Raw genomic sequence first — 55,696 nt, forward strand, 5'->3', positions numbered from 1 at the left:
CCACCAGCACGTCCGGGTGCATGGCGTTCAGCGTCATCGCCGTGTCGATCAGCGTTTCGCCTTTTTTCACCGATGAATTGCTGACCGACATGTTCATCACGTCGGCGCCCAGCCGCTTGCCGGCAAGCTCGAAGGAGGATTGCGTGCGGGTGGAGGCTTCGAAGAAGAGATTGATCTGCGTCAGGCCGCGCAGCGTCGACGTTTTCTTTTCCCGCTGGCGGGAGATTTTTACCGCCTCGTCGGCGCGGTCGAGCAGCAGGGTGATATCCTGCTCGGTCAAACCCTTGATGCCGAGAAGGTGGCGATGCGGAAAGAAGTCCATGGGGGCTCCGCCTCAACTGTCGTGGATACGCGGGGTCTATAGAGCGTCGGTCCCACCGCTGCAAGGCGAAGACGGCAGGGCTTTGCGCATTCCCACGCTTTTGTGAAGCTTCAGGTGCCGGCAGCCGCAACGCCCCGTTTCGCCCGGTCGCGACTTGGGCTAGAACCCGCTCATGACTCGCGACACCGAACAGAAATTTTCCGATCTCAACCAGCCGCCGCTCTGGTCGGGCATCAATGCCTATCGTTCCGACCCGCTGCTGGTCGACGCAACCGACGCGATGCCGAAAGGCCTGCGCGACGAGTTCGATGCGATCGGCCGCTACGTGACCTCGCCGGAAGCGCAGGAACTCGCCCGCATGGCGAATGTCGGCGTGCCGCAGTTGCGCACCCATGGTCCGCGCGGCGAGCGGCTCGATGTCGTCGATTTCCATCCCGCCTGGCACGCGCTGATGCGCCGCTCCATGGCGACGGGCCTGCATTCCTCGTTGTGGGAGAATGTGCCGGACGAGCAGGGCAGGGCGCACAAGGCGCGCGCCGTGCGCTTCTATCTGACGGCGCAGCTCGAATGCGGTCATCTCTGCCCGCTGACGATGACGAGCGCCTCGGTCGCAGCCCTTTCGGCCTCGCCACAGGTGCAGCGCGAATGGGGCCTGAAAATCCTATCGCGCAAATACGATTCGACCAACAAGCCCGCCATGCAGAAGAGTGCCGTCACCATCGGCATGGGCATGACGGAAAAACAGGGCGGCACCGATGTGCGCGCCAACACGTCGTCCGCCGAGCGGGTCGGCGAAGGTATTTACCGGCTGACCGGCCACAAATGGTTCATGTCCGCGCCGATGAGCGACGGTTTCGTCATGCTGGCGCAGACACGCGAGGGCATCGGCTGCTTCCTGGTGCCGCGCCTCCTGGAGGACGGCGTTTCCAACGGCCTGCGCTTCCAGCGCCTGAAGGACAAGATCGGCAACCGCTCGAATGCGTCGTCGGAAGTCGAGTTCACCGATACGTTCGGCTTCCTGCTCGGAAAGCCGGACGCGGGTGTGCGCACCATCCTCGACATGGTGACGTTGACGCGGCTCGATTGCGCGCTGGCATCGTCGGGTATCATGCGCGCTTCGCTGGCGGAGGCCGTGCACCACACCCGCGGCCGCATCGTTTTCGGCAAGCCGCTCGTTGCCCAGCCGATCATGACGCGTGTGCTGGCCGACATGGCGCTCGACGTCGCGGGTGCCACGGCGCTTTCCTTCCGCTTAGCGGAGGCCTTCGACAAGGCGCGCGACAGCGCCGAAGATGCGGCCTACGCCCGCATCATGACGCCTGTCACGAAATACTGGTGCTGCAAGATCGCGCCGGCGCTGATCTATGAGGCGATGGAGTGTATCGGCGGTAGCGGCTATGTCGAGGAACGCCCGATCGCACGGCATTACCGTGAGGCGCCGGTCAATGCGATCTGGGAAGGCTCCGGCAATGTCATGGCGCTCGATCTGATGCGTGTGATCAGCCGGGGCAGGGACCTGTTCGAAATGCTTTTCGCCGGCCTCGCCCGTGATCTCGGCCCGGCCGGCAAGAAGACGGTGGACGTGCTGCGCGCTGCCCTGTCGCTCTGCGAGCGGGACGAGGGCGCCGCCCGCATGCTCGTCGAGCAGCTGGCACTTGCCGCCGCGGCTGCGGAACTTTACCGCGCCGGTGCCGGCCGCGTGGCCGATGCCTTCCTGGAAACGCGCCTCGCCTCCGGCTGGCGCTCGACCTACGGCATGCTCGATTCGCGTTTCGATTCGGCCTACATCGTCGACCTGCTCTATCCGCCGGCGAGATAGGCCGTCGCCGCCAGCACCATCGGGATGGTGAAGAACGACGCGATCGTCTGGAGCGTCGCGACGGCGGCATAGAGCGGCGCGTCACCGCCCATCTGCTTGGCCAGCACATAACCGTTCATCGCCGTCGGCACGCTGGCACCCATGGCGATGGTCAGCAGCGGTTCGCCGCGCATGCCGAGCGCATAGGCGGCACCCGTCATGATCAGCGGCATGAAAATGAGCTTCAACACCACGGGCAGCAGTGCGAGCGGACGCGGCTTTAGCGCATCAGCCAGTTTCAGCCCGGCGCCAACCATGATGAGGCCGAGGCTGAGCGACGCATCCGCAACAAGCTCCGTCGCCTGCATCAGCGGATCGTAGATCTTGATGCTCAGCAGGTTGATGCTAACGCCGAGAACCGAGCCGATGATCATCGGATTGGTGAGAATCTTGTGCGCAAAGGTCTTGAGGCTGCGTGTGCCGCCGCCGAACCAGACGAGAACGCCGATATTGTAGAGGTTGATCGGGATGATGATCAGCGTCGCGACCAGTGCGACGAGCGCGAGGCTTTGCGGTCCGTAAAGCTTCTCGGCGATCGCCAGCGCGATGAAGGCATTCCAGCGCGTCGAGGTCTGGAAGACCGAGGTGTAGGAGGCCGCGGAAACGCCGGCTGCCCGAAAGAGCGGCCAGCCTATTGCCAGCATGAGCGCAATCAAGGTCACGGAACCGATGGAGCCGAGCGCGATATCGCCTGCGGCAATGCCGGAAAACTCCGCCTTGGCGAGCGTCGTGAACAGAAGGCAGGGAAACAGCACGAAGAAGCCGAGCTGTTCGAGCCCGTTCCACATGTCGCGGTCGATCAGCCGCCAGCGCTTGAGCAGCGCTCCCAGCACGACGAGCAGGAAGACGGGGAGGATGCTTTCGAAAATGGCGAGCATGATACCGGATCGGCTGGAGAGATCACCGCTCATTCCACGCCTTGGCCGAAGTGGCAAGGGCGGGGCGCGACGGCGGCCATGTGGAAATTAACCTTAATGAAGGGTTTACGTTGCGCGCGGAAGGTTAACGGGTGAAGGTGCCATTCACTTGGTGTTAACCATGCGAGCGAGTGCTTGATATGGCCAGAACGGCCCGGATTTCGGTCATAACGACCCTGTTTTGTTTTGTCGCGGTGGATATCGCCGTGCCGTTGCTTGTGCTTGTCGGGAGCGTGGCGGTGAGCGAGGTAATCTTCGCTGCCGGTGACCTCCTCGCGATGAAGAGGAGGGCTGCATGAAGTGGTTCCTGATTCTCTGGGCCGGCCCGATTGCGCTGCTCGGCAGCTGGTACGGGCTTTCCTACTACGACATGAGCTTCGGCTTCTTCATGCTGACGCGGGATGCGCATGATCTGGTGTTCCAGATCTATGGCCATATCCTCGGCATTCCGCCGGAAAGCCTGCCGCCGCTGGTATTGCGCGCCATTATCTTCGACAGTTTCCTGGTGCTCGGCATCATTGCGTTCCGCCGCCGCAAGCAGATTTTTGCCTGGTGGCAGGCCCGACGTCAGTCGTCGTCGGCCGTCCTTGCCAGAGACGAAAGCCTGTCCAGCGCGCCCTGAAGAATGAAGGAGGCGGCGGCCGAGTCGATGCGCTCGGCCCGCTTCTTGCGCGACACATCCATCTCGATCAGCGTGCGCTCCGCCGCCACCGTCGACAGCCGTTCATCCCAGAAGACAAAGGGAATGTCGGTCTTCTCGCTCATCGAGCGCACGAAGGCGCGCGTCGCCTGAACACGCGGACCGGCGCTGCCATCCATGTTGACAGGCAGGCCGATGACGAAGGCGACGACCTTTTCCTTGGCCGCGAAGGCCAACAGCAGCTCGGCATCCTGCGTGAATTTCACACGCTTCAACACCGGCCGCGGCGTCGCCAGCCGCCGGCCGAGGTCGGAAACCGACAGGCCGATCGTCTTCGTGCCGAGGTCGAGGCCGGCGATCGGCTGGCGGGGTGCAAGCGCCTCAGCCAGTTCTTCCAGTGTCAGTGTCGCCATGGATGAAACCTCCCGCGGATTGTTTCAGCGCTTGCGGACGAATTCCGTGCGCAGCATCAGGCCCTTGATGGCATCGTGCCGGCAGTCGATTTCTTCCGGGTTGTCGGTCAGGCGGATCGTCTTGATCACCGTGCCCTGCTTCAGCGTCTGGCCGGCGCCCTTCACCTTCAGGTCCTTGATGAGCACGACCGAATCGCCATCGGCCAGCACGGTGCCGCTGGCATCGCGCACCACGTTCTGCGCGGCTTTGGCGGCTGCGATCGCGGAGGCGGGGCGCCATTCGCCGGTGGCTTCGTCATAGATGTAATCGTCGTCGCTCATGGCGGCTCCTTCGTGGATGGAGCATCACCGGCGGGTTGCCGGGCGTTGCTCCATCTCTATCGCCACGCTTATAACGATCCTGAGATGGATGGAAACGTCATTCACCGCTTCTATATTGCGAAGCGACTCATAACAGGAGAAACGTCATGAAGATCACCTGGCTCGGCCATTCGGCCTTCCGGATCGAAACCGCCAAGGCAAGAATCCTCATCGATCCCTTCTTCACCGGCAATCCCGCCTTCGACGAATCGACCCGCAAGGATGCCGTCGCCGGCCTCACGCACATTCTGCTCACCCACGGCCATGGCGACCATGTCGGCGATACCATCCAGATCGCCAGGGAAACCGGCGCGACCGTGCTGGCGAATGCCGATCTCGCCGCCTGGCTAGGCGCCAAGGGCGTGGAGAAGATCGACATGGGCAATACCGGCGGCACCGTGCATTTCGACGGATTTTCGACGACCTTCGTCAACGCACTGCATTCTTCTGCGCAGATCACCGAAGACGGCGTCTCCCACTCGCTCGGCAATGCCAACGGCCTCGTCCTGCATTTCGAGGAAGACCCGACGCTCTATCACATGGGCGACACGGATATCTTTTCCGACATGGCGCTGATCCACGAGCTGCACCAGCCGGAAATCGGCCTCGTGCCGATCGGCGACCGTTTTACGATGGGCGGTGCCGTGGCGGCCCTTGCCTGCCAGCGCTTCTTCAAGTTCGACACCGTCATTCCCTGCCACTACGGTTCCTTCGGCATCATCGACCAGACCGCTGACCTCTTCGTGCAGGCGATGGACGGTGCCGCGGCGAAGGTCGATGTGCTTTCGGTCGGCCAGCTGCGCGGGAGCTGATAGCAAAGCGTATCGAGGGGCTTTTGATGGAAGCGCGAGAGAAGCACGCGGTCTTTTCGACGCTGCGTGAAAATATCGTCGAGCACCTTTTCGCCGGGGAACTTCTCCGGCGCCTCTGGCAGAAGGACATCCTCGATGCCGAAATCCTGAAAAGCGAATTCGATGCAGGTGGGTACGATCTCGTGCTCACCTGCAGGAACGTCACACGGCACATCCAGCTGAAAATCAGCCGGAAGGGTGGGGCTCGCGCCGAGGTCAATATCAGCCTGCGCCTCGCGGAGAAGGCCAGTGGATGTGTTGTGTGGATCGTCGTGGACGACGATCTGAAGACGATGAACTTTCGCTGGTTTGGGGATACGAACGGCGGCCCGTTGCCGGATATCGCGGATTTGAAGGTGGTGCGGCACAGCAAGGGCAATGCACAGGGCGTCAAGCACGAGCGACTGGGGCATCGTATCGTTCCGCAGAAGCGGTTCACCCCTCTGGAAAGCGTGGACGAATTGTTGGTGTGTCTGCTGGGAAGCACGATCCTGAACTGATCGGCCCCGTTGCATAGGGCCGTCATGGCCGCTATAGCCGGAAGGAAAATCCCACCGGAGCTTACCATGTCCGTAGATCTAGCCACCGTGAAGCGCGTCGCGCGTCTTGCCCGCATCGCCGTCAGCGAGGACGAGGCAAACCGCATGACCGGCGAGCTGAACGGCATCCTCGGCTTCGTCGAGCAGCTGTCCGAAGTCAATGTCGAGGGCATTGAGCCGATGACCTCCGTCACGCCGATGGTCATGCGCAAGCGCGACGACGTCGTCAGCGACGGCAGCAAGGCGGATGACATCGTCGCCAACGCGCCGGCGTCCGACCGCAATTTCTTCCAGGTTCCGAAGGTTGTGGAGTAATCCTTGACCGTCACCATCGCCGTCGAAAGCCCGTTGCAGGATGAGGTTCGCACGCTGATCGCGGAGCTGAACACCATTTTGCTCGCGCTCTCGCCGCCGGAGGCCTGTTATCACCTCACCGTCGAGCAGATGGCCGAGCCGACCGTCACGGTCTGGATCGCCCGCGATGATGACATCGTCATTGGCTGCGGCGCGCTGAAACGCCACTCCGAGACGATGGGCGAGGTGAAGCGGATGTTCACCCGGCCGGCGTGGCAGGGGCAGGGCATCGGCCGGCGCATCCTCGGCGAAATCCAGAGCGTTGCCGAACGGGAGGGGCTGGAAACGCTCGTGCTCGAAACCGGCGACCAGCACCCGGCGGCCTGGGCGATCTACGAGAAGGCCGGCTTTTCCCGCTGCGGCCCCGTGCTCGACTATCCGGACTCACCTTTTTCCGTCTTTTACCAAAAGCAGCTTCCCGCTGCCTGACCTGAAGTGACCGCACCATGACCGATCTGACCCGCCTGACCATTGCCGAAGCCCGCGAAAAGCTCGGCGCCAAGGAGATCACCGCCGTCGAACTGACGGACGCCTATCTCGGCGCGATCGATGCGGCGAACGGCGCGCTCAATGCCTATGTCGCTGTGACGCCGGAAAAGGCGCGCGACATGGCGAAGGCCTCCGACGGCCGCATCGCTGCGGGCAAAGCCGGCGTGCTGGAAGGCATTCCACTCGGCATCAAGGACCTGTTTGCGACCGAAGGCGTGCACACACAGGCGTGCAGCCACATCCTCGACGGCTTCAAGCCGAAATACGAATCGACCGTCACCCAGAACCTGTGGGACGCCGGCGCCGTCATGCTCGGCAAGCTGAACATGGACGAGTTCGCCATGGGCTCCTCCAATGAGAGCTCCTATTACGGCCCGGTCAAGAACCCGTGGCGTGCCAAGGGCTCGAACGCCGATCTCGTGCCCGGCGGCTCCTCCGGCGGTTCGGCCGCCGCCGTTGCCGCCTTCCTCTGCGCCGGTGCGACTGCAACGGATACCGGTGGCTCGATCCGCCAGCCCGCCGCCTTCACCGGCACCGTCGGCATCAAGCCGACCTATGGCCGCTGCTCGCGCTGGGGCATCGCCGCCTTCGCCTCGTCGCTCGACCAGGCCGGTCCGATCGCCCGCGATGTGCGCGATGCGGCAATCCTCTTGAAGTCCATGGCCAGCGTCGACGCCAAGGACACGACCTCCGTCGATTTGGCCGTTCCGGATTACGAAGCCTCGCTCGGCCAGTCGCTGAAGGGCATGCGCATCGGCATCCCGCGCGAATACCGCGTCGATGGCATGCCGGAAGAGATCGAGGCGCTGTGGCAGCAGGGTATCGCCTGCCTGAAGGAAGCGGGTGCCGAGATCGTCGACATCTCGCTGCCGCACACCAAATATGCGCTTCCCGCCTACTACATCGTGGCGCCTGCCGAAGCCTCGTCGAACCTCGCTCGCTACGACGGTGTACGCTACGGCCTGCGCGTCGATGGCAAGGACATCGTCGACATGTACGAGAAGACCCGCGCCGCCGGCTTCGGCAAGGAAGTGAAGCGCCGCATCATGATCGGCACTTATGTGCTGTCGGCCGGTTACTACGACGCCTACTACCTGCAGGCCCAGAAGGTCCGTACGCTGATCAAGCGCGACTTCGAACTCGCTTTCAACGCCGGCGTTGATGCGATCCTGACCCCCGCAACGCCATCCTCCGCCTTCGGCATCGCCGACGAGGACCTCGCCTCCGATCCGGTCAAGATGTACCTTCAGGACATTTTCACGGTCACCGTAAACATGGCGGGCCTGCCGGGCCTCTCCGTGCCGGCCGGCCTCGACCACAAGGGCCTGCCGCTCAGCCTGCAGCTCATCGGCAAGCCCTTCGAGGAGGAAATCCTCTTCAAGACAGCGCATGTCATCGAAAAAGCCGCCGGCCGCTTCACGCCGAACAAGTGGTGGTAAGGGGCCAATAGCCCCTCATCCGGCCTGCCGGCCACCTTCTCCCCGCAGGCGGGGAGAAGGGATATGCCGCACTGTTTTCCTGAATCTAGACTCCTGCATGTGGCAAGTTCCCTCGCCCCGCTTGCGGGGAGAGGGTTAGGGTGAGGGGCACCCGCAGGCACGGCTTTCATCGTCCATATCGTGTCGTAACGGCAACACCTGCCGTAACGATAGGCATGCCCACGCCTTTTCTGCTTGATCCCCCCATAAGTTGAGAATAAACGCGCCCTCCCGGTCGTTCAGCCGGTGCGGATGTCAACGGATGGAGTTTTCACGCTCCTCCCGCGCGAGGCGGCCCTGCCGTCGTCGTGTACGGATGCCGCACCAAGAAGACTGGTTTGCGGACCTAGCTCAGCGGTAGAGCACCGGACATTTTCTCCGGAGGTCGCGGGTTCGATTCCCGTTGTCTGCTCCATTGGATAGCTCAGTGGTAGAGCATCAGACCTGTAATCTGACTGTGGAAGGTTCGAATCCTTCTCCAAACAGCCTTCCAAGCTGTCTCGATATCCGGTCCGGGGACCGGACTGCGGACGGCGAACCGGGGAAACCTGGAAAGCCTAACGCCGGACATTTGCGGTCCGGTTCGCGGTGACGGCCAAGATGCCTTCAGGCCAGCGACGGAGCCCATGGTTCCCGAGCCCGCCGAAAGGCCGCGCGGTCCTCTCCCGAAAACCCATCGCCGATGGCCGTCATCCGGTTCTCGGATCACTATTCGCATACCCCGCCCGCAGGTTCCCCGGGCGATCAGGGTGTCTCAGGGAACTGGCGGCAAGATGCGCCGCCGGTACCAGTCGAAACCACAAACGAAAGGAAGATCGGTTCGTGACGTAGCGTATGACCCGAAGGAGCAAGAACAATGACGATGTTTCTCGATATGATTTTGGGGCGCCAGCGCGTTCTCGTGAAGGCAAACGAACGGGTGCTCGGCCTCTATAGGGGAGAGGTGCTCGGCATTTTCGGACCGGGCGAACACGCCCTGCCGAACCGTCGCGGCATGCTCGAGCTGGAGCGCCACGACGTGAACCGGCCGGCCTTTGCCTCGGCCTATGAGAAGCCGTTGTTCGATACACTCCCGGAGGCGGCGGCACGCGAACTGACGGTCTTCCGGACGGGCAGCCGTGAGGTGGCGGTCGTCGAGCGCGACGGCGAGCTGCATGCGGTGCTCGCACCGAACCAGAAGCTCGTGGTCTGGAACGCGGCCGGCCCGTGGACCGAAACGCGCGTCGATCTCAAGGATCGGCTCGACATTGATCCGGAGCTGATGCGTCGGCTGACGCGGGCGCGTCGCACGGAGCTGACGACGGCCTTCGTCGTCAACGACGGTCAGGTCGGCCTGCTCTTCGTCGACGGTACGCATCAGCGCATGCTGGAGCCCGGCGCTCACGCCTTCTGGAACGTCGGAAAGACGATCCAGGTGCGCGTGGTCGACCTGAAGCGCCAGTCGCTCGACGTGACCGGTCAGGAACTGCTTACCCGCGACAAGGTGACGATCCGGGTGAACATTGCAGCCGAGTACCGCGTCGTCGATCCGCTGAAGGCGGTGTCTGACGTGAAGGACTTTGCCGATGCCCTGTACCGGGCATTGCAGTTCGCCTTCCGCCAGACACTCGGCACGCTGACGCTCGATCAGATCCTTGAACGCAAGGTGACGGTCAACGTGGAAGCCGCCGAGAAGGTGCGCGCCGACATGGCGGCGATCGGTGTCGAGGTGTCGGCCATCGAGCTCAAGGATGTGATCCTGCCGGGCGAGATGCGCGATATCCTCAACCAGGTCGTCGCCGCGGAAAAGCAGGCAGAAGCCAACGTCATCCGCCGTCGCGAGGAAACGAACGCGACCCGTTCGTTGCTCAACACGGCGAAGGTGATGGCGGAAAACCCGGTCATGCTGCGGCTGAAGGAGCTCGAAGCGCTGGAAGCCATCGCCGGAAAGGTGGAGCGCCTGACCGTCCACAATGGTACGGCGGGTCTGATGAACGACATCGTCCAGCTCCGCGACAAGTAAGGGATCGCCCGGCCGAAAGGCCGGGCGGTTTCGTTTTGGAAAGACCTTTACCCCAACCCCGGACCTGAGCCGGAGATGCATTGGCCTCCCTGGAGTGTGGATGGTCGCGTCAAGCCCGACCATGATCGAGGAGAGGTTGAGGCCTCTTTGGTGCGATATGTCCTCACGCTCCTCCCATCATCTCCGTGGATAGCCTTTCGTCTCCCTCGCCAAGTCCCTCGTGCAGTGCTTTCATAGTGCCGGAAGGGGCACCCGCATGATCACTGTTCGCAATGCGCGTGAAGAGGATGTGCTCGCCGTCGTCGAGATTGGCGTGCGGGCCTGGGAGCAAGCCGTGGTGGGTGTCGCCGACCTTCAGGTGCGGCGTGACAATGCCCGCTCAGCCTTCCAGCAGTTTCTGGGTACCCATTGGCTGCGGGTGACGGTGGCCGAGAGCGACGGCGTGCTGGCCGGCTGGGCCTCGCGTGAATCCCTGGACGACGAGATCACCGATCTCTGGGTCGATCCGCCCCAGCAGAAGAACGGCCTCGGCGCCGCCTTGCTCGCCGCCATGGAAGACGAAATCCTTGCCGCCGGCTTCGAGGCGGCACGCCTTCAGACCCATGCGCGCAACACGGCCGCCGTCGGCTTCTTCCAGAAACACGGTTATTCGGTCAGTTGGCTGTCTGTTGACTACCAGCCGCGTCTCGACAGGGATGTGGAGTCGATCGGACTGCGCCGACAGCTGATCGCGGAAGAACCCATCGGTTATGGACCAGCCGGATTTTGAAACGGGAGGCGGGCTTTTGCCGCGCCTCCCAGCCCACCTACTGGTTGTCCAGCTGCGATCGCACGAGGACCAGCCCACGTTGCGTGATACGGTAGGGCCTGCCGCCGGATGACGCGATGCAGCGCCGGCGTTTCAGCTTGCGGAAGAGCTCTATCGTGAGCCCGCCCGCGCGCCAGCCGTCCCGCGTGATGCAGGCGACCGTTGCGATCTTTCGGTTTTCATCTTTTTCGATGTCGATCCTGCCGCCCTGGGCGAGCAGGTGGAGAATGCGCTGTTCGGCGCGCGAAATGTCCATTGTCTTGAGTGATCCGTCTGGCGTTCGAATGAACGCGAAAAAACGTTCCGCCACCCACGGGGTGGCAGGGTTCATCGTTTTTCCGACCCTGCGCGCATTGACTAGCGGGCAGGGTCCTCAGCAGGTCTCAGACGAGTTAGACATCAAAACTCCATTTGCGGACGCCTTGAAATAACCAAGCGCCGCTGCTGCGTCAATGCGCAGGCCAGATCAGCGAGTGATGCAGCATCACGGCGGTTTTGACCCCGTTGGCCGCGGCAAGCGAGATGTTGGCCGGGCCAAGCGCAATGTCGCCGGCGGCATAGAGGCCGGGCAGGGATGTCTGCCCCATGTCGTCGGTGTGGAGGATGCTGCCGATCGGCGTCTCCTTGAGCTTGAGGCCGCGGTCTGCCGGGATGGCGCTGCGCACCCGTGCCTCCGGCATGACGAAGAGCGCCTTGACCAGTGTCGGAATGCCCGGTCCGGTTTCGACCGACAGCATGCCATCCGGCCCGTCCGCGATTGTGGTAACGCGGCCCGGCCGCAGTTTCACATTGCGTTCGGCAAGCACGGCAAGTGCCTCGTCGTCCGGTTCCGGCACGGCATTGGTGAAGAGGGTGACATCGCCCCAATCGGCGACGACAGCCGCGAATCGCGCCGCTTCGGCGGTCCGGGCGAGTACGCCGACCGCGCCGCCGCCGACCTCGTAGCCGTGGCAATAGGGGCAATGCAGCACCGTCTTGCCCCAGCGCTCCGCAAGACCGGGGATCGCCGGCAGCTGATCTTCGAAACCGGTGGCGAGCAGCACGCGCCGTGCATCTATACGCCCGCCATCGCCGGTGAGCACGGAAAAAGCGTCCCTCTCGCCCTCCAGCGTTTCGGCCGGCACATCGCGGAAGGTGACGGTCTCGTAGGCGGCAAGCTGGCGACGGGCATCGGCGAGGATATCGCGCCCCGGCCGGCCATCCTGCGCGAGAAAGCCGTGCGAATGGGCGGAGAAGCGATTGCGTGGCTCGCCGGTATCCAAAATGGTGATGCGGCGACGGGCGCGGGCAAGCTGCATGGCGGCGGAAAGGCCGGCAAAGCCCCCTCCGATGATGATGGCATCTTCGGTCATGGTTTCATCCTTTCTGGAACAAGCGGCATCGTTCGCCCGGCGGTGCCGGTCGTTGACGATGCGGATAGGGACTTTGTTGCGACTTAGCCGGTATCTGCGCGGGCGCGCTTGGCTGCAGCCGCCACGCGGAAATCCTCGGCGAGGTTGGCTAGTGTCGTGCCGGCGAAACGTGCCATCAAGATTGCTTCCGCATCCTTCAGCGCATCGCCGATCACCCGGTTGACGGATTGCTCGACCACGCAGCCCGGCATTTCAGTGGCAGCACCGATCTGGAAGACGATCGGTTCGCCGAGTGCGTTGTAGATGTCGAGCAGCGAGATATCGGCAAGCGGCCTGGCGAAATGCCAGCCGCCGCCATGGCCGCGGCCGGATTGCACGATGCCGGCATCACGAAGCCCGGCCATGGTGCGCCGGACGACGACGGCGTTGGTATCGAGGCAGAGCGCGAGATCGTCCGAGGTCATCGGTGCGTCGCGTTCGGCCATATGCATGAGTGCGTGAAGCACCGCGGAAAGTCGGCTGTTTCTCTTCATGTAACAACAATAGTTACGAATCATGCCATGTGTCAACAGGCGCTGCCGACTGGGACGTCAGCCGGCGCGCAGCATCTGGTAGAGGGAAGGGCCGAAGACCAGAGCCGTCGGGATGAGCATCGCGTGCAGGATCAGGATTGCCATCAGCTGTGTACGAAACGGCTCCTTGTGCGTCTTGTGCCGCAAAAACCGTTGCGCGGCAAAGGCGCCAAGGCTGCCGCCGATCAAAGCCAACTGCAGCAGCCGCGCTTCGGAAACGCGCCGATGGCCATCGCGCGCGGCTTGCTTGTCCCACCAATAGACACAGAACGTCATGAGGTTGAAGACGAGAAAAAAGACCAGAAGCGTTGTTGCCGTGCTCATGCGGCGTTGTTAGCCGATCATCCTTGCAGCCTGGCTAACGACCGCGGGCTGTGCCTGCTGAAAACCTTGCGCCGCCTGCCCATATGTTCTACCGAGACAGCACCGAAGACACCACAGCCAAGAGCCTGCCATGACCCTCGTCGACGTCCGTACCCCCGATCCGAAACGTTTCATCCCCGGCGCCACTGGCGACTGGGAGGTGATCATCGGCCTGGAGGTGCATGCGCAGGTTCTTTCGAATTCCAAGCTCTTCTCCGGCGCCTCCACCGAGTTCGGCAAGGCGCCGAACGCCAACGTTTCGCTCGTCGATGCGGCCATGCCCGGCATGCTGCCAGTCATCAACGAGGAATGCGTGCGCCAGGCCGTGCGCACAGGCCTCGGCCTGAAGGCGCAGATCAACCACCGCTCGATCTTCGACCGCAAGAACTACTTCTATCCGGACCTGCCGCAGGGCTACCAGATTTCGCAGTTCAAGGATCCGATCGTCGGTGAAGGCAAGATCGTCATCTCGCTCGGCCCCGACCGCCAGGGCAACTTTGAAGATATCGAAATCGGCATCGAGCGCCTGCATCTCGAGCAGGACGCCGGCAAGTCGATGCATGACCAGCACCCGACCATGTCCTATGTCGACCTCAACCGTTCGGGCGTCGCGCTGATGGAGATCGTCTCCAAGCCGGACATGCGCTCGTCGGACGAGGCCAAGGCCTATATGACGAAGCTGCGCTCCATCGTGCGCTACCTCGGTACCTGCGACGGCAACATGGACGAGGGCTCCATGCGCGCCGACGTCAACGTCTCCGTGCGCCGTCCGGGCGAGGGCTTCGGCACGCGCTGCGAGATCAAGAACGTCAACTCCATCCGCTTCATGGGCCAGGCGATCGAATACGAAGCCCGCCGCCAGATCGGCATTCTGGAGGACGGCGGTTCGATCGACCAGGAAACCCGTCTCTTCGACCCGGGCAAGGGCGAGACGCGCTCCATGCGTTCGAAGGAAGACGCGCACGATTACCGCTATTTCCCTGATCCGGACCTGCTGCCGCTGGAATTCGACAACGAATTCGTCGGCAAGCTTCTGGCCGACCTGCCGGAACTGCCGGATGACAAGAAAATCCGCTTCGTCAAGGATCTCGGCCTCTCTGTCTACGATGCCTCGGTGCTCGTCTCGGAAAAGGCAATCGCCGACTACTACGAGGCCGTGGCCGCCGGCCGCGATGGCAAGATTGCCGCCAACTGGGTCATCAACGACTTGCTTGGCGCCTTGAACAAGGACGGCAAAGCCATTGAAGAGACTCCGGTTTCGCCCGATCAGCTCGGCGGCATCATCGATCTCATCAAGGACGGCACCATCTCCGGCAAGATCGCCAAGGACCTGTTCGAAATCGTCTGGAATGAGGGCGGCAACCCGGCGGACCTCGTCGAGGCGCGCGGCATGAAGCAGGTGACCGATACCGGCGCCATCGAGAAGGCCGTCGATGAGATCATCGCGGCCAATCCCGATCAGGTCGCCAAGGTTCTGGCCAAGCCGACGCTTGCCGGCTGGTTCGTCGGCCAGGTGATGAAGGCGACGGGCGGCAAGGCCAACCCACAGGCTGTGCAGGCGCTGGTCAAGGCCAAGCTCGGCATCGAGGACTGAAGCAGTTCCAGGAAAAGTGTGAAGCGGTTTTCCGTCCGGAATTGCTGCAAAACCAAAGGGATCCTCCATGTTCTTCGTCCGCACGGCTTCCGAGCAAGACCTGGCGAAGGTCAGCGCGCTTCTGGCTGAGACGTGGCACGCCACCTATGACATGCTCTATGGCGCCGACAAGGTGAGCGAGATCACCGCGCGCTGGCATGCGGTGCCGGCGCTGAAGGCCCGGCTGGCGCGCAAGGACAGCGAATTCGTCGTCGCCGACAATGGCAAGGAGCTTGCCGGCATGGGCTATGTCGCCATGTCGAAGGAGCGGCCGAAGGCGGCGTTTCTCCATCAGCTCTATGTGCTGCCGCGCTTCCAGCGCCAGGGGATCGGCCGCGACATCTTCGCAGAGCTCGAATCCTGCTTCCCCGATGCCAATTCCATGGTGCTGGAGGTCGATCCGCGCAACGATGCTGCGGTCGGTTTCTACTATGCGCACGGCTTCGCCAAGGTGGGTGAGGCGCAGCATACCGCTGATAACATCTCCGGCGTGCCGCTGGATGTCTACGAGAAGCCGCTCGGCAGCTGAGCGCGACGAAAAGCCATGTGCGAACGCGCGGGAATCGCTGGACATTCAGGCGTCACCGCGCCATAAGCGGAAGAATATCGCCCGCCATGCGCGGGGTAGAACTATCAGTCTCGGGCCGCGCTTCCGGCATGGCCCTGCCAAGGACGCCAGCCCATGAACCTTCTCAAGCAGATTTTCACCTGGTGGAACGGTCAGACGATCGGCACCCGCTTTCACACCTGGCGCTTCGGCAAAAAGGTCGGCCAGGACGAGTTGGGCAATGTCTATTACCAGGGCACCGCCAAGGATTCGGAAGGCCGCACGCGCCGCTGGGTGATCTATAACGGCTATGCCGAAGCCTCGGCCATCCCGCCGGGCTGGCACGGCTGGATGCACCACCGCACGGACGTTTCCCCGGCTGACGAAGAGTACACGCCGCGCGAATGGCAGGTGGGACACCGTCCGAACGGGACCGGCACCGCACAGGCCTACCGCCCGCCGGGCTCGATCGCCGTTGCCGGCGAGCGCCCGCGCGTGACTGGTGACTATGACGCCTGGACGCCGGGCAACTGATACCGATTTGGCCACAATTCGCCGGTAGCTCCAAGCGACCGGCGAACGCCGGTGCAGATCGCAGGAGACGGCATTCATGACATCAGGTTTTTCACGGGCAAACGCCGGCCGGCGGTTCCTTGTCGCTGTGCTTGCAGCCGCGACCGCAGGCGCCGTGTTGATGCCTGTCGCATCGAACGCCGCGCGCATCGAAAACCCGGTCGCGGTGTTCTCCGGCATCGACAAGATCACCGGTCGCATCACCAATTTCGACGTCTATATCGGTGAGACGGTACAGTTCGGCGCACTGCAGGTGACGCCGAAGGTCTGTTATAGCCGCGATGACACCGAAACCCAGAAGGTCACGACCTTCGTCGAGGTCGACGAGATCACGCTCGACCGGAAGATCCGCCGCATCTTCACCGGCTGGATGTTCGCCGACAGCCCCGGCCTCAATGCCGTCGAGCACCCCGTCTATGACGTCTGGCTCGTTGAATGCAAGGCGAAGTCCGAAGTGCCGCCACCGGAAGACGCCGAGACGAAGGCAGAGTAGCGCAGTCTCCCGTTTGCGAACGTTGCATTTGCGGACGTGGATCCTCGGGTCAAGCCCAAGGATGACGGCGGGGAGGATGGGGTATGAACCCGTCTAACGACACCGCATGCGGCACCGTTCCTTGTGTTCTTCCAGTCTTTTCTTCTGTCATCCTCGGGCTTGACCCGAGGATCCACCCCGCAGACACGACTTTCCGTCAGAACGGCAGATGTGGCGACGCCAGCGCGTTGGCCAGCATGTCCTCATACTTGATCTTCGGCACGTCGATCGCCCCGAACGTCTTCAGGTGCTCGGTCGTGAACTGCGTGTCGAGCAGGCGAAAGCCATGGTCTTTGAGCCGTTCCACGAGGTGCACGAGGCAGATCTTCGAGGCGTCTGTGCGCCGGGAAAACATGCTCTCGCCGAAGAACGCGGCGCCCAATGAGACGCCGTAGAGCCCGCCGACGAGCTGCTCGCCTTCCCACGCCTCCACGGAATGCGCATGGCCCATGCGGTGCAGGGTGCCGTAGAGCGACTTGATCTTTGCATTGATCCAGGTGGAGGGGCGGTCGGGTGCTGCCTCCGCGCAGGCGGCCAGCACAGCGTCAAAGGCACTATCGAAGCGGATATCGAAGGGGCTTTTGCGGATGGTTTTTGCAAGGCTGCGCGAGACGTGAAAGTCATCGAGCGGGATGACGCCCCGCATGTCCGGCTCGACCCAGAACAGTTCTGGGTCGTTCGCCGAATCGGCCATCGGGAAAAGCCCGATGGAATAGGCGCGCAGCAAAAGCTCCGGTGTTATCTCCGGGTGACGGCTGCGACGCCCTGCCATAACCGACGCCCTCAGGCGTCGGTCTTGTTGGCCAGATAGTTCTCCAGCCAATGGATGTCATAATCGCCGTTGGCGATGTCCTGGTTGCCGATCAGGTCCTGGAAGAGCGGCAGCGTCGTCTTGATGCCGTCGATGACGAACTCGTCCAGCACGCGACGCAGGCGCATCATGCATTCGACGCGGGTACGGCCGTGCACGATGAGTTTGCCGATCAGGCTGTCGTAGTAGGGCGGGATCTTGTAGCCCTGGTAGACGCCTGAATCCACACGCACGCCAAGTCCGCCCGGTGCGTGGAAATGCGTGATGGTGCCCGGCGAGGGGACGAAGGTGCGCGGATCTTCCGCATTGATGCGGCACTCGATGGCGTGGCCGGAGAAGACGATGTCCTCCTGCTCGACCGACAGGCCGGCACCGGAGGCGACGCGGATCTGCTCGTGCACGAGGTCGATGCCGGTGATCGCTTCGGTGATCGGATGCTCCACCTGAAGGCGGGTGTTCATTTCGATGAAATAGAACTCGCCATTCTCGTAGAGGAACTCGACCGTACCGGCGCCGCGGTATTTCAGCTTCTTCATGGCGTCGGCACAGACCTGGCCGATCTTCATGCGCTGCTCGACGTTGAGGGCCGGCGAATTGGCTTCCTCCCAGACCTTCTGGTGGCGGCGCTGCAGCGAGCAGTCGCGTTCCCCGAGATGGACGGCGTTGCCCATGCCGTCACCGACGACCTGGATTTCGATGTGACGCGGCTTGCCGAGGTATTTTTCCATGTAGACGGCGTCGTTGCCGAAGGCGGCAAGCGCCTCGGAACGGGCTGTCGAGACCGCTTCTTCGAGGTCGTCCTCGTTCTTGGCGACCTTCATACCGCGCCCGCCGCCGCCGGCGGTGGCCTTGATGAGCACGGGAAAACCGATCTGGCGGGCGATTTCCAGGGCGTTCTCCGGCTTTACTTCGCCGTCAGAACCGGGAACGACCGGGATGCCAAGCGCTTCCGCCGTCTTCTTGGCGGTGATCTTGTCACCCATGATGCGGATGTGTTCCGCGGTCGGCCCGATGAAGGTGATGCCGTGCGCGTCGAGGATTTCCGCGAACTTGGCGTTTTCCGACAGGAAGCCGTAACCCGGATGCACGGCATCGGCGCCGGTGATCTCGCAGGCGGCAACGATCTGGTGAATGTTCAGGTAGCTTTCGCGCGACGGCGGCGGGCCGATGCACACGCTTTCGTCGGCAAGGCGGACATGCATGGCGTCGGCATCCGCCGTCGAATGCACGGCAACCGTGGCGATGCCGAGCTCCTTGCAGGCCCGAAGGACCCGAAGGGCGATTTCGCCGCGGTTGGCAATGAGGACTTTGGAGATCATGGGGGCCGCCTTATTCGATGACGATCAGCGGTTCGCCATATTCAACCGGGCTTGCATCCTGCACGAGGATTTCGGTGACCTTGCCCGAGCGCGGTGCGGGAATCTGGTTCATCGTCTTCATGGCTTCGATGATGAGGATGGTCTGGCCTTCCTTGACCGTCGCGCCAACTTCGATGAAGGGGCGCGAACCCGGTGCGGGCGACAGATAGGCCGTGCCGACCATCGGCGCCGTAACGGCATTCTTGTTGTTGCGCGCATCGACGACCGGAGCGGCTGCGGCAGCAGCGGGCGCGGCGAAGGCAGGCGCCGGGGCGGCCATCGGCGCCTGGACGTATTGCGGGGTGCCGGCGCGCGAGACGCGGATGCGCAGGTCGTCCTGCTCCACTTCGATCTCGGTCAGGTCGGTCTCGTTGAGGATATTGGCGAGATCGCGGATCAGACCCTGATCGATGCCGTGTTTCTTGTCAGCCATGGAAGTGAGCCTCTGGTTTTTCTTATGTCGTGATGGACGAGAGCGCATGGAGCGCAAGGACATAACTCTGCGCACCAAAACCGCAGATGACGCCCTTTACGGCGGGCGCGATCATCGATTTGTGGCGGAATTCCTCGCGGGCATGCACGTTGGAAAGGTGCAGTTCGACCACCGGGATCTTGATGGCGCGAATGGCGTCATGCAGGGCGATCGAGGTGTGGGTGTAGGCGCCGGCATTGATGGCGATGCCGACGGCAACGTCGCCGGCCTCGTGGATCCAGTCGACCAGGTCGCCTTCATGGTTGGATTGGCGGAAATCCACGGCAAAACCCAGCTTCTCGCCCTCGGCCTTGCAGAGCACTTCGATATCGGCGAGCGTCTGGCCGCCATAGATACCGGGCTCGCGTTTGCCGAGTGCATTCAGATTGGGGCCGTTGAGCACAAAAAGGGGTGATGCCATTCGTAATTCCGCATGCTGGATAGAGGATTACCTATAGACCGGCGGTTCCCGCAGGGAAAGCCCCAAGGGCAGGGGCTTTCCCGGTCGAAAGGGGCGATGTCCACAAGCAGCACAGCCTGAACAGGGTCAGCGTGGCAGGAAGATGGCCGTTCTCAGCAGGTCGCCTTGCCGCAGGCGCGCACGTTGGCGATTTTTTCGCGCAGATCGTCTGCGCCGACGGCACCGAAGATCGTCTCCTGGCCGAGCACATAGGACGGCGTGCCGGTGATGCCGAGGTCGTTTGCCAGCGAATAGGCCTCGCGCACGGCGTCGTCATGCGGCTTCTCAGTCATGGTCTTGCGGATATCCGCTTCGGTAAGACCCATGCTGGCGGCAAGCGCGATGGCGCTTTCTTCGGTGGCCCGGCCTTCGCCGCCGAGCAGCGTGCGGTGGAACTCACCATACTTCTCCGGCGAAAGATCGCGCACGGCAGCACTTACCTTGTGGGCGGCGAGCGAATCGGGGCCGAGGATCGGCAGTTCCTTCAGCACGAAGCGGACGTTCTTGTCCTCCTTCAGGATATCGTCCATGTCGGAGAGCGCGCGCTTGCAGTAGCCGCAGTTGTAGTCGAAGAATTCGACGATCGTGACGTCGCCCTTCGGATTGCCGAGCGCGATGTCGTAGGGGGAGGAGAAGATGGCCTTCTCGTTGTCGGTGATGACGCTTTGCGCCTTGGCCTGCTGCTGCGCTTCCTGCTTCTTCTGCAGGGCTTCCTGCACCTCAACGAGGATTTCGGGGTTTTCGACAAGGTATTCCTTGATGAAGTCGCCGATCTCCTTCTTCTGCGCATCGTCGAGGGCGAGAGCCGGAAGAGGGGCTGCGACCGCGAGTGTGAGAGCGATGGTGGCCGCAAGCTTCGTCTTGAATGTCATGTCTGTTCTGTCCTCGTCATGATGCGCCGATGAAGTGCCATTGGCGACGCCCGCGCGTCAATGCGGAAGCGGGCGCTTTCAACGACTCTATGGTCGCTCGCGCGCAAACGATAGGGTAAAAGCGGCGGATTTTCGGCCCTCGCAGGATTGTGAAGACCGGTATCTTGCGGCACACAGGCGACAACCCTGAAACGGAACGGAAGCTCATGAAACTCTCCAAGCGCGGCGCCGTCGAACCCTTTTACGCCATGGACGTGCTCGCCGAGGCGACGAAGCAACGCGCCGCCGGCCGGCCGGTAATCTCGATGGCCGTTGGGCAACCTGTACACCCGGCGCCGGAGGCCGCTCGCGAAGCTGCGCGCCGGGCGCTGGAGATCGGCCGCATCGGCTATACGGATGCGCTCGGCCTGCTGTCGCTCCGCCGCGCCATTTCGGATTTCTACAGGAATCATCACGGCGTTTCCGTCGACCCCGGCCGGATCGCCATCACGACCGGTTCCTCGGCCGGCTTCAACCTCGCCTTCCTCGCGCTCTTCGATGCCGGAGACCGTGTCGCCATCGCCCGCCCGGGCTATCCGGCCTATCGCAACATCCTGGCGGCGCTCGGCATCGAGACGGTGGAAATCGAGGTGAATGCTGAAAACGGTTTCACGCTGACGCCGGAAGCGCTGGAAGCGGCCGGCCGCATCGACGGCGTGCTTCTCGCCAGCCCCGCCAACCCGACCGGTACCGTCACCGGCCGCGCCAATCTCGCGGCGCTCTCCGCCTATTGCCGGGACAAGGGCATCGCCTTCATTTCGGATGAGATCTACCACGGCCTCACCTTCGTCGGCGAAGAGGCGACGGCGCTGGAATTTGGCGACGAGGCGGTGATCATCAACTCGTTTTCGAAGTACTATTGCATGACCGGCTGGCGCATCGGCTGGATGGTGCTGCCCGAGGCACTGGTGCGCCCGGTGGAGCGCATCGCCCAGAGCCTCTACATCTCCGCGCCGGAACTGTCGCAGATCGCGGCGGAAGCGGCGCTCGGCGCCGAGGCGGAGCTGAATGTCTACCGCGATGCCTATCGTGTGAACCGTGACTTCCTCGTCAAACGCCTGCCGGAGCTCGGCTTCTCCATCGCCTCGCCGATGGACGGCGCCTTCTATGCCTATGTCGATGTCAGCCGTTTCACCAATGACAGCATGGCCTTTGCCCGCCGCATGCTCGCCGAAACCGATGTCGCGGCAACACCCGGCATCGACTTCGATCCGCGCGATGGCCACCACACCATGCGCTTCTCGTACGCCGGCTCTTTCGACGATATGAGCGAGGCAGTGGACCGCCTCGCACGCTGGCTGGCCTGAGCGTGAAAACCATTCCGTTTCAAGGCCTTGCGGCCGGAGATGGAATCAATCCCGCAGGCACCTGATTCTGTTTCTCAGACCCTATTGATCGACACGCCACCATCAACCAGCATGGCCGTGCCGGTCGTGAAGCTGGAGGAATCGGAGCAGAGGAAGAGCGCTGCCTCGGCAATCTCCTCCGGCGCCGCGATGCGCTTGAAGGCGTTGAGCCCCGCAATGAACTGGCGCGCTTCCGGCGTGTTCGCCACATCCCGCCCCATCGGCGTATCCGTCGCACCCGGCAGCAGCGCATTCACCCGAATACCCTTAGGGCCGTATTCGGAGGCCAGCACCTGCACGAGGCCAATCAGGCCAGATTTCGACGCGGCATAGGCGGCCAACCCCGGAAAGCCTGCAGTATAGCCGACAAAGGTCGAGGTGAAGACGATCGCGCCGCCGCCGCGTGCCTCCATGGCGGGGAGCTGGTATTTGGCGGCGAGAAACCCGCTGGTCAGGTTTATGCCGAGCACGCTCTGCCAGTCTTCCATGGAAAGTGCCGGTAGGGGACCGACAGGGCCGGTGGTGCCGGCATTGTTGAAGGCGATATCGACGCCACCGAACTCGGTCGTGGCCGCCTCGATCAGCGCCTGGTGGTGCGCCTCTTCGCTGACATCGCCTGCCACGGCAATCGCCGAGCCACCTGCCGCGCGGATTTCGGCGGCGACGGCCTCAAGCCGCTCGTGCCCGCGCGCCGAGAGCACGATTTTTGCTCCCTGTCGGGCGAAGAGAAGGGCTGCGGCATGGCCGATGCCGGAGCTTGCGCCGGTGATGATGGCGACCTTGTTGGTGAGGCGGGTCATGAGGGTCTCCCTTGCTGGTTTCTGATGACCGCGGGTGTCGCAGAAGGGGGAACGGCGAGCCACCCGTTTCCTGCCAGCCAAGAAAAAGGCCCGGACAATGCCGGGCCTTCGAATTTTTTAGAGATCAGCGCTTCTTAAAAGAAGCCGCGGCGTTGCCACCAGCCGCCCTTCTTGGGCTTGTCCGCGTCGTCTTCCGGCGCGGCTTCCTTCGCCGTGGAGGATTTCACCACCGGCTCGGAGGCGATCTTGGAGAGATCACGGTTGCCGCGGACAGGCTTGGCCGGCTCTTCGAGATCGGCCGATGCCATCACGACTTCCGGCTCAGCCGGCGTGGCTTCCTCTATAGCGGCTTCGACCGTAGCCGCGACCGGCTGCGCTTCGATTTCGCTGCGGGCAGCATCATCGACGACAGCTTCTTCCGCGGCCTTGGCACGGCTGCGGCGAGCGCGCTTCGGCTTGGCCGGCGCCTCTTCGGCAACGGCCTCGACCGGTGCTTCCTCCGCAACGACAGCCACTTCGGCGATGTCCACTTCGACGGCCGTTACCTCGCCCGCATCGGCTTCATCCGAATCACCTTCGGCATCATCACCTTCTGCGCCTTCAGCACCGGCTTCGAGCGAACCGTCCTCGGGACGATTGCGGCGACCGCCACGCTTGCCACGACGGCGGCGCTTGCGGCGCTGCTCGGCTGTTTCTTCGGCCGGCGCCTGCGATGCATCCGCAGCCTCTTCGCCTTCGCCATCGGTCTCGTCATCCTCGAGGTCATCCTCGTCGCCGGCCTGTTCGCCGCCGAAGGATGCAGTGTCCGTGCCTTCGCCACCTTCACGGCGGCCGCGACGGCGACGACGACGCTTGCGCTTGCGATTGTTCTCGTCGGCGGCGGCTGACGAAGAGGACTGGGCAGCCGGTGCAGCAGCAGCGGCCGCCGGACGTGCTTCCTCTTCTTCTTCCTCGTCGATCTCGTCCTCGATGATAATGTCGTCGTCTTCGGGTTCCGGCTCGAAATGCAGGATCTGCTCGATCTTGACCGGGTTTTCGACGGCCTCGCCACGGTCGATCGCAAAGTGCTGCGCGCCGACATGGGCATCAGCCTCGATGATGATCTGGACGCCGAAGCGGGTCTCATAATCGATGATCGTGCCGCGCTTATGGTTAAGCAGGTAAAGCGCGATGTCCGGCGTCGTGCGGACCGAGATATTGTGCGTCGTGTTCTTGAGGAGATATTCCTCGATGCCGCGCAGCACATGCAGCGCCACCGACGACTGCGAGCGGATATGGCCCGTGCCGTTGCAGTGCGGGCAGACCTGCATGGTCGATTCGAGAACGGATGCGCGGATACGCTGGCGCGACATTTCGAGCAGGCCGAAATGCGAGATGCGGCCGACCTGGATGCGTGCGCGGTCGTTCTTGAGGTGGTCCTTCAGGCGCTTCTCGACGGAGCGGTTGTTGCGCTTCTCCTCCATGTCGATGAAGTCGATGACGACGAGGCCAGCAAGGTCGCGCAGGCGAAGCTGGCGCGCCACTTCCTCGGCGGCTTCCAGGTTCGTCTGGAGCGCAGTATCCTCGATGGAGTGCTCGCGGGTCGAACGCCCGGAGTTGACGTCGATCGAGACCAGCGCTTCGGTCTGGTTGATGATGATGTAGCCACCAGACTTCAGCGTCACCTGCGGCTGCAGCATGCGGTCGAGCTGCGCTTCGATGCCGGAGCGCGAGAAGATCGGATGCACGTCGCGGTAAGGCTGAACAACCTTCGCGTGGCTCGGCATTAGCATCTTCATGAAGCCCTTGGCTTCCTTGTAACCTTCCTCGCCGGCAACGACGATCTCGCTGATATCCTTGTTATAAAGGTCGCGGATCGAGCGCTTGATGAGCGAGCCTTCCTCGTAGACGAGGCAGGGTGCGGTGGAGGCGAGCGTCAGCGTGCGAACGTTCTCCCACAGGCGCATCAGGTATTCGAAGTCGCGCTTGACTTCGACCTTGGTGCGGTTCGCACCGGCCGTGCGCAGGATGACGCCCATGCCCTGCGGAACTTCGAGGCTGCGGGCAATTTCCTTCAGGCGCTTGCGGTCCTGAAGCGCGGTGATCTTGCGGGAAATGCCGCCGCCACGCGCCGTGTTCGGCATGAGAACCGAGTAGCGGCCGGCAAGCGACAGATAGGTGGTGAGAGCCGCACCCTTGTTGCCGCGCTCTTCCTTGGCGACCTGCACGAGCAGGATCTGACGGCGCTTGATCACTTCCTGGATGCGGTACTGCTTGCGCGGCTTACGCTGCACGCGATCCGGCACCTCTTCCATGGCGTCTTCGGCGCCGACGGATTCGATGACTTCCTTTTCTTCGCCGTGATGATCGTCATCATCGTCGTCGTCATCGCGACGACGACGGCCGCGCTTGCGCTCGGTCGGCTCGGAGATTTCGTCGGTGTCGACGGCCATGGCCATCGCGCCGCCGGGCGTTTCGTCGTCGCTGGTTTCAGCGGGAGCGGCGGCCTCTTCTTCTGCCGGCGCATCCTCGGTCTTTGCCTTCGCCTTGCGGGTGCGGCGCGGCTTCTTCACCTTTTCGGCCGGCGCTTCTTCCGCGACATCGGCGGGTGCTTCGACCACTTCGGCCTCAGCCTCGGGGGCCGTTTCGACTGCCGGGGCTTCTTCGGCAGCTGTTTCAACGGCTTCCGCCGTCGGCTCGCTGTCGTCGGAAAGGTCGGTTCCGGTCTCGATCTGCTCGATCTCGTCGTCGCGGCGGTGCTCTTCGGCCTCGGCCCTCAAGAGCGCCTGACGGTCGGCAAGCGGGATCTGGTAATAATCCGGGTGGATTTCGGCGAAGGCCAGGAAGCCGTGGCGGTTACCGCCGTAATCGACGAAGGCCGCCTGAAGCGACGGTTCGACGCGTGTGACCTTGGCAAGGTAGATATTGCCGCGGATCTGCTTCTTGTGTTCGGATTCGAAGTCGAATTCTTCTATGCGGTTTCCGCGTACGACAACGACGCGCGTCTCCTCAGCGTGAGACGCGTCGATAAGCATTTTCTCTGCCATGTAGATTGTGCTCCTCGGCGCACACGCAATCCTGGCGGCGAGCTGTTTCCTGTAAAGGAAGTGCCGGGGGAGGAGAGGGATGCGCCGAATATGTAAGTTCCCGTTAGGCCCCGGTGAGGAGTAAGCGGACGGAGGGCGGTCGGTACGCGAACGTCCCGGTGCCTGTTACCCTCTGAGAAAAGCCGCTGTGACAACATCAACGTCCAACGAGAATGCCAGTGCCATAGACCTTGAAAGGTCCGATGAAATTGCCCTTGGGGAAGGGCGGTTGGTGGAAATCCACCTTGACTGTTCCGGCCACCGCCGGTTTACGCGATCTGTTCGGACGGGAGAAAGAGGTATGACGGAGGATGAAGGCCCGGTTCGGCGCCAAGTCCCGGAGGGGTGGCTGCCTGCTCAAAGCGATTCTATCCCGTCTAAGCTTTTTCCCTGACTTTGCTTTTATGGCGGATATGTCACAATGGCAAGGGAAAAGCCAAAAGCGTCATAATCTTGATCGATTTGCCACTATGCCTGCGTCTTTGCGGCGGATGCACCGGATTGCAAGCTTTGATTAACCCTATGGGGGCATCTATGGGGCTTGTCCTGCACCGCGTTATACGCGGGTTCCACGCGTTTGAACGGACTGCCAGTGGTAAAGCTAAGTCTCCTGACTCAATATTATCTCCGCGTCGTGACCGGTGCGATCATCGCCGCGCTGTCGATTGCGATCGTGACGCCGGCCTTTGCCGTTTCCGCTTCGGCCGCACCGCTGCTTGCCTTTTCCGCCCGCATCGCCGGTGATGACGCGCGCACCCGGCTGATCATCGATTTCGATCGCAAGCCCGAATTCAAGGTGCACTACGTCGCCAATCCCTACCGCGTGCTGATCGACCTGCCGGAAACCGATTTCGGCATCAAGGCGGAGGAACTGGAAGCGCGCGGCATCTTTTCCGAGATCCGCTACGGCACCATGGCCGCCGGTCGCTCGCGCATCGTGCTGACGGCCGCGCGTCCTGTCGGCGTCGTCCTTGCCGAAGTGCAGGAAGAGCAGGGGGCCACAAGCTATCGGCTGGTCATCGATGCGGCGATCGTCACCGACCAGGTCTTCCAGGGCCAGATGGAAAAGCAGAGCTGGCAGGAAGCCTCCGCGCCGGCCACCACCGAGCAGACGCCTGTCATGCTGCCGGGCAGCAAGGCGGATGGCCCGTTCGTCATCGCCGTCGATGCCGGCCATGGCGGGATCGACAACGGTGCGCGCGGCGGCGTCACCAAGACCGAGGAAAAGCACGTCACGCTTGCCTTCGCCCAGCAGCTTGCCGAGGCGCTGAACAAGCTGCCTGATACACGCGCCTTCCTGACGCGCCAGAAGGACGAGTTCCTGTCGCTCTCCCAGCGCGTGCAGCTTGCCCGCAGCGAGGGCGCAAACCTGCTGATCTCCATCCACGCCGATACCTTGAAACAGAAGGACACGCGCGGCGCTACGGTCTACACGATTTCTGACAAGGCCTCCGACAGTCTCGCTGCGAGCCTTGCCGAGCGCGAAAACCTCTCCGACCAGATCGCCGGCATCTCCTTCGTCGACGAACCGGCCGAAGTGGCCGACATCCTTCTCGACCTGACGCGGCGCGAGACGCAGGCCTTCTCGATCAACCTCGCCCAGAGCGTCGTCAGCACCTTCAAGGACGAGGTGATGCTGATCAACAACCCGCATCGTCATGCCGGTTTCCGCGTTCTGACCGCGCCGGATGTGCCGTCGATCCTGCTCGAGCTCGGCTTTATGTCGAACAAGGACGACGAACAATTGCTGATCGATCCGGCCTGGCAGAAGAAGGTGGCAGGCCTCGTCGCGAAGGCCGTGGAACAGTACCGCTCGACTGTCGTGGCGAACGGCGGTTAAGCGTCTTGGATGATAGAGGCGGCGCGCAATCAGGGAATGTGCTAGTCTTGCTGTGCCGGAAAAGTGACAGCGGCCGCCATTGTGCGTTGCTGAAGGCCGGATGCATGCTGTAAGCCCTATTTTCCTCACATTCCGATCGCTAGACGGAAGCAAGAAAATGGGGGCGACTCGTCTTCTATCGAAGAGGTGCCGTGGCGGATTGCGCTACGGTGGCGCAAGGCCGGGCGGCGGGTCTGCCTGATGAAATTATAAAGACATAAGGCATCGGTAACTGGCTCATGATCAGACTGATTGGATATTTCTTCGGGATTGGCGCCGTGTTCTTCCTCGGCGTGGCGGGCGCAGTTGCGCTCTATCTCGGAAGTGTCACCAAGGATCTTCCCGATTATGAGGTCTTGAACAGCTACGCGCCGCCGGTGACGACGCGCATGCATGCCGGCAACGGCGCGCTGATGGCCGAATATGCCCGCGAGCGGCGCCTGTACCTGCCGATCCAGGCGATCCCGGATCGCGTGAAGGCTGCCTTCCTCTCGGCGGAAGACAAGAATTTCTACCAACATCCCGGTGTCGATGTGACGGGTCTGTTCCGCGCCATCGTGGTCAACGTCCAGAACATGGGGTCGGGCCGTCGTCCGGTGGGTGCGTCGACCATCACCCAGCAGGTCGCCAAGAACTTCCTGCTCTCCTCCGACCAGACGATCGACCGCAAGGTCAAGGAAGCGATCCTATCCTTCCGCATCGAGCAGGCCTATTCCAAGGACCGCATTCTCGAACTCTATCTCAACGAGATCTTCTTCGGCCTGAATTCCTACGGCATCGCCGGTGCGGCGCTCACCTATTTCGACAAGTCCGTCACCGAACTGACGGTCGCCGAAACCGCCTATCTCGCCGCGTTGCCCAAGGGTCCGTCGAACTATCATCCCTTCCGCCGCACCGAAGCCGCCATCGAGCGGCGCAACTGGGTCATCGACCGCATGGTCGAGAACGGCTACGTCACCCAGAGCGACGGCGCGGAAGCGAAAACCCAGCCGCTCGGCGTGACGCCCCGCCACCGCGGATCCTATCTGTTCGCCTCGGAATACTTCTCCGAAGAGGTTCGCCGGCAGATCATCGAGCGCTACGGCGACAACGCGCTCTACGAAGGCGGCCTCTCGGTCCGCACCTCGCTTGACCCGCGCATCCAGGTCGCCGCCCGCAAGACGCTCCAGAAGGGGCTGCTCAGCTATGACGAGCGCCGCGGCTTCCACGGCCCGATCAAGACGATCGAGGCCGGTGGCGACTGGGGCGTGGAACTCGCCAAGATCGTCGCGTTCTCCGACGTGCCGGAATGGAAGCTTGCCGTCGTGCTTTCTGCTGATGACGGCGGCGCCGATATCGGCCTGCAGCCGAGCAAGGAAGCCTCCGGCAAGGTCGTCGAAGAACGTGTGACCGGCCGTATCGAGGCCGAGAACATGAAATGGGCCTACCGTTCGGCCAAGGGTGACCGCAAGACGGCGAAATCACCGGCCGGTGTCTTCACCGCTGGCGACGTCGTCTATGTCGAACCGATGGAAGGCGGCACCTATCGTCTGCGCCAGCCGCCGAAGGTGCAGGGCGGCCTCGTCGCCATGGACCCGCATACCGGTCGCGTGCTCGCCATGGTCGGCGGTTTCTCCTATGGCCAGTCGGAGTTCAACCGCGCGACGCAGGCGATGCGCCAGCCGGGTTCGTCCTTCAAGCCCTTCGTCTACGCAGCCGCGCTCGACAACGGCTATACGCCGGCTTCGGTGATCATGGACGCGCCGATCGAGATCGTCGCCGGCGGCCAGGTCTGGCGCCCGCAGAACTACGGTGGCGGCTCAGCAGGCCCGTCGACGCTGCGCCTCGGCATCGAGCGCTCGCGCAACCTGATGACCGTGCGCCTTGCCAACGACATGGGCATGAACCTCGTTGCGGAATATTCCGAGCGCTTCGGCATCTACGACAAGATGCTGCCGGTGCTCGCCATGTCGCTCGGCTCCGGAGAGACAACCGTTCTGCGCATGGTCTCCGCCTATTCCGTGCTCGCCAACGGCGGCAAGCAGATCAAACCCTCGTTGATCGACCGTATCCAGGACCGCTACGGCAAGACGATCTTCCGCCACGAAGAACGTACCTGCGAGAACTGCAACGCCACCGACTGGGAAAACCAGGACGAGCCGACGCTGGTCGATAACCGCGAACAGGTCCTCGACCCGATGACCGCCTACCAGATCACCTCGATGATGGAAGGCGTCGTGACCCGCGGCACCGCCGCCGGCAAGATCAAGCTCGATCGCCCGACGGCCGGCAAGACCGGCACGACCAACGATGAGAAGGACGCCTGGTTCGTCGGCTACACGCCCGATCTCGTCGCCGGCCTCTATATCGGCTTCGACAGCCCGGCACCGCTCGGCCGCGGCGCGACCGGCGGCTCGCTTTCGGCGCCGATCTTCAACGAATTCATGCAGGCAGCGCTTGAGGGCACCAAGCCGACGAAGTTCATCGTGCCGGAAGGCATGCAGTTCATCGCCGTCAACCGCAAGACCGGCATGCAGGCGAATGAAGGCGATCCGGACACTATCATGGAAGCCTTCAAGCCCGGCACCGGCCCCGCATCCGTCTTCTCAGTCATCGGCGGTGAAGACTATGCAACCCCCGAGGAAATCCTGAACAACTCGCCACAGGCGAACCAGGCGGTCACAGGCGGCAGCGGCGGTCTGTTCTGATCCACCGATGATCCAGTTCGAGGGCGGGCGCGGGGCTTTACATCCGCGCCCGCCCTCTCTATTTCGAGGCCACCGAAACTAGAGCATCGAAGAAAGCGGATATGCGCGCGGAAATCGAGAACATTGTCGACGAAATCAAGCAGGCCATAAGCCTGCTGAGGAGGCATCTTTGACTGGGATCAGGCGGTAAGACGACTGGACTGGTTGAACAACAAGGCAGAGGACCCCAACCTCTGGAACGATGCCCAGGAAGCCCAGAAGCTGATGCGCGAGCGCCAGCAGCTGGACGAAAGCATCAATGCCGTGCGCGCCATCGAGCAGCAGCTCAAGGACAATATCGAACTCATCGAACTCGGTGAGGAAGAGGGCGATGCCGACATCGTCAAGGATGCCGAAGACGCCCTGAAGGCGGTTCGCACCGAGGCGTCGCGCAAGCAGGTCGAGGCCATGTTGTCCGGCGAGGCCGACGGCAACGACACCTATCTCGAAGTGCATTCCGGCGCCGGCGGCACGGAAAGCCAGGATTGGGCGAACATGCTGCTGCGCATGTACACCCGCTGGGCCGAGCGCTCGGGCTACAAGGTGGAACTCCTGGAAGTCCACGACGGCGAAGAAGCGGGCATCAAGTCCGCGACGCTGCTCGTCAAGGGCCACAATGCCTATGGCTGGCTGAAGACCGAATCGGGCGTGCACCGCCTGGTCCGCATCTCGCCCTATGACAGCAATGCGCGTCGCCACACCTCGTTCTCGTCAATCTGGGTCTACCCGGTCATCGACGACTCGATCAACATCGAGATCAACGAAAGCGACTGCCGCATCGACACCTATCGCTCGTCGGGCGCCGGCGGCCAGCACGTCAACACGACCGACTCGGCCGTGCGCATCACGCACATCCCGACCGGCATCGTCGTTGCCTGCCAGCAGGAGCGTTCGCAGCACAAGAACCGCGCCAAGGCGTGGGACATGCTGCGCGCCCGCATGTACGAAGCCGAGCTGAAGAAGCGCGAAGAAGCTGCGAATGCTGAAGCCGCCTCCAAGTCGGACATCGGCTGGGGCCATCAGATCCGCTCCTACGTGCTGCAGCCCTACCAGCTGGTCAAGGACATGCGCACCGGCGTCGAAAGCACGGCCCCGTCGGATGTTCTCGACGGCGAACTCAACGAGTTCATGGAAGCCGCACTCGCCCACCGCGTCAACGGCGGCGCCGATGCAGTCGTGGACGACCTGAACTAAGCGCTTCGAAAAATGAGATCGGAACGGGCGCTTCGGCGCCCGTTTTTGTTAGATGTCTCGTCGCCTTCCCACCGTCATCCTCAGGTCAAGCCCAAGGATGACGGCAGAGGGTCTGGCAGGACGTCGTTGTCAGTTGGTGGCGCGCTCGACCTTGATCTCGCCGAGATCGTCGATCAGCACCGTCCAGCTTTCCGGCTCGGCGGCCTTCGGGTCGGTCTTCAGGTAGACCGTCGCGAACAGGCCGGGCTGCGCGGTGATTCCCGCCGAATTTTCCGGGCGGATGTCCGTCACATAGGGCTTCATAGCCGAAAACTCTTCAAGCACGGTCGAGGACGCGATCTTCGGGCCGGCGGCAGTCGCCTCGATCTGCTGGAGGTGGATCTCAGCCGTGCCGTCCGACTGACGCACGGCGACGAGCTTGTAGTAGCCGCGCCGCATGGCAGCCTGCTGTGTCGCTTCGGCGGTCTCCGGCTTGGCGGTCCCGGTGCCTTCCGCCGTCGCATCCTCGGCCGCTTCCTCCCAAAAGCCTGTGCTCACCACGAAGGTCACCGTCTTCGCCACGGGCGGCTCGCCTTCGGCCCAGGCGGGCGCAGCAGCGATGAAAAGCAAGGTGAGGGCGGTGGCAAGTGCGTGCCGGTGCATGGCAAAACTCCTGTCCCGAAGCTGGGGTCATACTGTCAGTAATCGAATTGTTCGGCAAGAATCCGATCGGACCAGGAGTGATCGGGATCTGACAGGATGAGCGCCGAAAGGCTCGCCGATTCGGCGATCCGCACGGAGGTGACGGATTTGACCTCGGTATTGTCGGCCACTGCGTTGACCGGGCGCTTTTCCGCCTCCAGCACCTCGATCGTCACCGTCACCTTGTTCGGCAGCAGCGCGCCGCGCCAACGACGGGGTCGGAAGGCGCTGACAGGGGTGAGAGCCAGCAGGGGGGCTTCCAGCGGCAGGATCGGGCCATGGGCGGAAAGGTTGTAGGCCGTCGAACCGGCCGGTGTCGCAAGCAGCAGGCCGTCGCAGATCAGCTCCTCCAGCCGAACCCGGCCATCGACGCTCACCCGCAGCTTTGCCGCCTGGTAGGACTGGCGGAACAGATAGACCTCGTTGATCGCCAGCGCACGGCGCTCCTGACCGCTGGCATCGCCCGTCACCATTTCCAGCGGCCGGAAGGCATTTTCCACCGCGCCCTCGATGCGGGCCGACAGATCCTTCGTATCATACCGGTTCATCAGAAAGCCGATGGAGCCGCGGTTCATGCCGTACACCCGCTTGCCGGTGTTCATCGTCGTGTGCAGCGTCTGAAGCATGAACCCGTCGCCGCCGAGGGCCACGATGACGTCGGCCTCTTCCGGGTCGGCATTGCCATAGATCGAGATCAGCTCGCTGCGCGCTTCCTGTGCTTCAGGCGCCGTCGAGGCGACGAAGGAGAAGGAGGTGGTGTCACGCGCCATGCTGCCGTTCCGCATCTTCTGGAGGATGTCCGCTCTTCTTCGAAGCGCGAAAATACCCCATCCCTTTGTTTCTACGCAGCTCCGAACGCAGGAACCGCTGCGTCGTTTGCGAAAGTTACGCAAGCGAGCCGTGGCGCACCGCACGCCCAAGCCGGCCTTTGTCGCATGCCTTTACGGCATGCGCATCTGAAAAATATGACAATGTCGGTGCAGGGAAGGAGCGGGCGCCGATTTTACGCCTTGGAGGGCCCGTTGGCTCGCGCTTCCAGCGCCTTGAGCGTCGCCTGTCCCGCAGCGGCGGCCTGCATCGGATTGGCGAACGGCCCCTTCACGGGATAGGTGACGCCGCGGAAGGTCAGCGCGAAAAAATACTTCCCGTCGATGCGCTTTTCGACCGTCACCTTGCTAACCGGCTGTTTGTCTTGCGCCACGTCTGTTCCTCCGAATTGCTAGGCGGGAATGCGGTGCTCGTCGGCACTGCGTCTCTTGGAAGGCCTATAGGCCAGTCGGCCCGACGGGGCAATCTGCAAGGCACAAGTCTGCGCCTATCCCGCCGTGGGCAACGAAAGCGACTCCCTTGCGCAGGTGACGTAGTGTTTTGGCAGATATCCTAATATTGAAGCCGCTTTTGACAGCTTGAGCTGATCGTGGCAGCGTATGCTCATGATCAGCTTCGTCATCATCGCATAATCACCTCCGCAAGGTCCTTCGACACTTTCGGAACCGGAATGCTACCTCAAAAGAGGCGGCATCATATGCGATTGGACTGCTATGAGGCTCAACATCCATTTTCTTGAGGCCGAGGGGGCGCTTGGTCCCTGGCACGCCGCGCTGCAAACCCAGGCCGACGCCGTTGCTGACCGCATCGCCGAAATTGTGTCCCCGAAATTTGGGAGGCACCCGGTCGATGTCATCATCCAGTATCTACCGGATGAGACCATTCCCGAACTTGGTTTTGGCGGCTCATGCTTTCGACGTGGGCTCGTGACGATCAGCCTCGATCCGGAAGCGTCCGGATTCGAGGACGGTCTGGCCCAAGGCATTTTCCGCCGCACGCTTGCTCATGAGCTCCATCATGCAATGCGATGGGATGCCTGTGGGTATGGACTATCGTTGGGCGAGGCCTTCGTATCAGAGGGGTTTGCTGACGTTTTTTCGTGTACGGTTACCGGCGTTTCGGTTCCGCCTTGGGCGAACACATCAATATATGCGGACTAGGCGGCCGTTCTCGACCAGGCGGAGCGAGAACGGGACAGCCACGACTACGATCATGCGGCTTGGTTCTTCGGCACTGGCGAACTGCCACGATGGGCAGGCTATACCATTGGCTATCACCTGGCCCGTCTCTACGGTCAGGCCAACCCGGAGACCGCTGGCATGATTGACACTTCAGCGGCTGCGGTCCTCACATTCTGGGTGGCGCTCAAGGCGCATGCTTTAGCCGAAAAGTAGTGCCTGTCATTTCCATCGGAGACGTCGGTCGCGAAAGCCTGAATTTTGCGCTCGACTTCTCCGACGGGCACCGCAGTCGGGGTGCCGCGCAGCGAAGAGGGCACCAGCCGACATTACAGCCAACATCCTCGCCGCTGCCTTGGTCAGCGGGTGCTTTTCAGCGCGATTCAAGCCGTCCACAAGCCGTCGTCGCAAGCTTTTTGGCCGTCTTCGCCGAATGCGGTTTGGGTTTCCCATAACTGCGCTCCTTGCGTGCACTTGGAAAAGCAACGCCATGGATCGTGGCGAGTGACTCGAGCCATCCTTTACCGGCGGCGGTCCGATACCCGGCCCAGAGCGAACATCTCTATTCGTGGCGTGCTGTACTGGATACGCCAAATACGAATTCGCGTTTGCTTGAGGTGTTTAGAGAATAAGTCCCGTGCAAACCATATTGTCGGCGCGGCGATTCACGAAACCATGAATGGGCGTTTAGCGAGCCGCAAAGGTGGGCTCAGTGGTTAATCGAAATCGCGCTGGTGCACGCAATCACCTGATAACCCAAAGTTCTCTAAGGAAAAATGGTGCCCCCACCAGGACTCGAACCCGGGACCCCCTGATTACAAATCAGGTTTTAATGCCTGGTAACCTATGATCTTCAGGCGTTTTGTTGCATCCATGTTGCAAGCGAAAATCCGGGTCGGCTTCCGTGTCACACTGCCGCCAGCACGAAATCCGCCGCCGCCGCCATCTCTTCGCCGTCGTCATCCTTGGGGAAGAGGTGCGAATAGACGTCCATGGTGAGCGCGATTGTCGAGTGCCCAAGCCGGTTTTGAACCATCTTCGGCGGCAGGCCCAAGCCGCCATCCTCGCGGCGGTTGATGCACCATGAGGCGTACCAGTGGCGCAAGCAGTGCAGCCCGGCATATTTCGCGGCGAGGATCGGCCGGCCCCCATCATCGCTCTTGTCGGTCTCGACTGCGACACCCGCTGCAATCCAAGCCGGATGCAGGCCCCGGTGCAGTATGTTGTTCAAGTTCTCGACCTTCCCTGAGCCGTTCGGAAAGACCAGTTCAAGCGCCATGACCGGATTGCCGGCTTCATCGCACTTTCCCGTATCGAGCTTCGGGCAAGCCAGCTTCCATTCCTTCAGGGCAGCGATAACGAGCGGCGGCAAGGGCAATTCGCGCTCACTAGTTTCCGACTTCGGCCGGCCTATAGCGTTGTAGCGGTCGGCGCGCTGATGCACCCGGATTTTGCGCGCGTCAAAGTCAACGTCTTCCCACCGAAGGCCGCGCAACTCGCTTGCCCGCAGGCCGGTAAAGATAGCGGTGATGATCAAAGGGCGCCACCGGCCGGCAAGCGTGGCCACCAGCGCGGAAATCTCCTCACGGGTAGGAATGTCAACGCCAACCTTCAAGCGGCCCTTTTGGCGCTTCTCTTGGCGTTTCTCGCGACGCTTGCGCCGCCCTCGCGCTTCCTGCACCGCGTTGCGCACCACAAGCCCGCGTTCCTGCGCATCGGAGAGTAGGGTGCCAAGGGCCGAGACCGTGCGTTTTGTCATGGAAGCCGTACGGCCGGCCTCTTGCAGTTCGTCCTGATAGGCCCTCAGCCGCGCGGTTGTCAGGGCGGTTAGCTTCAAGCCGCCGATGAATGGGACGATATGCAGACGCAAAAGCCGCTCATAGTCTTCCACCGATGATTGCTCCAGTCCGGCCGCCTTCGTGCTCTTGATCCAGAGCGCTCCAGCCGCCTCAATGGTTGCGGTTGCGCCGTCGGCAACGTGCACGCCGTCTCTCACTTCACCCTTTGCTGTTAGCTCGAAAGCGTCAGCGTCCTTTTTGCGGTCGAACGTCTTCAAGCGGCGTTTCCCGGTGGCGTCCTTGTAATCAACCACCCATGCAGTTTGCTCCTTGCCGTCTTTGCCCTGCCATGCCCGCTTACGCACCGCCATTTTCTTGACCACCTGATTTTTTGCAACATGGGAACCTCCATAAACCGCCGGCCGGCCGGCTGTCAACATGCCCCGCAATTCGCTGCCTGCCGCGCTGCGCTTGCCTCTTCCCGCACATCTCACGGTGACGGGCGAATGCCCATGACCAGACCAGCGCAAACCGGGGCCAGTCCGCAACCGTGGGGGGAGTCCAGCGAAAAAAAGAGGCGAAGACCCAAACTTTTTTGAGCCATGAATATCAGTGCAAGTGAATAAAACGAAACCGATGAAATCACATGCCGATTTTGAAATATAGGATGTATAACTGCCTGAAATTCCCGGAAAATCGGGGATTGGCGGCGAATTTTTCTCATGAATGATGCTTGTGAAAATCAAGCGCGCTGTTAAAAGGTTTTCATCAACCGGGAACAACCGGAAGGAGCAAGCACAGACACGGAAGGAGCTAACATGATCAACATGCACGATACCGAGATTCTTATGGGTGCCAACGCGATTGCCGCCGCTATGGGCCTTCCCCGTCGCAAGATTTATGCGATGATTGAAGCCGGCAACATTCCGACCATCAAAATCGGTGGTACGGTCGCAATGCGCAAGAGCAAGCTTGTCGAATGGCTGGAAAGCCTAGAAACCGCTGCCGCTGCATAATGCCATGTCATTCGAGTACAGCAAGAAGCGTGCGGCAATCGCCTACAGCGCAGACGAGCTAGCGGAAATCTCTGGCGGCTCGCATTCACCTGACAATGACAACCCCATCCCATCGAGTGCGCGAGAAGAGACAAGCCGCGAGGCGCGTCAGCCAGCGAATTATGGTGCCGATGAAGACGATGAAGACGACGGCGCACTAGAATTCGATTGCGGTCTAGACGGTCTGGCTGAATTGCCGGTTCGATATGACGTGATTGACGACATGCTTCCTGAGACCTGCATTGCGGCTATCGTAGGTGTATCTCAGGCCGGAAAGAGCTTTCTTGTGCTCGACTTGGCGGCTTCCATCATTACCGGCGAACCCTTTGCCGGGCGGGACGTGATGAGGCAGGGCGGCTTTGGGTATTTCGCATATGAAGCAGCCGGCGCGATTGATGCACGATGGAAGGGTGTTCGCGCCAAATTCGGCTCTACCCTTGATGACCGGCCGTTTTTCCCGGTTCGCAATGCCCCGCAGCTTACGAGCGATGCGGCATGGGACAGCATTGATTCGACTATCGCAAAGATGGCAAAGCGCAGTCGCAGCAAGTATGGCGTGCCTCTGGTAGCTGTTGCCATCGACACGGTGCATGCTTCGGGTATGGTGCGATCCGAGAATGATGAAGCCGAATGGAAGCGCCCGCTGCACGAAATGAAGCGGCTTTCCGAGAAGCATGGCATTGCCTTCATCATCGTGCACCACTCGGGCAAGTCGAGCGACGGCGAGGGCAGGACAACAGAGGGTGCCTTGTGGCGCGGCTCTACGGCGGCACCTGCTGCAATGGATGCGATTGTAGGTCTCAAGGCAGACAAGCGCGAAGGCAAGGTCACACGGCGATGGATGTTCATTGACAAGAACAAAGACGGCGAAGCGGGTTACGTCGCTGATATCGAGCTTGATAGCCATAAGGTGGGGCAGAAGGCCAACGGCAAGCCCCTGTCCACTGCATCGGTGCGGTATGACCTGTATGGACAGTCAAAGGCGATTGAGCGCAAAAAGGCAGAGAAGGGCAAGGATAAGCCACGCGGCAAATACGAATTGCTCTTGATGCAAACCATTCGCAAGGTTGCGCAGGACGAATGCCGGGAAGTGCAGCTAAGCGACGGGCGCTGGTCTTATGTGGCAAGCACCACTGAGGTTGATGCTATGTTCCGACTGGACCACGGCAACAACAGCAGCGCAAAACGTGATTATGAAAATGCTCTGGTCAAGCTTCTGGACCGCAACGGACTTGAGGCCGATAACGAGAATATGACGCTCAGCTTAATAACAGATGAGCCTATCCCTTTGGGTGCTTTTGCTCATGCAGCATGACCACCAACAACCAACAAACAAATTGTTGGCGTGTTGGCAACCTTGTTGGGATGCGCACAAAACACCATCAAACCAACAACAACAACACGCCATATTCCTTATGGCATGTGTTGTTGTTGTTGCGTGATGTGTCGAGCCTGATGGGAAGAGACTGAATTATCTTAAAAATTGAAAACATGCACCTTTGCAGCTTTGCAGAGAACGGCGAAGCATGTCCGGTACAGACAATGAAAGGAATGACTAATATGAACACGGGTGAAAGATTGATGCGGCATGCTGCACAGATCGCCATGGTCGAGCATGACCAGAAGAGCAAAGCCAAGACGGCTTACGGCAAGACAGCGCAAGAGCGGTCGGCAAAAGGGATCGCAGGCTACATCGTGTCTCAGGGCGGCGCAGCGGACCTGTACGCGCTATTGAGCATGCTGGATTCAAAGACACGCCTGAAATGGCAGGAGCTATTCAGCGGGCTTCCTATGGCGAATGGTGAGCCCTATGTGCTGCCGGCCAGTATGACCAGCCCCCGGCCGAAACCCGGCTGCAACATGCGCACGGTGATGCACAAGCTTGACCAGATGCGCAAAGCGGCCTGAGACACCAAACCGAACCGACCACAACCGGAGACCAAAGCAGCGCAACCCATAGGCGGCAGGCGCGAACAGAAGGAGACCAAAAGCATGAACATCGAAACCGTGATGCACATTCTCGACAATAGCCCGACCATGCTGGAGCATGTGCTCTCAATCGCTCACACAGAGGCGTGGGCAGCGTTGGAAGTCGAGCAGCATGGAATGAGCAATCACCCCGACATTCGCAATGAGCTAGCGGATACGGCCTGCGATATCGCAGCCGGCTTGAGCGCAAATGCCATCGCCCGACTTATTGCTGCCATCGCAGGACAGACGCAATACCATTGGCCGGCCTATTTCGCAGGCTGTGAGACGCTGGACGGGCAAATCTACTATCGCCGCACCTATGGCACCCCATCGCGCACGCTGGATACCGATCGCACCCCGGCTTACATGTCTGAAAGCTGCGCAGAAATCCGCAGGCTGTCCGCAGGCCGGATCTAGGCGGGACCACAGACACAACAATTCGCTGGCTACCGCGCTTCGCTTGGTTCTTCCCGCCCTCTCTCGGGTGGCAGGGCAGGACCAAGCGCAGGGCCATAGCATAGCAGATACCAGACAGGCGCACGGCAGGCCCTAGGGATGCGCTTGCAAATACCGGCCGGCTCAAGCCCAAAGCACATTTCAATCCCATCAAGCGAAGCGCGGGAAGCACCAAGCCGCAGGCGCGGTAGTGCAGGCCGATAGGCGCGCAGCAGCGACGACTTGGTGACGGATGCCCCAATGACATAGCCCCGGTGCTTGAATGCGCTGGACGGCGAACGGTGGGCGATTGTGCGGGTATCGGAAAGGAGACGGCCGGGCATGGGCACAAAGCAGAACGGCGCAATGGTGCGACGGCTGCGCAACGAGAAGGAGAATATTAGATATGGCTAAGCCAACTACTGCACGTTTCGGCATGTTCGCAATCATGCTTGGCAAGGGCGCGGGTGCTATCACCTACACGGCACCTTGCGGTTTCACGTCCAAGGCATTGCAGCTTTCCAAGGATTTGAATGAGGTTGTCATTCCCGACTGCGATGCGCCCGACGCGGCGTCGTGGGTGGGCCGCGACGTGACCAGCCTTTCCGCTGCCGTCAATGGTGAGGGCGTTCTTGCTGCTGAGAGTATCAAGGATTGGCTTGCTGCCTACAACTCGACTGAGCCCACGCCGGTCAAGATCGTCCTCACGCTGAAGACCGAAACCATCACTTGGACCGGCCTGATGCACCTCGCAAACCTGAATATCGATGCTGAGCAGGGTGGCCGCGTTAACCTCACGGTCGAAATGCAGAGCGACGGCGAACTGGCGCAGGTTATCGCCCCGGTTGTTCCATGATGGCTGAGGCAGAGAAAAGCATGCGGGAGATGATCGAGCTTGCCTTTGCGAAATATCGCAGTGAGCAGGCAGCAGGCATCCAGCCGGTCTACAGCGGGCGGCAGGCAGAGATTGCTGCGATGTTCAAAGAGGCCATCGAACGGCAGCGCAAGGCGGTCTAGCAGGGCATGGCAGGGGCAGCACATGCCCCGCCACCCCCGGCAGGGCAGGGCAGGGCAGGGGGGCCTCGCAACGTTGAAAGCGGTTGCATGGCGAAGGGCCGGCGGGACTGCAAATGACGCATTTCTGCAAAATGAGAGTTTTAGGGGCAAGTGCAATATAATGCACGCGATCCTCAAAACAGCACCCCTGAAACGGCACCCTCTAAATCGCTCGTAGAAGACTGCTGAGACGTGTTTGCCTTGGCGGCTGAATATATCAACAACACCACAGAAACGCGCAGGCGAGCAGATATGGCGGCAAGAGCGGCCATCATCACCGAAACCCGGCCTTGCGCAGTCAAAAACAGAGAAAGGAACACACTATGTCGAACCATTTGCAGGCAAAAGTAGCGTGTATTGAAGCGGAGCACGCGGCAATAGCAAGCCGCATACAGGCCATCGCCGCCAAGGCAGCAGCAGCGGGCCGGCTGCTTACGGGCCTTGAACATGCGGAAGTGCGCAGGTCGGCGGCGGAAATGCAGGCCGTCAGTATCCGTTTGCAGCAGGCTAAGGCCATTGCCGGCACATTTGGCCCTCGCGCCTGCTAAATCAACCCCAGAGCCCGGCAGGGGCGGGAAGCGGGCAAGCCCGCAAGGGCGCGGCAGTCAGCGTTACGGATTGCACCAACTGCCTCTGCCGGGACCAAACAATATGAAAGGAAACAACATGAACGGGAGTAGATACGCAAACACAACCAGAGCCAAAGCAGGCACCAAGGCCGGCGCGGGCGGTATCATCGGCGGCATGCTGAAGCGGCTTGGCATTTCAGGGAGACCGGCCGGAAATGGCATAGGCTGGCCTCGGGAATATAACCCCGGCGATTGGCAGCGCGGTATTGAGGCCAGCACAGAGGATGTAGCGGGATATTCCCCTGTCTTCGCCTGCCTGTCGCTCATTGCGTCGGACGTTGCTAAGCTGCCATTGCGGGCCATACAGAAGCGTTCCGGCGTTTGGGTGCCTGTAATCGATATCGGGCTTGAAACGCTCCTAGACTGGCCAAACCCGCACCAAAACCGCATGCAGTTTGTCGAGAACTGGATTTTGTCCAAGCTGACAACCGGCAATGCCTACGTGCTTGTCGAGCGTGATCCGGCAACAAGTGCGGTAAAAGCGTTGCGTGTGCTTGATCCAAACCGGGTAAAGCCGATGGTTTCGGATATGGGCATGGTGTTTTACGAACTTTCGGAAGACAATCTTTCCGGCGTGAAGGCGTCTGTCATGGTTCCGGCTTCGGAAATCATCCACGACCGGCACAACTGCCTTTATCACCCGCTTGTCGGCATTTCGCCGCTTTGGGCTTGTGCGGTGGCGGCGGGACAGGGCCTCGCGATCCAGCGCAGCAGCACCAAGTTCTTTGGCAATGGTTCGGTAGCAACGGGCATCCTTACGGCACCGGGCGCTATCAGCAATGAGCATGCGGACCAGCTTAAGAAGCATTGGGAAGACAACTATACCGGCGAGAAGGGAACCGGCAGAGTTGCGGTACTTGGTGACGGGATGACATTCGCCCGTGCAGCCATGACCAGTGCTGACAGCCAGCTTATTGAGCAGCTTAATTGGACGGTGCAGACTATTTGTATGGCGTTCAAGGTGCCGCCCTATATGATTGGCTACGGCGATCCCCCGGCTTATGGCAACGTGCAGGCAGTCAACCAGCAATATTATTCGCAGTGCCTTCAGGTTCTCCTTGAAGCCTTCGAAATTTGCTTGGATCAAGGCTTGGGACTGTCGGCGCGCGATGGCGTGGAATTCGATATTGACACCTTGCTTCGCATGGATAGCAAAACGCAAATGGAAGTCCTTAGCGTCGGCACAAAGTCAGGTATCCTGAAACTGGATGAAGCCCGTAAGCCTCTCGGTTATGAGCCCATGGAAGGCGGCGATACGGCCTACATGCAGGAGCAGAACTATTCCGTTTCGGCGCTGGCAAAGCGTGATGCGCTCCCGGACCCATGGGAGCGCAACAAGCCTGCCCCGGCCGCTGACCCCGTTCCTGCCACGGCTGACGACGGAAAGAAGGCGGTGTTGACGGCGGAGAGCTTCGAGCTTGCGCTTGATATGGTCGCCGACGCGCTGGAGAAGACCAGTCCGGCGTTAGCGCAGAACGTCATGGCCGCGCTTTCCAAGAGCTTCGAGAATGACGCTAAGGCCGCATAACCAGCCTGCCGAGACATAAGCCCGCTAGTCCCTGACCGGATTGGCGGGCTTTTTCGTGTGCGGTCAGCGATTTGTGAACTATTCGTACGCGATTCTTTTACTCGGATGGAAATGTCACACCGGCCTTGGGGGTAGTCGAAAAGGGGAGCAGGAGTGGCGATGTCCTCACGGTGCGGCCCTGGCAGCAAATGAACGAGTTGGCGACAAATTCTTGTTTTGCCCGGAGGGAGCGCCCACCATCGCTACAAAGCCTTAGAAACCGGGCTTCCAGGGATAACTAGGGGAACACAATGTCCCCCTTTTGGGGCTGCGTCGTACAGGATCGGGAAGCACGCAAGAGGCACGGACGATCATCGTCGCAGCGATAGATGCGGAACCACGAGCTATCGGTGGGACTGGAAATGCAGAAAATAGGATGGGGCTATTGTGGGCGATGAGAGAGCGGCCACCATTCGCTTAAGGCCTTGAATTCTTTTAATCCGGCTAGCGGCGAGGTAGACACAATGTCTCCCTTTTTGCGTCTCTGCATTGCACAGGTTGAAAAAGTGCGCAACAGCTACCGGAGGCGTGACAGCAGACTTCGGCGCAGTTAAGAAAACAAGGAAACGCGACGGCAGTGAGCCCACACAGCGAGAAGACCTAGAGCAAGTAATGACAATAATAGATATTAACCGAGACGGAAAAGGCAAAATCTACAGCCACGTTCGCAAGAAATGGCTTGTGGAGACGCCGGAAGAAACAGTTCGACAAGATTATCTTCTTGTCCTTGTAAACGAGTACCAATTTTCCCTAGAGCAAATTTCTGAAGAGATGGATATAACCGGACGTGGCAGCGCAAGCGCCCGCGCCGACTTTGTTCTATGGCGAACTGAACAAGACAAGTTGGACGAAAACGCCCCTTTCATCATCGTCGAATGTAAGTCAGACAATGTGACGATCAAGCCAGCGGATTATAGCCAAGGGGAGAATTACGCTCGTATCGTCGGCGCACCTTTCTTCGTCACGCACAATTCCCGCGAAACGAGATATTGGCGCGTCAAGAAGGACAAGGTTCCCGGTTACACAGAAGAGATTGAAAATATTCCCCACGGGGATGCGTCGGAGAAGGACATTGAAGAGCTTCTGAACAAGCTTCGCGCCTTCAAGGAAAAGGAGTTCGCGGACCTTTTGCACCAATGCCACAACATCATTCGGAATCGAGAAAAGAAGGACCCGGCTGCGGCCTTCGACGAAATCGCGAAGGTGCTGTTCACAAAGGTCTATGTAGAACGGCAACTCCTGACACGGCGCAGCAAGACGAACCTGTTTACGGTTGACGTGCTCAAGGGCCAGATCGCAGAAAACCCACTGGACAACCTTTTTCAGCAAACCAAGGCACACTATTCCACCGACAAGATTTTTGATGTCGACGAAAGGATCAATCTCAAGCCCGCAACCGGCGAAGAGATCGTTCGCAAGCTTGAAAAGTACAATCTTTCGGATACGAGCGAAGACGTTAAGGGTGTAGCGTTCGAACGCTTCCTTGGCCGCACCTTCCGGGGTGAAATCGGGCAGTTCTTCACCCCGCGAACCATCGTGGAATTCATGGTTCACATGATGGACCCGAAAGAAGGCGAAATCGTCTGTGACCCCGCGAGCGGATCCGGCGGATTCCTCATTCGTGTCTTTGAGATCGTCCGCGAGAAGATTTTGGCTGACGCTGATCGGGAATACAACGAGTTCAAGGACGCGATTGAAGGCGACAAGTCGCTGAGCGAAGAAGACCGGGCCAAGAAGCTGAAGGCCAAGTACGAAAAGATACAACGCGACATTGACCAAAGCGTGCCAGGATCGCGTCTTTGGAAGCTGTCAAACCGATGCATCTACGGAACGGACGCTAACGACCGCATGGCCCGTACGTCCAAAATGAACATGATCATGCACGGGGACGGGCATGGTGGTGTTCATCACCATGACGGCTTCCTGAATGTCAATGGCATTTTTGAAGGACGGTTCGACATCATCCTGACGAACCCGCCGTTCGGCGCGAACGTCGAACCCAGCGACAAAATCCTACCTTCTGAAATCGAAGTCTCGCCTGCTGCGGAACGCAGGTATCTGGACGAATACGGCGAGCTTTACCGCGAATCTCAGGAGCGCGTGAAAGCGCATGTCAACAAACCGATTGCCAGCCTGTTCAAGCTGCCCGCGAACGAAAAGTCCAAGATTAAGACTGAACTCCTGTTCATCGAACGATGCTTGGACCTTCTGAAGCCCGGCGGACGCATGGGCATCGTCTTGCCCGAAGGCATCTTCAACAACCCCTCTCTTGCCCGCGTCCGTGAGTTCACAGAAGACCGCGCCTTCCTACGTGCGGTAATAAGTCTGCCGCCGGAAACCTTCATTAGCTCAGGCGCAAGCGTGAAGTGCTCGTTGCTCTTTCTACAGAAATTCACAGTCGAAGAAGAAGAGAAGTTTTCGGCGATTCGGGAGACGGCTACTAAAGAAATTGAAAGCAAGTATGCCCCGGACATCGCCGCCGAGCGGTCGCGCATTGACGCCGCAATTATAGCTGCCAAGGGCAGTGGGAACCGGGAAGAACGGACCACCCTACAAAAGGAATTGCGAGAGTACATAAGCCGAATGGAAGGCTTGAAAATAGCTGAAGCCCGACAATTGGCAAAAAGTCGGTTTCCATATTCCATCTTTATGTACGAAGCCGACCATGTCGGAATTTCCGCTACCGGCGAAGAAAATGAGAACGAACTTTACCCGAACACACGCCAGCCAATGCATATCGACAAGACCTGCTTGGAATTGTTTAGACAGTCTGAGGCCAGAGAAGCGACCACCAGCGCATCGACTTCTCACCAAGAAAGCGTGGCGGTTAGAGAAATTGGGAAGATAGAGGAGCTAACCGAACAGAACCCTTTGTCGGCCAACTACGCACAGTCTAGTCAATGGGATATCAAATCCGGAAGGGCGGCATCCTTCATTCAAGCGAACCCTACATTTGTTAGACTCGGTGACTATATCGAAGAATGCACCGAAACGGTGCGGCCATTCGATATTCCAAATAAAGAGTGGCCAGTCTATGGGGTGAACAACTCCGAGGGTGTATTCTTAAACGGACTTCAACGCGGCTCTGACTTCAACTCCCCCTACAAGGTTATCAAGAAGGACTGGTTCTTTCACAATCCAACGCGCGCAAATGTGGGATCGCTTGGTAGGGTTCCCGAAGTCCCAGAAGATGCGATTACAAGCCCGGAGTATCAAGTTTGGAGAATCAAACGGGGCTACATACCGGAATATATGGAGATTCTAATAAAGTCTCCCTATTTCTTGTCACTTGTTTCGATAAACCGCGTCGGCGGCGTAAAGCAACGGATGTACTTTAGCAATCTCGCTGAAATTCGAATTCCCCACATTTCTGAAGAAAAGCAGCGCGCGGAATTAGAAGCACGTCATGAGTATTTAGAGCAGATTAGGATGGCGCGTGAAAGGTTGCGATCTTTGGAGGCGGAAATGCTGGGTAAGTTGCTTTCTCGGACGAGAATCGTGGAGAATTAAGGGTGTTACGCGGCAAGCAATACATTGAATTCGAAGGTCTGTTTGCAGAAGGCGTCCTTGGCATTTTCAGGATCATCCGTGGCTACGCAGACCTTCGCGACTTGGCCGCCGTGTCTGTACCATACAAGATGGAAGCGGGACCAGCGGGTGCCGGTGTCGTAGGCCACCAAAGGTCAGAATCTGAAAAGCACGCCGAAGATATCAAGAAATACCTTGAGCAAAGCGAAAGCCGCTTCCTGCCTGAGGTCATCCTTTCTGTCCGGTCCCCGGTCCGTTTGGAAACAGCGCGTGGGGAAGTTGGGCAGGATGAATTGGGGCTGGGGGAAACCGTGTTCGGTGCAACTAGCCCCGCTGGCAGTCCGGTTCAGATCAGTCGTCGCCACTCAAACAAGACAAGCCGCATTCAGCGGGTGCGCGTCGCCCGTAGCCAACTTGAAGCGATCAAAAGCGACAAGCTTGTACGGCGAATTGACGGGAACCACCGGTTACATTTGGCAGAACAGCTAGTCGAAGACGCCAACACACCGACAAAGTACTTAGCCCCGTTCTGCATGATCCTTCTTGGCGATGCAGCCAATGACGCGGACGACTTTGCGGAATCCTTGATCTTCCATACGATCAACAGCACCGCCCTTCCTTTGGAGTCGGAACACGGTCTTCAGCTACTTCTTGGGCAAAATCCGGCCCACGCGATGTTGCCCGACAATGAGTTCGCCTATAGCCCCGATTTGCACCTCACGAGGTTGCTTTCCGAACGCCTCAAAGGTTTAGCAGCACCGACGCGTGCGAAGTTCGGCGAGCGGCCACTTACGGCACTTTGGGAGTCGGCCCGCAACCTCATTGCGATGGACCCGGCGATTGCCCAAGATCGCCCAACGCTAGCGGCGTTTGCCGAAGACCTCTTCGCTGGTCTTTCGGAAATCGCGATACGCCTTACCGTGAACCACCCCTCGCTTTGCCGGACATACGGCTTCTTCGAACTTGCCGCGCGTGTTTGGAAGGAAGTACCCGGCGACAACCACGAACAGAAGGTGTTGGCGTCGGTCGCGGTTCTTGACCACCTTGGGCATTGGCTTGGCGGACAAGGAATTACAAGCCTTCTGAACCGGCTGTCACCCGCCGAACAGCTTTTGGAGACGTTCAAGGCTGCGCAGCTAAGGATCCCGAAACGGGTCTTTCTGGCGCGCTGGTATCCAGCCCAAGATGCGCCGGACGGCGCTTTCAATCGCGCAAACCTCCGCCTTGAACAACTACATCAAACCTTGGAAAATGTGCTCGCAGCGCACGGAATTTCGTTGGAACTTGTGGACATGGGAACCGAAGAAGGCGGCACCTTCCCAATTCATTCCAAGATGTATGAGGCGATAGCTTCAGCCGACATCATCATTTGCGATCTAACAGGCCAGCGTCCTAACGTGTTCATTGAAGCAGGCTACGCGCTCAAGCATCACGAGCAAAACAAACTCATCTTCCTGTTTGAGCCAAAGAACGAAGCCGACCGGGTGCCGTTTGACCTGAACACTTTCAAATATGTCCAGATCACACAAGCAGCGGAAATCCCGAACAGGATCGGCGCAGAAATCGAAGCAATCTTGCGGGACTCAGGGGCACCGTTGGCGGGGTAGGACATGAGGCTTTTCGCCACCCGAGTATGGGGCTTCAATCCCTCGGCTTGGCCGGTGATGACGTTCGGCGTAGACGGTAATCGCGATCATCTTCTGAAGCGAGAGCGAATACGCCTCAGAGCGTACCGCTCACGCGATAAAGCACGCTAGGATGGGTTTGATTACATCGAGATGTTCTACAACCCGAAACGCAAGACGTTGGAAACAGGATACTGTCGCCCGTGGAGTAAGAAGCAGCAGAAGATGTGACCAGAGGGTGTCCGCGAAACTCGGGGCCATTCCGCGTGCTAGTGCTTGGCAAAGTACCAGACGAAGTGAAAGGCATTCCGAGTGAACCGTAACTAGGGTCGAGACTCAATTAGTCCCGCCCGCAGGCATCAAATGTAGTCGGCGCCTTGGCTATCCTGAAGATAGCCGAACACACGAAAACCTTCGGGCGTTTCCTCGCCCGGAACATGAACTTTCCTGAGTGCGGATCTGACAAGTTCACGCTGAGTGGGTGTTTCGACGTGAATATCGACGTGGACAATGTCTTCGTAACCGCCCGCCCTAAAGTGGTGGAACCATTCCCGATCAGGCCCGTAATTGTAGCCGTTCGTGGAAAGTGTGCTCCACGCCGGGGTCGGCGTTAGCGCATACATCTCCAACCTGAGTTCGTTCCATTTTGTGTTGTTCATCACTGGGTTGAGCATGACGCTTCCTTTCAAAGCCAGAATGATATCATGGCAGCCAGCGACACTGCCGATAGGAAGTTGGTGGCCAATTTGTCGTATCGGGTGGCGACACGACGAAAATCTTTGAGGCGGCAAAAGGCGTTCTCGATCAGATGCCGCGCCCGATATCGCTGCTGGTCATAGCGAACAGGCTTTTTTCGGTTGCGCCGACCAGGAATGACTGGTGTGCATTTGTTCGTTCGCAGCGCGTAGCGCAATTTGTCAGCGTCATACCCTTTGTCTCCCAACAGGTAACGCATTGGGCCAGCGCGTTCGAGCAAGACTGGAGCCGCTTTTACATCACTGACGTTTCCTGCTGTGAGTATAAGGGCATACGGGCGGCCAATCACGTCGGTGAGCACGTGGATCTTGGTCGTCCAGCCGCCGCGCGACCGGCCGATGGCCTGTTCTTGCCGCCCCCTTTTGCCCCAAATGCCGCCCGCTGGGCTTTGACATAGGTGCTGTCGATGGCCGTGCTCTTCGTCACCGCGCCGGTCTGCACCATCGCATCGAGCAACTTTAGCCAAAAGCCTCGCCGCGACCAACGATTGAAGCGATTATATACCGTCGTCGGCGGGCCATAGTCGACCGGGCAATCACACCAGCGACAACCAACCTTCAAAACGTGGATGATGCCCGAAATCACCCGACGGTCATCCACCCGGCGCGCACCTGACTGGTTTTTGGGCAAGTGCGGCTCCATCGTTGCCCACTCTTGGTCCGACAGCCAAAACAAAGCCATATCGCTCCTCCTGATCAATGCCCGGCAGTGAATCAGGAAAGCCAACGTTCCTCAATAGGTTGATTAGGTTTTGACCCTAGTCCGCTGAAAGACGGTACTCGAATGCCTCGACAGGCAGGAGGGTTGCTTCCTCCATTCGCTTCCTTACATCCGGCAGCATCGGCAAAGTCATCTTGAAGTACTGCCTAACCGCGCCGTTGATGCCCGCTAGGCAGGCTTTCGATTTAACCCAGTTTTGCGGACTGAATACGCGATTGCCAACTTGAGGCTCGTTTGCGGCCGTCTCCAGCGCCATGTTCAAGCATAGACCAGCCACTTTGACGATCTCGCTCACCATGTTGTTTCGTTGGGCTGCTTCTAATGATTTGCTCGCATTGGGAACACGATCCGGCTGGTTACTGGAAATTGAAAAGCACATAGCTACAGCATACAGATGATGGAAAGGTGCATAGGCCTTCATCGCGAGGAGCGTCTCGTTCAAGCTGAGAGGGTTTTCCGGCACCCAATTATCTTGAACTTCGTTCATCCATGCATTCAGCGCGAAGACACTTTCAGGCGGGATTTCTTTGTTTCTGAATAGTGTTTCAAAATATTTGTCGAAGATTTTTGTTTCGCCGTAAGACAGATTTGGCCGCAAGGTCTGCCACGCAACGAGGTTCTTTGCAAAGGACGAAAGTTCTACAACATGGTCCCTGTTCTTGTCTGCTGGAGCCGTTTCGCCCCGCTTTGTGATGAAATAGCCGCTAGGATACCTAAGCTCGTAGGCCTTCTTAATAGATAGCACCCGTTTGTCATTGCTTCGCAGGTCTCTGGCTTTTACCGCGCTCTGCGAGTTGGTGTAGATTGAGATTTTGTCGGCTCTGTCACGCTGAGGTATCTCGTAGAACCGAAACAGGATGAAGGCGTCATCAACTTTTTTGACGGTCTCGCTGCACGACAGGATTGTATTCAAAGACTGGCAACCGTTGACGATGCTTAAGCCCGATAATGATAGTGTGTCGCCAGCTAGTTCCATCTTGTTGCAGAGAGCGGTAACGCCATTATGGAAGAAAAAGAAATCACTGCGCTTGTCACCAAGTATCGAACTTCTGATCCCCTTGTTGACCGCATTGCTCGATCCGAGGCTCTGACGCACGTTCTTTTGAAACAGGGTGCCGTCCTTGATGCCCGGAAGCTTTACGCACTCTTTAAGTGGTAGTGCTGCTATTAGGACAGGTGTACCAGCTATCTCGTGATACATGTGCTTAACGCCGGAGAGGGGAAGCTTGTAGTTTATGCTCGGATTGTCAGCCTCAATAGCGTAGTCGTAGCGCCGCCTCAGTTCGTCGCCGTCAATTACGTGAATGGTTGCGTCGAATGCCTCATTCTCACTGAGTTTTGCTAACTCTTCTTGGAACGCCAACAGATCATGTTGGGCTGCCTCTGTAAGTATCCCCGTAGTTATCAGCTCGAACGAGACCTCGTAATCCTCCTCAAGAGCTGCTGCCAGTTCCGGAAGCTTCCTAGCCAGCTTTTGATTGGCGACGTTTTGAAGTCGTGCGAGGTTTTTGATTTGAAGCCATGACGATAAGACTTCACGCAACGGCTCGGCATCGACACGGCCCCCCCCAATGAACTTACCTTGTACAATACGTATTAGCTGCTTGTCGTCATCAACAATAACAGCGTCTATCTGCTTGTCGTCTGGGCCATCGGTAATGTCGTCACGGGTTTCATTCATGTCTCGGAAGAGGATGTTTCGAAGATACCACGCTACGAAACGCTGGCCGTCATTAGGGAATCTCTGCTGGAAATACTCGTTGGAAATCTGAGCCTTTATAAAATCGTACATTATTATTTCCCAAACAGACAGTGCGATGAAGTGCGACGAACGATACGCCAGATTAAAGCAAATAGTAGTACACTGCTGGTTATTCCGGTAGCTTGATATCTAGCTCGTCCGAACGCCACAGGCTTTCAATATGATAAGGGTTTTCTCCATTCGTATAGATGAGCCGTTTTCCGTTGCCTGTCATGTCTCCTGCCTGAAACAATTGCGGCGCGTCACGGATTTCTCTCAGCGTCAGCTCTTTTATTGCTCGCTCTTCCAGTCGGCGCAATATGTTTTCCTCGGACGCCTTGCCAAAAGGAAGAAATTCTTGGGATACAACGGTGTGGCCCTCCATTTTCTGTACCCGCCAGACCTGATTCTGAAAATGAGTTGTGATGTCAGTCATTGCGGCTGCCCTTTCATACGAAATGCTCTTAGTAAGCGCATATATCAGATCATGCAGTCATACATTGCGCACCTGAGAAAACTAGAAGTTTTTACGAGAGGGTATTTAAGCTGCCCTGTACAGCCAACTTCCTCATGGAACATCACCGGTTCAGGGCATTCAATACGCTCCAGGCAAGGCGCGCAATTTTACCTTATGAGCTTTCATCCTAGTCGAGAGGACATAAGCCGGGGGATGAGGGGGTGTCCGCAGGGGTATACCTTTGCGGTTTTCCTCTTCCGCAGTATTTGGCACGCCCGTAAAACTCGAACTTCTTGATCGGTTAGGCGATGCAGCGGACAGAACCCTTTCGGACGTATCGCCTACCACGAGCGATGGCAGTTTTCCGATCGTCCTGGGTTATAAGTGTGACCGGAATTGACCGCAAAAACGGCCGGAATCAGAAGCGTCAGATGGGTCTCCTTGCCGCTTACGTCACGCTCTGGACGGCACGCCGCTCGGGGGATGGTCGAGGATTGAAACCGCTATCCAGCAATGGACGGCGGTTTTTTTCGGCCGAGGTTAGCGTCGGTCGGCTGTGGCGCAAATCACCTTGGTGAATTTTGACACGGGAGGGGACGGCAAAGCTGGGCAAGGGTACAGTGCGCGGGCAGTCAAGGGCGCAGCCCGCAAGGCCCAACGGGCCGCACAGCGACGGTGGAACCAATTCGGCCACGTGGGCGAGGTCGCATCAAAGCCACCAGCCTCATGTTGCATCTATGTTGCACGGAGTCGCCGGCAACTCCCGGAAAACGCGGGAAAAGGCCGGGAATGCTGGGGAATGCGAAATTTGCCTTGCGACATGAAAAAGGGGTTAGGAATGACCCTAACCCCTTGAATTTGTTGGTGCCCCCACCAGGACTCGAACCCGGGACCCCCTGATTACAAATCAGGTGCTCTACCAACTGAGCTATAAGGGCACATGGCGTGGAGTTAGCATATTTTTCGCCGCTGTAAAGCGAAAAGGGTGGTTCAGATCGACCAGTTGCTTTCGGATGGGGTTTTGGGCAGGATTTCCTTGCAGCGCAGCATGGAGCGCGGCAGGTTTTCGGCGAGGTGGTCGATGAGGGCGCGCACCGCCGGCAGCATGCCGTGGCGGGCGGTGAAGACGGCGTGGACGGTGGATTCTGCGCTGCTCCAGTCCGGCAGGACGGGCGACAGGAAGCCGGTGCGGAAGCCGCGTTCGGCGATGATTTCCGGCAGGAGGCCGAGGCCGACACCGGCGGTGGCCGCGCGCTCCAGCACGCTGAAATCGGAGCACATGAGCACCGGTGAATGGGCGACGTCGTGCACCGCGCCGTCGGCGTTGTAGAGCGTCCAGATTGCCCTGATATCGTTTTCCTGCATGGAGAGTGTTGGAACGCGACCGATCGTGTCGAGTTCGATGGGGCCGAAACGCTCCAGGAAGTCCGGGCTTGCCACGAGATAGCGTCGCGTGCCGCCGAATCGGCGCACGATCAGGGACTGGTCGGTGTCATAGCCGTCCCGCACACGCAACGCGACATCGATCCGCTCCTCGATGAGATCGACGGGTCGGCCGGTGGTGAGGATGGAAAGGCGCACCTGCGGATATCGCTTCATGAAACTTGGCAGCACATCCGACACGGCCGGGCCAAACCCCGGCGGCATCGCCATGCGTACCATGCCCGCCGGTTCCGCCTTGGCGACCGCAACGACCGCCTCGGCTGCCTCCACGCCGGAGAGCACGGCCTCGCAGCGCTCATAGAAGGACTGGCCGATGTCGGTGATGGAGAGCTTTCGCGTCGAACGCTCGATCAGGCGCACGCCGAGCTGCTCCTCAAGGGCCGCGATGCGCTTGCTAATCTTGGATTTCGGCACGGACAGTGCGTTCGCCGCCGCGGTAAAGCCCTTGTGGCGCACGACGGCGGTATAAAGGGCGAGATCGTTCAGGTCCTGCATGGTGTTCTCTCCACGGTTTCCTGATTTATTGTTTCCCCCGTGAAACAGTCAATTGGATTTTTGCCGTCTAATCAGGTGATTGTTTTCGGATCATATGTTTTGCACCCAAACACAACAAAGGTGCTGAACCATGAACGTCCTCCATATCGACTCCGGCATTCTCGGAGACCATTCCGTATCCCGCCGCCTGACCGCGGCCGTCGCTGCGCAGATCAAGGCTGAGCAGGCCGGCGTCACCGTTACCTACCGAGACCTCGTCGCCAATCCGCTGCCGCATCTTTCCGGCGCCCATCTGATGGCCGCCAATGCCAAGCCGGAAGATGTCGATGTGCAGATCGCCGCCGACAATACCGAAAGTGCAGCCGCACTCGAAGAATTCCTCGCCGCCGACACGATCATCCTCGGCGTGCCGATGTACAATTTCTCCCTGCCGAGCCAGCTGAAAGCCTGGATCGACCGCGTCGCCGTTTCCGGCAAGACGTTCCGCTATTCTGCGGACGGCCCGGAAGGTCTCGCCAAGGGCAAGAAGGTCATCATCGTTTCCACCCGTGGCGGCCATTACAGCGCCGGCCCAGCTGCCGTGATGGACCACCAGGAAAGCTACCTGAAGGCCGTGCTCGGCTTTCTCGGCATTACGGATATCGAGATCGTTCGCGCCGAAGGCCTGAACCTCAGCCCCGATTCGAAGATCGAGGCGATTTCCGAAGCCGAGCGCACCATTTCCGGTCGCGCGAACCTGCGCCTCGCCAGCTAAGCCAAAAAGTCCCTGACACGCAAAGGCCCGCCGGCGAAAACCGGCGGGCCTTTGCGTTTCCAATTCCGATGGCTCAGCCGAACAGGTGCCGGTGTGTGGCGTAGAGCGCGATCGCCGCAGCGTTCGAGACGTTGAGCGACTTGATTGCTCCGGGCATGTCGAGCCGGGCAAGCGCATTGCAAGTGGAGCGCGTCTTCTGGCGCAGCCCCTTGCCCTCGGCCCCCATGACGAGCGCGACGCGTTTGCCCGAGAGCGTGCCCTCGAGCGGCGCCGGGCCTTCCGAATCGAGGCCGATCGTCAGGAAGCCGAGCTTGTGGAGTTCGTCCATCGCGTCTGCCAGATTGGTGACCTGGATATAGGGAATGAGTTCCAGCGCGCCGGAGGCGGTTTTGGCGAGCACGCCCGATTCGGTCGGCGAATGGCGCTGTGTCGTGATGACGGCGCCGGCATTGAAGGCGACGGCGGAGCGCATGATAGCGCCGACATTGTGCGGGTCGGTTATCTGGTCGAGCACCAGCAGAAGCGGGCTGTCCTTCAGCGCCTCCAGTCGACGGGCGGGCAGCGGCCGCGTTTCGAGCATCACGCCCTGGTGGATGGCTTCCGGGCCGAGCACCTTGTCGAGATCCGACGGCAGCACGGTTTCGACGGGGTAGGGCAGGGTCGAAAAATCGGGCAATTCCAGCCGCTGTGCGGCGTTCAGGCTCACCGAAAGCTTGATGATCTTCCGCTCGGGATTGTCGAGGGCCGCGCGCACCGTGTGCAGGCCGTAGAGATAGACCTGATCGGGGGCGAGCGTCGGCGCCTTCCAGCCGTCTGCCGGCTTGCGGCGGCGGTCGTCCTTGGGTGTCGGGATCTCGCCGCGTTCACGCCGCTGGTCGCGGTGCGCCCGGCGCAGGGTGGCGTAGTGGGTGTCTTTTGCGGACTTGCCGCCGGTATCGTCTTTGCTCATGCGGCCATATAAAGCATGTCGCGCAAAAGTGTGCAGCGGTTTTGCGCAAACGGCCGCAAAAAACAAAACCCGCGGGGAGGGAGCAAAACCGAAAAGCCGCCACATGCGTCAGGCGGATCGCAAGCGCCGCTTTCGGCTACCCTCTGGGGATGATGACGTTTTTCGCAATTTTTTCCGTGACGTCGTGTTGACAGGATGAATTGTGCCCGTCATATACGCCGCCAGATCGAAGGCGCCGCCCACAAGGCACTGCCCGCCGGTCGACACTGGTCGCTTGATCCCGACAGAATATGGAGGGATGCCCGAGTGGTTAAAGGGGACGGACTGTAAATCCGTTGGCTCAGCCTACGTTGGTTCAAATCCAACTCCCTCCACCATTCTGTCACTGGATCAAGACCCCCGCGGGTATAGCTCAATGGTAGAGC

At 60.1% G+C, this 55,696-nt stretch carries 52 protein-coding genes, 5 tRNA genes and 3 pseudogenes (2 of these 60 only partly in view); 33 read left to right on the forward strand and 27 right to left on the reverse strand.

Annotated elements, in window-relative coordinates; all coding sequences use genetic code 11:
• Positions 1-322, reverse strand: partial view of an aspartate carbamoyltransferase catalytic subunit gene (locus AC1RT2_RS28030; RefSeq protein WP_493107246.1) — the beginning only. It extends 620 nt beyond the left edge of the window; the window shows 322 of its 942 coding nt (coding positions 1-322); the start codon lies at positions 320-322; its stop codon lies off the left edge, out of view.
• A 172-nt stretch (positions 323-494) separates the two neighbouring features.
• Here AC1RT2_RS28030 and AC1RT2_RS28035 point away from each other — a divergent pair, with 172 nt between their 5' ends.
• Positions 495-2,141: an acyl-CoA dehydrogenase family protein gene (locus AC1RT2_RS28035; RefSeq protein ID WP_493107248.1), complete on the forward strand. Its 1,647-nt coding sequence runs from the start codon at positions 495-497 to the stop codon at positions 2,139-2,141.
• Here AC1RT2_RS28035 and AC1RT2_RS28040 read toward each other — a convergent pair.
• Entirely contained in the window at positions 2,123-3,058 is a 936-nt protein-coding gene (locus AC1RT2_RS28040) for an AEC family transporter (protein ID WP_493107336.1), read from the reverse strand. The two genes, AC1RT2_RS28035 and AC1RT2_RS28040, sit on opposite strands and share 19 nt — an antisense overlap.
• Before the next feature lie 334 nt (positions 3,059-3,392).
• Here AC1RT2_RS28040 and AC1RT2_RS28045 point away from each other — a divergent pair, with 334 nt between their 5' ends.
• Positions 3,393-3,719, forward strand: coding sequence for a DUF6105 family protein (locus AC1RT2_RS28045; protein WP_493107250.1), 327 nt, complete (start codon positions 3,393-3,395; stop codon positions 3,717-3,719).
• Here AC1RT2_RS28045 and ruvX read toward each other — a convergent pair.
• The gene (gene ruvX, locus AC1RT2_RS28050) at positions 3,665-4,150 is read right to left on the reverse strand and encodes a Holliday junction resolvase RuvX (RefSeq protein WP_493107252.1); all 486 of its coding nucleotides are present in this window, start codon (positions 4,148-4,150) and stop codon (positions 3,665-3,667) included. The genes AC1RT2_RS28045 and ruvX overlap by 55 nt on opposite strands.
• Before the next feature lie 24 nt (positions 4,151-4,174).
• Complete coding sequence (locus AC1RT2_RS28055) at positions 4,175-4,471, reverse strand: alkylphosphonate utilization protein (protein WP_493107254.1); 297 nt, start codon at positions 4,469-4,471, stop codon at positions 4,175-4,177.
• A 146-nt stretch (positions 4,472-4,617) separates the two neighbouring features.
• Here AC1RT2_RS28055 and AC1RT2_RS28060 point away from each other — a divergent pair, with 146 nt between their 5' ends.
• From AC1RT2_RS28060 to AC1RT2_RS28095, 8 genes are all read left to right on the forward strand, one after another.
• On the forward strand, positions 4,618-5,322 hold the full coding sequence (locus tag AC1RT2_RS28060; protein ID WP_493107256.1) for a metal-dependent hydrolase: 705 nt from the start codon (positions 4,618-4,620) through the stop codon (positions 5,320-5,322).
• Between the two features lie 26 nt (positions 5,323-5,348).
• On the forward strand, positions 5,349-5,861 hold the full coding sequence (locus tag AC1RT2_RS28065) for a hypothetical protein (protein WP_493107258.1): 513 nt from the start codon (positions 5,349-5,351) through the stop codon (positions 5,859-5,861).
• 66 nt (positions 5,862-5,927) lie between these two features.
• Complete coding sequence (gene gatC, locus AC1RT2_RS28070; protein WP_493107260.1) at positions 5,928-6,215, forward strand: Asp-tRNA(Asn)/Glu-tRNA(Gln) amidotransferase subunit GatC; 288 nt, start codon at positions 5,928-5,930, stop codon at positions 6,213-6,215.
• 3 nt (positions 6,216-6,218) lie between these two features.
• Positions 6,219-6,683 (forward strand): GNAT family N-acetyltransferase, encoded by a 465-nt coding sequence (locus AC1RT2_RS28075; protein ID WP_493107262.1) that lies wholly within the window; start codon positions 6,219-6,221, stop codon positions 6,681-6,683.
• A 17-nt stretch (positions 6,684-6,700) separates the two neighbouring features.
• Positions 6,701-8,182, forward strand: a complete 1,482-nt coding sequence (gene gatA / locus AC1RT2_RS28080; RefSeq protein WP_493107264.1) for an Asp-tRNA(Asn)/Glu-tRNA(Gln) amidotransferase subunit GatA — start codon at positions 6,701-6,703, stop codon at positions 8,180-8,182.
• Between the two features lie 379 nt (positions 8,183-8,561).
• Positions 8,562-8,636, forward strand: a tRNA-Lys gene (locus tag AC1RT2_RS28085).
• A gap of 441 nt (positions 8,637-9,077) precedes the next feature.
• Positions 9,078-10,223 carry a slipin family protein gene (locus AC1RT2_RS28090; RefSeq protein WP_493107266.1) on the forward strand — a complete coding sequence of 382 codons (1,146 nt, stop codon included), beginning with the start codon at positions 9,078-9,080 and terminating at the stop codon, positions 10,221-10,223.
• A 256-nt stretch (positions 10,224-10,479) separates the two neighbouring features.
• Positions 10,480-10,992: a GNAT family N-acetyltransferase gene (locus AC1RT2_RS28095; protein ID WP_493107268.1), complete on the forward strand. Its 513-nt coding sequence runs from the start codon at positions 10,480-10,482 to the stop codon at positions 10,990-10,992.
• A 37-nt stretch (positions 10,993-11,029) separates the two neighbouring features.
• On the opposite strand, the gene AC1RT2_RS28100 is transcribed toward AC1RT2_RS28095, so the two are convergent.
• The 4 genes from AC1RT2_RS28100 to AC1RT2_RS28115 form a co-directional block, all read right to left on the reverse strand.
• Positions 11,030-11,287 carry a YjhX family toxin gene (locus AC1RT2_RS28100; RefSeq protein ID WP_069061431.1) on the reverse strand — a complete coding sequence of 86 codons (258 nt, stop codon included), beginning with the start codon at positions 11,285-11,287 and terminating at the stop codon, positions 11,030-11,032.
• 193 nt (positions 11,288-11,480) lie between these two features.
• Complete coding sequence (locus AC1RT2_RS28105) at positions 11,481-12,383, reverse strand: NAD(P)/FAD-dependent oxidoreductase (RefSeq protein WP_493107270.1); 903 nt, start codon at positions 12,381-12,383, stop codon at positions 11,481-11,483.
• A gap of 83 nt (positions 12,384-12,466) precedes the next feature.
• Positions 12,467-12,916, reverse strand: coding sequence for an RrF2 family transcriptional regulator (locus AC1RT2_RS28110; RefSeq protein ID WP_493107272.1), 450 nt, complete (start codon positions 12,914-12,916; stop codon positions 12,467-12,469).
• A gap of 57 nt (positions 12,917-12,973) precedes the next feature.
• The gene (locus tag AC1RT2_RS28115; RefSeq protein ID WP_493107274.1) at positions 12,974-13,279 is read right to left on the reverse strand and encodes a DUF1294 domain-containing protein; all 306 of its coding nucleotides are present in this window, start codon (positions 13,277-13,279) and stop codon (positions 12,974-12,976) included.
• Positions 13,280-13,409: 130 nt separating this feature from the next.
• Here AC1RT2_RS28115 and gatB point away from each other — a divergent pair, with 130 nt between their 5' ends.
• The 4 genes from gatB to AC1RT2_RS28135 all read left to right on the forward strand — a co-directional run bounded on the left by gatB (position 13,410) and on the right by AC1RT2_RS28135 (position 16,564).
• A complete protein-coding gene (gene gatB / locus AC1RT2_RS28120; RefSeq protein ID WP_493107276.1) occupies positions 13,410-14,912 on the forward strand; it encodes an Asp-tRNA(Asn)/Glu-tRNA(Gln) amidotransferase subunit GatB in 1,503 nt (500 codons plus the stop codon).
• A 67-nt stretch (positions 14,913-14,979) separates the two neighbouring features.
• Positions 14,980-15,480, forward strand: coding sequence for a GNAT family N-acetyltransferase (locus tag AC1RT2_RS28125; protein ID WP_493107278.1), 501 nt, complete (start codon positions 14,980-14,982; stop codon positions 15,478-15,480).
• Positions 15,481-15,633: 153 nt separating this feature from the next.
• Complete coding sequence (locus AC1RT2_RS28130; protein WP_493107280.1) at positions 15,634-16,032, forward strand: NADH:ubiquinone oxidoreductase subunit NDUFA12; 399 nt, start codon at positions 15,634-15,636, stop codon at positions 16,030-16,032.
• Between the two features lie 76 nt (positions 16,033-16,108).
• Positions 16,109-16,564 (forward strand): DUF2155 domain-containing protein, encoded by a 456-nt coding sequence (locus AC1RT2_RS28135; protein ID WP_083242853.1) that lies wholly within the window; start codon positions 16,109-16,111, stop codon positions 16,562-16,564.
• A 196-nt stretch (positions 16,565-16,760) separates the two neighbouring features.
• Here the strand turns inward: AC1RT2_RS28135 and aat are convergent, their stop codons facing one another.
• The 5 genes from aat to AC1RT2_RS28160 form a co-directional block, all read right to left on the reverse strand.
• The gene (gene aat, locus AC1RT2_RS28140; RefSeq protein ID WP_493107282.1) at positions 16,761-17,375 is read right to left on the reverse strand and encodes a leucyl/phenylalanyl-tRNA--protein transferase; all 615 of its coding nucleotides are present in this window, start codon (positions 17,373-17,375) and stop codon (positions 16,761-16,763) included.
• Positions 17,376-17,386: 11 nt separating this feature from the next.
• Positions 17,387-18,733 (reverse strand): acetyl-CoA carboxylase biotin carboxylase subunit, encoded by a 1,347-nt coding sequence (accC, locus tag AC1RT2_RS28145; protein ID WP_069059065.1) that lies wholly within the window; start codon positions 18,731-18,733, stop codon positions 17,387-17,389.
• A 10-nt stretch (positions 18,734-18,743) separates the two neighbouring features.
• Positions 18,744-19,205, reverse strand: a complete 462-nt coding sequence (gene accB / locus AC1RT2_RS28150; protein WP_069059064.1) for an acetyl-CoA carboxylase biotin carboxyl carrier protein — start codon at positions 19,203-19,205, stop codon at positions 18,744-18,746.
• Between the two features lie 22 nt (positions 19,206-19,227).
• Complete coding sequence (aroQ, locus tag AC1RT2_RS28155; RefSeq protein ID WP_069059063.1) at positions 19,228-19,665, reverse strand: type II 3-dehydroquinate dehydratase; 438 nt, start codon at positions 19,663-19,665, stop codon at positions 19,228-19,230.
• Positions 19,666-19,817: 152 nt separating this feature from the next.
• Positions 19,818-20,576: a DsbA family protein gene (locus AC1RT2_RS28160; RefSeq protein WP_493107285.1), complete on the reverse strand. Its 759-nt coding sequence runs from the start codon at positions 20,574-20,576 to the stop codon at positions 19,818-19,820.
• A 206-nt stretch (positions 20,577-20,782) separates the two neighbouring features.
• Between AC1RT2_RS28160 and AC1RT2_RS28165 the strand changes: the two genes are divergently transcribed.
• Positions 20,783-21,922 (forward strand): pyridoxal phosphate-dependent aminotransferase, encoded by a 1,140-nt coding sequence (locus tag AC1RT2_RS28165; protein ID WP_493107287.1) that lies wholly within the window; start codon positions 20,783-20,785, stop codon positions 21,920-21,922.
• A 74-nt stretch (positions 21,923-21,996) separates the two neighbouring features.
• Here the strand turns inward: AC1RT2_RS28165 and AC1RT2_RS28170 are convergent, their stop codons facing one another.
• Positions 21,997-22,761, reverse strand: a complete 765-nt coding sequence (locus AC1RT2_RS28170) for an SDR family oxidoreductase (protein ID WP_493107289.1) — start codon at positions 22,759-22,761, stop codon at positions 21,997-21,999.
• A gap of 134 nt (positions 22,762-22,895) precedes the next feature.
• Positions 22,896-25,787: an Rne/Rng family ribonuclease gene (locus AC1RT2_RS28175; RefSeq protein ID WP_493107291.1), complete on the reverse strand. Its 2,892-nt coding sequence runs from the start codon at positions 25,785-25,787 to the stop codon at positions 22,896-22,898.
• A gap of 631 nt (positions 25,788-26,418) precedes the next feature.
• On the opposite strand from AC1RT2_RS28175, the gene AC1RT2_RS28180 reads away from it, so the two are divergent.
• The 3 genes from AC1RT2_RS28180 (at position 26,419) to prfB (ending at position 31,625) form a co-directional block, all read left to right on the forward strand.
• A complete protein-coding gene (locus AC1RT2_RS28180) occupies positions 26,419-27,666 on the forward strand; it encodes an N-acetylmuramoyl-L-alanine amidase (RefSeq protein ID WP_493107293.1) in 1,248 nt (415 codons plus the stop codon).
• Between the two features lie 278 nt (positions 27,667-27,944).
• A complete protein-coding gene (locus tag AC1RT2_RS28185) occupies positions 27,945-30,392 on the forward strand; it encodes a penicillin-binding protein 1A (RefSeq protein ID WP_069059059.1) in 2,448 nt (815 codons plus the stop codon).
• A gap of 101 nt (positions 30,393-30,493) precedes the next feature.
• Positions 30,494-31,625, forward strand: a protein-coding gene (prfB, locus tag AC1RT2_RS28190; protein WP_150129898.1) for a peptide chain release factor 2 whose coding sequence is annotated in 2 segments (ribosomal slippage) — positions 30,494-30,562 and positions 30,564-31,625 — 1,131 coding nt in all. Because the reading frame shifts where the segments join, the coding sequence is not laid out codon by codon here.
• Between the two features lie 129 nt (positions 31,626-31,754).
• On the opposite strand, the gene AC1RT2_RS28195 is transcribed toward prfB, so the two are convergent.
• The 3 genes from AC1RT2_RS28195 to AC1RT2_RS28205 form a co-directional block, all read right to left on the reverse strand.
• A complete protein-coding gene (locus AC1RT2_RS28195) occupies positions 31,755-32,267 on the reverse strand; it encodes a hypothetical protein (protein WP_493107296.1) in 513 nt (170 codons plus the stop codon).
• A 35-nt stretch (positions 32,268-32,302) separates the two neighbouring features.
• Positions 32,303-33,076 (reverse strand): NAD kinase, encoded by a 774-nt coding sequence (locus AC1RT2_RS28200; RefSeq protein ID WP_493107297.1) that lies wholly within the window; start codon positions 33,074-33,076, stop codon positions 32,303-32,305.
• A gap of 233 nt (positions 33,077-33,309) precedes the next feature.
• Entirely contained in the window at positions 33,310-33,507 is a 198-nt protein-coding gene (locus tag AC1RT2_RS28205) for a hypothetical protein (RefSeq protein WP_069059055.1), read from the reverse strand.
• A 340-nt stretch (positions 33,508-33,847) separates the two neighbouring features.
• On the opposite strand from AC1RT2_RS28205, the pseudogene AC1RT2_RS28210 reads away from it, so the two are divergent.
• Positions 33,848-34,528, forward strand: a pseudogene (locus AC1RT2_RS28210) (DUF2268 domain-containing putative Zn-dependent protease).
• A 561-nt stretch (positions 34,529-35,089) separates the two neighbouring features.
• Here the strand turns inward: AC1RT2_RS28210 and AC1RT2_RS28215 are convergent.
• Positions 35,090-35,160 (reverse strand) — tRNA-Thr (locus AC1RT2_RS28215).
• 59 nt (positions 35,161-35,219) lie between these two features.
• Positions 35,220-36,461, reverse strand: coding sequence for a tyrosine-type recombinase/integrase (locus tag AC1RT2_RS28220; protein WP_493107339.1), 1,242 nt, complete (start codon positions 36,459-36,461; stop codon positions 35,220-35,222).
• Positions 36,462-36,908: 447 nt separating this feature from the next.
• Here AC1RT2_RS28220 and AC1RT2_RS28225 point away from each other — a divergent pair, with 447 nt between their 5' ends.
• The 11 genes and pseudogenes from AC1RT2_RS28225 to AC1RT2_RS28275 all read left to right on the forward strand — a co-directional run.
• A complete protein-coding gene (locus AC1RT2_RS28225; protein ID WP_493107300.1) occupies positions 36,909-37,106 on the forward strand; it encodes a helix-turn-helix domain-containing protein in 198 nt (65 codons plus the stop codon).
• A 4-nt stretch (positions 37,107-37,110) separates the two neighbouring features.
• Positions 37,111-38,460, forward strand: coding sequence for an AAA family ATPase (locus AC1RT2_RS28230; RefSeq protein WP_493107302.1), 1,350 nt, complete (start codon positions 37,111-37,113; stop codon positions 38,458-38,460).
• A 245-nt stretch (positions 38,461-38,705) separates the two neighbouring features.
• Entirely contained in the window at positions 38,706-39,053 is a 348-nt protein-coding gene (locus AC1RT2_RS28235; RefSeq protein WP_493107304.1) for a hypothetical protein, read from the forward strand.
• Between the two features lie 84 nt (positions 39,054-39,137).
• Entirely contained in the window at positions 39,138-39,533 is a 396-nt protein-coding gene (locus AC1RT2_RS28240) for a hypothetical protein (protein WP_493107306.1), read from the forward strand.
• Between the two features lie 424 nt (positions 39,534-39,957).
• A complete protein-coding gene (locus AC1RT2_RS28245; protein ID WP_493107308.1) occupies positions 39,958-40,407 on the forward strand; it encodes a phage tail tube protein in 450 nt (149 codons plus the stop codon).
• A 20-nt stretch (positions 40,408-40,427) separates the two neighbouring features.
• Entirely contained in the window at positions 40,428-40,568 is a 141-nt protein-coding gene (locus AC1RT2_RS28250) for a hypothetical protein (protein ID WP_493107310.1), read from the forward strand.
• A gap of 362 nt (positions 40,569-40,930) precedes the next feature.
• Complete coding sequence (locus AC1RT2_RS28255; protein WP_493107311.1) at positions 40,931-41,155, forward strand: hypothetical protein; 225 nt, start codon at positions 40,931-40,933, stop codon at positions 41,153-41,155.
• 118 nt (positions 41,156-41,273) lie between these two features.
• Positions 41,274-42,764, forward strand: coding sequence for a phage portal protein (locus tag AC1RT2_RS28260; protein ID WP_493107313.1), 1,491 nt, complete (start codon positions 41,274-41,276; stop codon positions 42,762-42,764).
• Positions 42,765-43,331: 567 nt separating this feature from the next.
• The gene (locus AC1RT2_RS28265) at positions 43,332-46,313 is read left to right on the forward strand and encodes an N-6 DNA methylase (RefSeq protein WP_493107315.1); all 2,982 of its coding nucleotides are present in this window, start codon (positions 43,332-43,334) and stop codon (positions 46,311-46,313) included.
• 2 nt (positions 46,314-46,315) lie between these two features.
• Positions 46,316-47,938: a ParB N-terminal domain-containing protein gene (locus AC1RT2_RS28270; RefSeq protein WP_493107317.1), complete on the forward strand. Its 1,623-nt coding sequence runs from the start codon at positions 46,316-46,318 to the stop codon at positions 47,936-47,938.
• Positions 47,939-48,025: 87 nt separating this feature from the next.
• A pseudogene (locus AC1RT2_RS28275) lies at positions 48,026-48,187 on the forward strand (IS3 family transposase); the annotation flags it as partial.
• A gap of 128 nt (positions 48,188-48,315) precedes the next feature.
• Here the strand turns inward: AC1RT2_RS28275 and AC1RT2_RS28280 are convergent.
• From AC1RT2_RS28280 to AC1RT2_RS28305, 6 genes and pseudogenes are all read right to left on the reverse strand, one after another.
• The gene (locus tag AC1RT2_RS28280) at positions 48,316-48,630 is read right to left on the reverse strand and encodes a DUF6678 family protein (protein WP_493107319.1); all 315 of its coding nucleotides are present in this window, start codon (positions 48,628-48,630) and stop codon (positions 48,316-48,318) included.
• A gap of 11 nt (positions 48,631-48,641) precedes the next feature.
• Positions 48,642-49,393 (reverse strand): annotated as a pseudogene (locus AC1RT2_RS28285) (IS5 family transposase).
• Between the two features lie 76 nt (positions 49,394-49,469).
• Entirely contained in the window at positions 49,470-51,224 is a 1,755-nt protein-coding gene (locus AC1RT2_RS28290) for an AIPR family protein (RefSeq protein ID WP_493107321.1), read from the reverse strand.
• Between the two features lie 79 nt (positions 51,225-51,303).
• Entirely contained in the window at positions 51,304-51,609 is a 306-nt protein-coding gene (locus AC1RT2_RS28295) for a hypothetical protein (RefSeq protein ID WP_493107323.1), read from the reverse strand.
• Positions 51,610-52,492: 883 nt separating this feature from the next.
• Positions 52,493-52,568: transfer RNA gene (locus AC1RT2_RS28300), tRNA-Thr, on the reverse strand.
• 52 nt (positions 52,569-52,620) lie between these two features.
• Complete coding sequence (locus AC1RT2_RS28305) at positions 52,621-53,568, reverse strand: LysR family transcriptional regulator (protein WP_493107325.1); 948 nt, start codon at positions 53,566-53,568, stop codon at positions 52,621-52,623.
• A 130-nt stretch (positions 53,569-53,698) separates the two neighbouring features.
• On the opposite strand from AC1RT2_RS28305, the gene AC1RT2_RS28310 reads away from it, so the two are divergent.
• Positions 53,699-54,322: an FMN-dependent NADH-azoreductase gene (locus AC1RT2_RS28310; RefSeq protein WP_493107327.1), complete on the forward strand. Its 624-nt coding sequence runs from the start codon at positions 53,699-53,701 to the stop codon at positions 54,320-54,322.
• Between the two features lie 73 nt (positions 54,323-54,395).
• On the opposite strand, the gene rlmB is transcribed toward AC1RT2_RS28310, so the two are convergent.
• On the reverse strand, positions 54,396-55,271 hold the full coding sequence (rlmB, locus tag AC1RT2_RS28315) for a 23S rRNA (guanosine(2251)-2'-O)-methyltransferase RlmB (protein WP_493107328.1): 876 nt from the start codon (positions 55,269-55,271) through the stop codon (positions 54,396-54,398).
• A 292-nt stretch (positions 55,272-55,563) separates the two neighbouring features.
• Between rlmB and AC1RT2_RS28320 the strand changes: the two genes are divergently transcribed.
• Positions 55,564-55,648: transfer RNA gene (locus AC1RT2_RS28320), tRNA-Tyr, on the forward strand.
• A 24-nt stretch (positions 55,649-55,672) separates the two neighbouring features.
• Positions 55,673-55,696, forward strand: a tRNA-Gly gene (locus AC1RT2_RS28325) (it continues 50 nt past the right edge of the window).

The sequence above is a fragment of the Shinella sp. GW821-FHT11G07 genome (genome assembly GCF_058808115.1).

Excerpts from the sequence above, each read along its gene's own strand:
- AC1RT2_RS28035 (WP_493107248.1), top strand. The coding sequence starts at position 495 with ATGACTCGCGACACCGAACAGAAATTTTCCGATCTCAACCAGCCGCCG.
- AC1RT2_RS28040 (WP_493107336.1), bottom strand. The coding sequence starts at position 3,058 with ATGCTCGCCATTTTCGAAAGCATCCTCCCCGTCTTCCTGCTCGTCGTG.
- AC1RT2_RS28045 (WP_493107250.1), top strand. The coding sequence starts at position 3,393 with ATGAAGTGGTTCCTGATTCTCTGGGCCGGCCCGATTGCGCTGCTCGGC.
- ruvX (WP_493107252.1), bottom strand. The coding sequence starts at position 4,150 with ATGGCGACACTGACACTGGAAGAACTGGCTGAGGCGCTTGCACCCCGC.
- AC1RT2_RS28055 (WP_493107254.1), bottom strand. The coding sequence starts at position 4,471 with ATGAGCGACGACGATTACATCTATGACGAAGCCACCGGCGAATGGCGC.
- AC1RT2_RS28060 (WP_493107256.1), top strand. The coding sequence starts at position 4,618 with ATGAAGATCACCTGGCTCGGCCATTCGGCCTTCCGGATCGAAACCGCC.
- AC1RT2_RS28065 (WP_493107258.1), top strand. The coding sequence starts at position 5,349 with ATGGAAGCGCGAGAGAAGCACGCGGTCTTTTCGACGCTGCGTGAAAAT.
- gatC (WP_493107260.1), top strand. The coding sequence starts at position 5,928 with ATGTCCGTAGATCTAGCCACCGTGAAGCGCGTCGCGCGTCTTGCCCGC.
- gatA (WP_493107264.1), top strand. The coding sequence starts at position 6,701 with ATGACCGATCTGACCCGCCTGACCATTGCCGAAGCCCGCGAAAAGCTC.
- AC1RT2_RS28090 (WP_493107266.1), top strand. The coding sequence starts at position 9,078 with ATGACGATGTTTCTCGATATGATTTTGGGGCGCCAGCGCGTTCTCGTG.
- AC1RT2_RS28095 (WP_493107268.1), top strand. The coding sequence starts at position 10,480 with ATGATCACTGTTCGCAATGCGCGTGAAGAGGATGTGCTCGCCGTCGTC.
- AC1RT2_RS28100 (WP_069061431.1), bottom strand. The coding sequence starts at position 11,287 with ATGGACATTTCGCGCGCCGAACAGCGCATTCTCCACCTGCTCGCCCAG.
- AC1RT2_RS28105 (WP_493107270.1), bottom strand. The coding sequence starts at position 12,383 with ATGACCGAAGATGCCATCATCATCGGAGGGGGCTTTGCCGGCCTTTCC.
- AC1RT2_RS28110 (WP_493107272.1), bottom strand. The coding sequence starts at position 12,916 with ATGAAGAGAAACAGCCGACTTTCCGCGGTGCTTCACGCACTCATGCAT.
- AC1RT2_RS28115 (WP_493107274.1), bottom strand. The coding sequence starts at position 13,279 with ATGAGCACGGCAACAACGCTTCTGGTCTTTTTTCTCGTCTTCAACCTC.
- gatB (WP_493107276.1), top strand. The coding sequence starts at position 13,410 with ATGACCCTCGTCGACGTCCGTACCCCCGATCCGAAACGTTTCATCCCC.
- AC1RT2_RS28125 (WP_493107278.1), top strand. The coding sequence starts at position 14,980 with ATGTTCTTCGTCCGCACGGCTTCCGAGCAAGACCTGGCGAAGGTCAGC.
- AC1RT2_RS28130 (WP_493107280.1), top strand. The coding sequence starts at position 15,634 with ATGAACCTTCTCAAGCAGATTTTCACCTGGTGGAACGGTCAGACGATC.
- AC1RT2_RS28135 (WP_083242853.1), top strand. The coding sequence starts at position 16,109 with ATGACATCAGGTTTTTCACGGGCAAACGCCGGCCGGCGGTTCCTTGTC.
- aat (WP_493107282.1), bottom strand. The coding sequence starts at position 17,375 with ATGGCAGGGCGTCGCAGCCGTCACCCGGAGATAACACCGGAGCTTTTG.
- accC (WP_069059065.1), bottom strand. The coding sequence starts at position 18,733 with ATGATCTCCAAAGTCCTCATTGCCAACCGCGGCGAAATCGCCCTTCGG.
- accB (WP_069059064.1), bottom strand. The coding sequence starts at position 19,205 with ATGGCTGACAAGAAACACGGCATCGATCAGGGTCTGATCCGCGATCTC.
- aroQ (WP_069059063.1), bottom strand. The coding sequence starts at position 19,665 with ATGGCATCACCCCTTTTTGTGCTCAACGGCCCCAATCTGAATGCACTC.
- AC1RT2_RS28160 (WP_493107285.1), bottom strand. The coding sequence starts at position 20,576 with ATGACATTCAAGACGAAGCTTGCGGCCACCATCGCTCTCACACTCGCG.
- AC1RT2_RS28165 (WP_493107287.1), top strand. The coding sequence starts at position 20,783 with ATGAAACTCTCCAAGCGCGGCGCCGTCGAACCCTTTTACGCCATGGAC.
- AC1RT2_RS28170 (WP_493107289.1), bottom strand. The coding sequence starts at position 22,761 with ATGACCCGCCTCACCAACAAGGTCGCCATCATCACCGGCGCAAGCTCC.
- AC1RT2_RS28175 (WP_493107291.1), bottom strand. The coding sequence starts at position 25,787 with ATGGCAGAGAAAATGCTTATCGACGCGTCTCACGCTGAGGAGACGCGC.
- AC1RT2_RS28185 (WP_069059059.1), top strand. The coding sequence starts at position 27,945 with ATGATCAGACTGATTGGATATTTCTTCGGGATTGGCGCCGTGTTCTTC.
- AC1RT2_RS28195 (WP_493107296.1), bottom strand. The coding sequence starts at position 32,267 with ATGCACCGGCACGCACTTGCCACCGCCCTCACCTTGCTTTTCATCGCT.
- AC1RT2_RS28200 (WP_493107297.1), bottom strand. The coding sequence starts at position 33,076 with ATGGCGCGTGACACCACCTCCTTCTCCTTCGTCGCCTCGACGGCGCCT.
- AC1RT2_RS28220 (WP_493107339.1), bottom strand. The coding sequence starts at position 36,461 with ATGGCGGTGCGTAAGCGGGCATGGCAGGGCAAAGACGGCAAGGAGCAA.
- AC1RT2_RS28225 (WP_493107300.1), top strand. The coding sequence starts at position 36,909 with ATGATCAACATGCACGATACCGAGATTCTTATGGGTGCCAACGCGATT.
- AC1RT2_RS28230 (WP_493107302.1), top strand. The coding sequence starts at position 37,111 with ATGTCATTCGAGTACAGCAAGAAGCGTGCGGCAATCGCCTACAGCGCA.
- AC1RT2_RS28235 (WP_493107304.1), top strand. The coding sequence starts at position 38,706 with ATGAACACGGGTGAAAGATTGATGCGGCATGCTGCACAGATCGCCATG.
- AC1RT2_RS28240 (WP_493107306.1), top strand. The coding sequence starts at position 39,138 with ATGAACATCGAAACCGTGATGCACATTCTCGACAATAGCCCGACCATG.
- AC1RT2_RS28245 (WP_493107308.1), top strand. The coding sequence starts at position 39,958 with ATGGCTAAGCCAACTACTGCACGTTTCGGCATGTTCGCAATCATGCTT.
- AC1RT2_RS28250 (WP_493107310.1), top strand. The coding sequence starts at position 40,428 with ATGCGGGAGATGATCGAGCTTGCCTTTGCGAAATATCGCAGTGAGCAG.
- AC1RT2_RS28255 (WP_493107311.1), top strand. The coding sequence starts at position 40,931 with ATGTCGAACCATTTGCAGGCAAAAGTAGCGTGTATTGAAGCGGAGCAC.
- AC1RT2_RS28260 (WP_493107313.1), top strand. The coding sequence starts at position 41,274 with ATGAACGGGAGTAGATACGCAAACACAACCAGAGCCAAAGCAGGCACC.
- AC1RT2_RS28280 (WP_493107319.1), bottom strand. The coding sequence starts at position 48,630 with ATGCTCAACCCAGTGATGAACAACACAAAATGGAACGAACTCAGGTTG.
- AC1RT2_RS28290 (WP_493107321.1), bottom strand. The coding sequence starts at position 51,224 with ATGTACGATTTTATAAAGGCTCAGATTTCCAACGAGTATTTCCAGCAG.
- AC1RT2_RS28295 (WP_493107323.1), bottom strand. The coding sequence starts at position 51,609 with ATGACTGACATCACAACTCATTTTCAGAATCAGGTCTGGCGGGTACAG.
- AC1RT2_RS28305 (WP_493107325.1), bottom strand. The coding sequence starts at position 53,568 with ATGCAGGACCTGAACGATCTCGCCCTTTATACCGCCGTCGTGCGCCAC.
- AC1RT2_RS28310 (WP_493107327.1), top strand. The coding sequence starts at position 53,699 with ATGAACGTCCTCCATATCGACTCCGGCATTCTCGGAGACCATTCCGTA.
- rlmB (WP_493107328.1), bottom strand. The coding sequence starts at position 55,271 with ATGAGCAAAGACGATACCGGCGGCAAGTCCGCAAAAGACACCCACTAC.